This is a genomic window from Roseburia intestinalis L1-82 (genome assembly GCF_900537995.1).
Classification (GTDB): Bacteria; Bacillota; Clostridia; order Lachnospirales; family Lachnospiraceae; genus Roseburia; species Roseburia intestinalis.
Genome location: NZ_LR027880.1, coordinates 4,351,201 through 4,408,871, shown reverse-complemented (window position 1 = coordinate 4,408,871; position 57,671 = coordinate 4,351,201). Strand labels below are relative to the sequence as shown.

The 57,671-nt window shown below is 42.3% G+C and carries 54 protein-coding genes, 1 tRNA gene and 6 pseudogenes (2 of these 61 only partly in view); 54 read left to right on the top strand and 7 right to left on the bottom strand.

What is annotated here, in order from left to right:
• From RIL182_RS20620 to RIL182_RS22230, 11 genes and pseudogenes are all read left to right on the top strand, one after another.
• A protein-coding gene (locus RIL182_RS20620; protein ID WP_006856538.1) for an ATP-binding protein crosses the window boundary here: on the top strand, positions 1-89 show its 3' portion. 1,144 nt of this gene lie to the left of the window's left edge; only the last 89 of its 1,233 coding nucleotides appear in the window; the start codon falls outside the window, past its left edge; the stop codon is at positions 87-89.
• A gap of 177 nt (positions 90-266) precedes the next feature.
• Positions 267-761: pseudogene (locus tag RIL182_RS20615) on the top strand (toprim domain-containing protein); the annotation flags it as partial.
• Between the two features lie 122 nt (positions 762-883).
• Positions 884-1,003, top strand: a pseudogene (locus RIL182_RS20610) (MobA/MobL family protein); the annotation flags it as partial.
• A complete protein-coding gene (locus RIL182_RS21870; protein ID WP_006856540.1) occupies positions 999-1,136 on the top strand; it encodes a DUF6040 family protein in 138 nt (45 codons plus the stop codon). The pseudogene RIL182_RS20610 and the gene RIL182_RS21870, both read left to right, overlap by 5 nt.
• An 88-nt stretch (positions 1,137-1,224) precedes the next feature.
• Positions 1,225-1,818, top strand: a complete 594-nt coding sequence (locus tag RIL182_RS20600; RefSeq protein WP_006856541.1) for a type IV toxin-antitoxin system AbiEi family antitoxin domain-containing protein — start codon at positions 1,225-1,227, stop codon at positions 1,816-1,818.
• Between the two features lie 159 nt (positions 1,819-1,977).
• A complete protein-coding gene (locus tag RIL182_RS20595) occupies positions 1,978-2,640 on the top strand; it encodes a response regulator transcription factor (protein WP_006856543.1) in 663 nt (220 codons plus the stop codon).
• On the top strand, positions 2,630-3,454 hold the full coding sequence (locus RIL182_RS20590) for a sensor histidine kinase (RefSeq protein WP_006856544.1): 825 nt from the start codon (positions 2,630-2,632) through the stop codon (positions 3,452-3,454). The genes RIL182_RS20595 and RIL182_RS20590 overlap by 11 nt, the downstream gene beginning before the upstream one ends.
• 99 nt (positions 3,455-3,553) lie before the next feature.
• Positions 3,554-4,234, top strand: coding sequence for an ABC transporter ATP-binding protein (locus RIL182_RS20585; protein WP_006856545.1), 681 nt, complete (start codon positions 3,554-3,556; stop codon positions 4,232-4,234).
• Positions 4,234-6,222 carry an ABC transporter permease gene (locus RIL182_RS20580; protein WP_006856546.1) on the top strand — a complete coding sequence of 663 codons (1,989 nt, stop codon included), beginning with the start codon at positions 4,234-4,236 and terminating at the stop codon, positions 6,220-6,222. Before RIL182_RS20585 ends, RIL182_RS20580 begins: the two co-directional genes overlap by 1 nt.
• Positions 6,223-6,296: 74 nt before the next feature.
• Positions 6,297-6,416, top strand: a pseudogene (locus tag RIL182_RS22235) (DNA topoisomerase III); the annotation flags it as partial.
• Between the two features lie 268 nt (positions 6,417-6,684).
• Positions 6,685-7,187 (top strand): annotated as a pseudogene (locus RIL182_RS22230) (transposase); the annotation flags it as partial.
• Between the two features lie 226 nt (positions 7,188-7,413).
• Here the strand turns inward: RIL182_RS22230 and RIL182_RS22390 are convergent.
• Positions 7,414-7,662 (bottom strand): annotated as a pseudogene (locus tag RIL182_RS22390) (IS4 family transposase); the annotation flags it as partial.
• A gap of 251 nt (positions 7,663-7,913) precedes the next feature.
• Between RIL182_RS22390 and RIL182_RS20560 the strand changes: the two are divergent.
• Both RIL182_RS20560 and RIL182_RS20555 read left to right on the top strand, forming a co-directional pair.
• Entirely contained in the window at positions 7,914-9,632 is a 1,719-nt protein-coding gene (locus RIL182_RS20560) for a HAMP domain-containing methyl-accepting chemotaxis protein (protein WP_118772622.1), read from the top strand.
• 46 nt (positions 9,633-9,678) lie between these two features.
• Positions 9,679-11,370, top strand: coding sequence for an EAL domain-containing protein (locus RIL182_RS20555; RefSeq protein ID WP_006856552.1), 1,692 nt, complete (start codon positions 9,679-9,681; stop codon positions 11,368-11,370).
• Between the two features lie 51 nt (positions 11,371-11,421).
• On the opposite strand, the gene bilS is transcribed toward RIL182_RS20555, so the two are convergent.
• Positions 11,422-11,934 (bottom strand): flavodoxin family protein BilS, encoded by a 513-nt coding sequence (gene bilS, locus RIL182_RS20550; RefSeq protein ID WP_006856553.1) that lies wholly within the window; start codon positions 11,932-11,934, stop codon positions 11,422-11,424.
• Between the two features lie 297 nt (positions 11,935-12,231).
• Between bilS and RIL182_RS20545 the strand changes: the two genes are divergently transcribed.
• Entirely contained in the window at positions 12,232-13,950 is a 1,719-nt protein-coding gene (locus RIL182_RS20545) for a glycoside hydrolase family 13 protein (protein WP_044998818.1), read from the top strand.
• Positions 13,951-14,059: 109 nt separating this feature from the next.
• Positions 14,060-15,415 carry an MATE family efflux transporter gene (locus tag RIL182_RS20540; RefSeq protein WP_006856555.1) on the top strand — a complete coding sequence of 452 codons (1,356 nt, stop codon included), beginning with the start codon at positions 14,060-14,062 and terminating at the stop codon, positions 15,413-15,415.
• A 54-nt stretch (positions 15,416-15,469) separates the two neighbouring features.
• On the opposite strand, the gene RIL182_RS20535 is transcribed toward RIL182_RS20540, so the two are convergent.
• Positions 15,470-16,360, bottom strand: coding sequence for a LysR family transcriptional regulator (locus RIL182_RS20535; RefSeq protein WP_022111804.1), 891 nt, complete (start codon positions 16,358-16,360; stop codon positions 15,470-15,472).
• A 183-nt stretch (positions 16,361-16,543) separates the two neighbouring features.
• Here RIL182_RS20535 and RIL182_RS20530 point away from each other — a divergent pair, with 183 nt between their 5' ends.
• The 8 genes and pseudogenes from RIL182_RS20530 (at position 16,544) to RIL182_RS20495 (ending at position 24,576) form a co-directional block, all read left to right on the top strand.
• Entirely contained in the window at positions 16,544-17,815 is a 1,272-nt protein-coding gene (locus RIL182_RS20530) for an SLC13 family permease (RefSeq protein ID WP_044998822.1), read from the top strand.
• Between the two features lie 94 nt (positions 17,816-17,909).
• Positions 17,910-18,821 (top strand): L(+)-tartrate dehydratase subunit alpha, encoded by a 912-nt coding sequence (ttdA, locus tag RIL182_RS20525; protein ID WP_006856558.1) that lies wholly within the window; start codon positions 17,910-17,912, stop codon positions 18,819-18,821.
• A 21-nt stretch (positions 18,822-18,842) separates the two neighbouring features.
• Positions 18,843-19,472 (top strand): L(+)-tartrate dehydratase subunit beta, encoded by a 630-nt coding sequence (gene ttdB / locus RIL182_RS20520; RefSeq protein ID WP_015521749.1) that lies wholly within the window; start codon positions 18,843-18,845, stop codon positions 19,470-19,472.
• A 225-nt stretch (positions 19,473-19,697) separates the two neighbouring features.
• Positions 19,698-20,132, top strand: a complete 435-nt coding sequence (locus RIL182_RS20515) for a MarR family winged helix-turn-helix transcriptional regulator (protein ID WP_006856562.1) — start codon at positions 19,698-19,700, stop codon at positions 20,130-20,132.
• A complete protein-coding gene (locus RIL182_RS20510; protein ID WP_006856563.1) occupies positions 20,129-20,809 on the top strand; it encodes a hypothetical protein in 681 nt (226 codons plus the stop codon). Before RIL182_RS20515 ends, RIL182_RS20510 begins: the two co-directional genes overlap by 4 nt.
• A gap of 32 nt (positions 20,810-20,841) precedes the next feature.
• Positions 20,842-21,215: pseudogene (locus tag RIL182_RS22225) on the top strand (hypothetical protein).
• A 44-nt stretch (positions 21,216-21,259) separates the two neighbouring features.
• A complete protein-coding gene (locus tag RIL182_RS20500; protein ID WP_172606731.1) occupies positions 21,260-22,612 on the top strand; it encodes an MATE family efflux transporter in 1,353 nt (450 codons plus the stop codon).
• A gap of 251 nt (positions 22,613-22,863) precedes the next feature.
• Positions 22,864-24,576 carry a hypothetical protein gene (locus tag RIL182_RS20495; protein ID WP_242655517.1) on the top strand — a complete coding sequence of 571 codons (1,713 nt, stop codon included), beginning with the start codon at positions 22,864-22,866 and terminating at the stop codon, positions 24,574-24,576.
• A 98-nt stretch (positions 24,577-24,674) separates the two neighbouring features.
• On the opposite strand, the gene pepT is transcribed toward RIL182_RS20495, so the two are convergent.
• Positions 24,675-25,895 carry a peptidase T gene (gene pepT, locus RIL182_RS20490; protein ID WP_006856568.1) on the bottom strand — a complete coding sequence of 407 codons (1,221 nt, stop codon included), beginning with the start codon at positions 25,893-25,895 and terminating at the stop codon, positions 24,675-24,677.
• Between the two features lie 182 nt (positions 25,896-26,077).
• On the opposite strand from pepT, the gene RIL182_RS20485 reads away from it, so the two are divergent.
• A tRNA-Lys gene (locus RIL182_RS20485) sits at positions 26,078-26,150 on the top strand.
• A 181-nt stretch (positions 26,151-26,331) separates the two neighbouring features.
• Here the strand turns inward: RIL182_RS20485 and trmB are convergent.
• Positions 26,332-26,970: a tRNA (guanosine(46)-N7)-methyltransferase TrmB gene (gene trmB, locus RIL182_RS20480; RefSeq protein WP_006856571.1), complete on the bottom strand. Its 639-nt coding sequence runs from the start codon at positions 26,968-26,970 to the stop codon at positions 26,332-26,334.
• A 249-nt stretch (positions 26,971-27,219) separates the two neighbouring features.
• Here trmB and RIL182_RS20475 point away from each other — a divergent pair, with 249 nt between their 5' ends.
• The 3 genes from RIL182_RS20475 to RIL182_RS20465 all read left to right on the top strand — a co-directional run bounded on the left by RIL182_RS20475 (position 27,220) and on the right by RIL182_RS20465 (position 30,389).
• The gene (locus tag RIL182_RS20475; protein ID WP_006856572.1) at positions 27,220-28,626 is read left to right on the top strand and encodes a D-alanyl-D-alanine carboxypeptidase family protein; all 1,407 of its coding nucleotides are present in this window, start codon (positions 27,220-27,222) and stop codon (positions 28,624-28,626) included.
• A 227-nt stretch (positions 28,627-28,853) separates the two neighbouring features.
• The gene (locus RIL182_RS20470) at positions 28,854-29,513 is read left to right on the top strand and encodes a type IV toxin-antitoxin system AbiEi family antitoxin domain-containing protein (RefSeq protein WP_006856573.1); all 660 of its coding nucleotides are present in this window, start codon (positions 28,854-28,856) and stop codon (positions 29,511-29,513) included.
• Entirely contained in the window at positions 29,514-30,389 is an 876-nt protein-coding gene (locus tag RIL182_RS20465) for a hypothetical protein (protein WP_006856574.1), read from the top strand.
• Positions 30,390-30,413: 24 nt separating this feature from the next.
• Here the strand turns inward: RIL182_RS20465 and mobA are convergent, their stop codons facing one another.
• The gene (mobA, locus tag RIL182_RS20460; protein ID WP_006856575.1) at positions 30,414-31,019 is read right to left on the bottom strand and encodes a molybdenum cofactor guanylyltransferase; all 606 of its coding nucleotides are present in this window, start codon (positions 31,017-31,019) and stop codon (positions 30,414-30,416) included.
• A 106-nt stretch (positions 31,020-31,125) separates the two neighbouring features.
• On the opposite strand from mobA, the gene RIL182_RS20455 reads away from it, so the two are divergent.
• The 7 genes from RIL182_RS20455 to lgt all read left to right on the top strand — a co-directional run bounded on the left by RIL182_RS20455 (position 31,126) and on the right by lgt (position 37,404).
• Positions 31,126-32,634 (top strand): aminotransferase class I/II-fold pyridoxal phosphate-dependent enzyme, encoded by a 1,509-nt coding sequence (locus RIL182_RS20455; RefSeq protein ID WP_006856576.1) that lies wholly within the window; start codon positions 31,126-31,128, stop codon positions 32,632-32,634.
• Between the two features lie 30 nt (positions 32,635-32,664).
• A complete protein-coding gene (locus RIL182_RS20450) occupies positions 32,665-33,252 on the top strand; it encodes a nucleoside/nucleotide kinase family protein (protein ID WP_006856577.1) in 588 nt (195 codons plus the stop codon).
• Between the two features lie 30 nt (positions 33,253-33,282).
• Entirely contained in the window at positions 33,283-33,726 is a 444-nt protein-coding gene (locus RIL182_RS20445; RefSeq protein ID WP_022111868.1) for a YaaR family protein, read from the top strand.
• A 101-nt stretch (positions 33,727-33,827) separates the two neighbouring features.
• Positions 33,828-34,877, top strand: a complete 1,050-nt coding sequence (locus RIL182_RS20440) for a DNA polymerase III subunit (protein ID WP_006856579.1) — start codon at positions 33,828-33,830, stop codon at positions 34,875-34,877.
• A 1-nt stretch (position 34,878) separates the two neighbouring features.
• Entirely contained in the window at positions 34,879-35,790 is a 912-nt protein-coding gene (locus RIL182_RS20435; RefSeq protein WP_006856580.1) for a PSP1 domain-containing protein, read from the top strand.
• A complete protein-coding gene (locus RIL182_RS20430; protein WP_006856581.1) occupies positions 35,780-36,520 on the top strand; it encodes a tRNA1(Val) (adenine(37)-N6)-methyltransferase in 741 nt (246 codons plus the stop codon). The genes RIL182_RS20435 and RIL182_RS20430 overlap by 11 nt, the downstream gene beginning before the upstream one ends.
• A gap of 122 nt (positions 36,521-36,642) precedes the next feature.
• Complete coding sequence (gene lgt, locus RIL182_RS20425; protein WP_006856582.1) at positions 36,643-37,404, top strand: prolipoprotein diacylglyceryl transferase; 762 nt, start codon at positions 36,643-36,645, stop codon at positions 37,402-37,404.
• Here the strand turns inward: lgt and RIL182_RS20420 are convergent.
• Complete coding sequence (locus tag RIL182_RS20420; RefSeq protein WP_006856583.1) at positions 37,359-38,447, bottom strand: helix-turn-helix domain-containing protein; 1,089 nt, start codon at positions 38,445-38,447, stop codon at positions 37,359-37,361. The genes lgt and RIL182_RS20420 overlap by 46 nt on opposite strands.
• Before the next feature lie 232 nt (positions 38,448-38,679).
• On the opposite strand from RIL182_RS20420, the gene RIL182_RS20415 reads away from it, so the two are divergent.
• From RIL182_RS20415 to rsmI, 20 genes are all read left to right on the top strand, one after another.
• Entirely contained in the window at positions 38,680-39,729 is a 1,050-nt protein-coding gene (locus tag RIL182_RS20415) for an iron-hydroxamate ABC transporter substrate-binding protein (RefSeq protein ID WP_134523468.1), read from the top strand.
• Entirely contained in the window at positions 39,710-40,705 is a 996-nt protein-coding gene (locus tag RIL182_RS20410) for a FecCD family ABC transporter permease (RefSeq protein ID WP_006856585.1), read from the top strand. Before RIL182_RS20415 ends, RIL182_RS20410 begins: the two co-directional genes overlap by 20 nt.
• A gap of 5 nt (positions 40,706-40,710) precedes the next feature.
• Positions 40,711-41,712, top strand: coding sequence for a FecCD family ABC transporter permease (locus tag RIL182_RS20405; protein WP_330368926.1), 1,002 nt, complete (start codon positions 40,711-40,713; stop codon positions 41,710-41,712).
• A 7-nt stretch (positions 41,713-41,719) separates the two neighbouring features.
• A complete protein-coding gene (locus RIL182_RS20400) occupies positions 41,720-42,520 on the top strand; it encodes an ABC transporter ATP-binding protein (protein ID WP_006856587.1) in 801 nt (266 codons plus the stop codon).
• Positions 42,521-42,727: 207 nt separating this feature from the next.
• A complete protein-coding gene (locus tag RIL182_RS20395) occupies positions 42,728-43,747 on the top strand; it encodes an Ig-like domain-containing protein (protein ID WP_006856589.1) in 1,020 nt (339 codons plus the stop codon).
• Between the two features lie 291 nt (positions 43,748-44,038).
• Entirely contained in the window at positions 44,039-44,215 is a 177-nt protein-coding gene (locus RIL182_RS21430; RefSeq protein WP_015521769.1) for a hypothetical protein, read from the top strand.
• The gene (locus RIL182_RS20390; protein WP_006856591.1) at positions 44,212-44,727 is read left to right on the top strand and encodes a hypothetical protein; all 516 of its coding nucleotides are present in this window, start codon (positions 44,212-44,214) and stop codon (positions 44,725-44,727) included. Before RIL182_RS21430 ends, RIL182_RS20390 begins: the two co-directional genes overlap by 4 nt.
• Positions 44,721-44,990: a cysteine hydrolase family protein gene (locus RIL182_RS21860; RefSeq protein WP_006856592.1), complete on the top strand. Its 270-nt coding sequence runs from the start codon at positions 44,721-44,723 to the stop codon at positions 44,988-44,990. Before RIL182_RS20390 ends, RIL182_RS21860 begins: the two co-directional genes overlap by 7 nt.
• The gene (locus tag RIL182_RS20385) at positions 44,987-45,664 is read left to right on the top strand and encodes an ABC transporter substrate-binding protein (RefSeq protein WP_006856593.1); all 678 of its coding nucleotides are present in this window, start codon (positions 44,987-44,989) and stop codon (positions 45,662-45,664) included. The genes RIL182_RS21860 and RIL182_RS20385 overlap by 4 nt, the downstream gene beginning before the upstream one ends.
• A gap of 48 nt (positions 45,665-45,712) precedes the next feature.
• Positions 45,713-46,498: a helix-turn-helix transcriptional regulator gene (locus RIL182_RS20380; RefSeq protein WP_006856594.1), complete on the top strand. Its 786-nt coding sequence runs from the start codon at positions 45,713-45,715 to the stop codon at positions 46,496-46,498.
• A gap of 195 nt (positions 46,499-46,693) precedes the next feature.
• Positions 46,694-47,413 carry an urea amidolyase associated protein UAAP1 gene (locus tag RIL182_RS20375; RefSeq protein WP_006856596.1) on the top strand — a complete coding sequence of 240 codons (720 nt, stop codon included), beginning with the start codon at positions 46,694-46,696 and terminating at the stop codon, positions 47,411-47,413.
• A gap of 72 nt (positions 47,414-47,485) precedes the next feature.
• Positions 47,486-48,139 (top strand): urea amidolyase associated protein UAAP2, encoded by a 654-nt coding sequence (locus RIL182_RS20370; protein WP_006856597.1) that lies wholly within the window; start codon positions 47,486-47,488, stop codon positions 48,137-48,139.
• Between the two features lie 30 nt (positions 48,140-48,169).
• Positions 48,170-51,751, top strand: a complete 3,582-nt coding sequence (gene uca / locus RIL182_RS20365; protein ID WP_006856598.1) for an urea carboxylase — start codon at positions 48,170-48,172, stop codon at positions 51,749-51,751.
• 16 nt (positions 51,752-51,767) lie between these two features.
• The gene (locus RIL182_RS20360; RefSeq protein WP_006856599.1) at positions 51,768-53,474 is read left to right on the top strand and encodes an allophanate hydrolase; all 1,707 of its coding nucleotides are present in this window, start codon (positions 51,768-51,770) and stop codon (positions 53,472-53,474) included.
• Positions 53,475-53,536: 62 nt separating this feature from the next.
• A complete protein-coding gene (locus RIL182_RS20355; RefSeq protein WP_006856600.1) occupies positions 53,537-53,899 on the top strand; it encodes a P-II family nitrogen regulator in 363 nt (120 codons plus the stop codon).
• A gap of 15 nt (positions 53,900-53,914) precedes the next feature.
• Positions 53,915-54,256 carry a P-II family nitrogen regulator gene (locus RIL182_RS20350; RefSeq protein WP_006856601.1) on the top strand — a complete coding sequence of 114 codons (342 nt, stop codon included), beginning with the start codon at positions 53,915-53,917 and terminating at the stop codon, positions 54,254-54,256.
• Between the two features lie 30 nt (positions 54,257-54,286).
• Positions 54,287-55,357: an ABC transporter substrate-binding protein gene (locus RIL182_RS20345; RefSeq protein WP_006856602.1), complete on the top strand. Its 1,071-nt coding sequence runs from the start codon at positions 54,287-54,289 to the stop codon at positions 55,355-55,357.
• The gene (locus tag RIL182_RS20340) at positions 55,357-56,139 is read left to right on the top strand and encodes an ABC transporter permease (protein ID WP_006856603.1); all 783 of its coding nucleotides are present in this window, start codon (positions 55,357-55,359) and stop codon (positions 56,137-56,139) included. The genes RIL182_RS20345 and RIL182_RS20340 overlap by 1 nt, the downstream gene beginning before the upstream one ends.
• A gap of 27 nt (positions 56,140-56,166) precedes the next feature.
• Positions 56,167-57,000: an ABC transporter ATP-binding protein gene (locus RIL182_RS20335; protein WP_006856604.1), complete on the top strand. Its 834-nt coding sequence runs from the start codon at positions 56,167-56,169 to the stop codon at positions 56,998-57,000.
• Between the two features lie 90 nt (positions 57,001-57,090).
• Positions 57,091-57,671 carry the 5' portion of a 16S rRNA (cytidine(1402)-2'-O)-methyltransferase gene (rsmI, locus tag RIL182_RS20330; RefSeq protein ID WP_044998828.1) on the top strand. Its footprint extends 265 nt past the window's final position, so the window shows 581 of its 846 coding nt (coding positions 1-581); the start codon lies at positions 57,091-57,093; its stop codon lies beyond the right edge, outside the window.

The window sequence follows — 57,671 nt, the reverse complement described above, 5'->3', positions numbered from 1 at the left end:
AAATGATTATTGCCAGAACCAGACATCCCCAATATAGCTATGAAGGAATCGAAATTCACGATATAGCCGATTGGTTGCTACAAGAATAAGCAGGGCGAAATATCTCCGTCATTCTCTTTTAAAATAATGGAAATATTTTTATTATGACGGAGATTATAGAACAGAAAATTGTATCAGGTTGCAAAAATCCTTCCTGAACTTTTTACATAACAGTCATGCACTACGGTGTGTGGCTGCTTATTTTTTTGCGAAAGGAGCAGATGCAAATGAAATTAGTTTTGGCTGAAAAGCCTTCGGTTGCACAGAGCATTGCCAAGGTGTTAGGTGCTGCCAAGCGTGAGGATGGCTACTTAGAGGGAAACGGATATGTGGTCAGCTGGTGTGTGGGGCATTTGGTGGAGCTGGCACAACCGGAAGCCTATGATGCGAAGTACAGCAAATGGGCTTATGCAGACCTGCCTATTTTCCCGATGGACTGGCAGTATGAGGTTTCTGCCGGTACGAGAAAACAGTTTGGGATTCTGAAAAAGCTCATGGCCAGAGAAGATGTTGCAAGTATTGTGTGTGCAACAGATGCCGGTCGTGAGGGCGAGCTGATCTTTCGATTGGTGTACCACAAAGCCGGGTGCAGAAAGCCGTTTGAGCGGCTTTGGATTTCCTCGATGGAAGATGTAGCAATCAAGGAGAGCTTTGAAAATCTCAGGTCTGGAACTGAATATGATGCTTTGTATGAAGCAGCACTGTGTCGAGAGCGAGCCGACTAGATTGTTGGCATCAATTGCAAGAGATGTCAAAGCACATTCTGATCCAGGTGTAGTCTTTAAATTCTTTTCAGCTTCCCAGCAGTCAATGCGAAGCATATAGCCGGCACTGGTATAAACATCAAAATGCAGATGCACAGCTTGGACGCTCATTTGAATTTTCCTTACCGAAAGAATGGAGCAGACAGGAACAGATTGATTATACAACCGAATATATTCAAAAAACTTTCGTAGATAATGGTAATCTATTTCGGGGATTGGGTAAAGACAGCATTGCCGATCAATCTGCTATTTCTCTTATTATTTGTGCAACTGGTATATGTTGGAATCAGGTGGTATGTAAAAGGATGGCGGGAAGCCAGAGGATATCATTAAAACAAAAATATCGATATTTTATTGGTACTATATGTATTTACTTTCGTGCTAATAAATATTATCATATTAGCATGAAAGGAGAATGTGTATGACTCAGTTTGAACAATTAGATTTATTGCTGAATGAATATGGAGGAATAATTCAGACCTTTCAAGTTATAGATAATGGAATTAGTAAGCCTGTGTTTTATTCTTATGTAAAAGAACGAGGATTGGAACAAGCTGCTCATGGTGTGTATGTATCACCAGATACATGGACAGATGCGATGTATATTTTGCATTTACGTTGTAGTCAGGCTGTGTTTTCTCATGAAACTGCATTGTTTTTCCACGATTTAACAGACAGAGAGCCTTTGAAATATACTATAACTGTAAGAACCGGGTATAATCCGAGCCGTTTGCAGGAAAACGGTTTTCAAGTGTATACAATTAAAAAGGATTTACATGAAACTGGGATTACGACTATGCAGACACCATTTGGGCATTCAGTTCCGGTTTATGATATGGAGCGGACAGTTTGTGATCTGCTTCGCAGCAGGAACAATATAGAAATGCAGGTCTTTCAGGATGCCTTAAAGCAATATGCCAGACGCAAAGATAAAAATTTGAGGACACTTATGAAATATGCATCCATGTTTCATGTTGAAAAGATATTAAGACCATATTTGGAGGTATTACTTTAGATGATAACAACAGCAAGGCAAGTTCTGTTATGGAAAATCTATGGAAAGCATACCAAAAGAATTATTATTACGCTGCTAATATTTCATGGCAGATGGTTATGCAATCTATTCGATTTTTATATGAAATATCTTATAACGATAACGAAAGGACTATAATTCATGAGTAGAATACTTTTGGTGGAAGATGACACAATGATTGCTTCGGGGATTCTGTATGCACTTGAGACAGAAGGTTATGAAACAAATCATGCCACAGGTATAAAAGATGCCGGAAGTTTAATTGAACATTATAATTTTGACCTGGCAATTATAGATATGCAGCTTCCGGATGGAACTGGATTTGATGTAAGTGAGATATTCAAAAATAATGCTACATCTGTGATTTTCCTGACAGTTGTGGATGATGAAAATACAATTGTGAGGGCATTTGATGAAGGAGCACAGGATTATATTGTAAAACCTTTCAGAATTCGAGAACTTTTGGCGAGAGTTCGGCGCATTTTATCTGTCAATATCAAAAATGGAGAGAAGGATAACATAATCTATATGGGGCATGCAGCCATCCATACAGATGAGGCAAAGGTTTATGTGAATGATAAAAACATAGAACTTACAGCTTTGGAATATCGGTTGCTGCTTATTTTTGCGAGTAATAAAGGAATCCTTTTGACAAGGCAGCAGATTCTTGACAAAATATGGGACGCGGACGGCAACTTTGTTGAGGATAATACACTTACCGTTTATGTGAAACGGCTGCGGGAGAAACTTGGAGAGGCAATACACATTGAGACTGTGAGAGGAATGGGATATCGTGTGGATTAAGAAAAAAGAGATAGAACAGTTGTCAGAGTTTGTGAAAGGCTATAGTTCCGGCGAAGAACTGGATATTCGAGTGAATAAGGAAGGCTCTTTTAACATATTAAAAAATGATATTTATGCTCTTGTGAACACGAAAAATGAACAGATAAAGGCAGTTGAGACAGAAAGAGACAGTCTCTCTGACTATATGGCAGATATTTCCCATCAGTTAAAAACACCGATTACTTCCATGATGATTATGGCAGATTTACTGGAGGAGGCAGAGCCGGAAAAACAGACAGAGTTCATTCATAACATACAGGTTTCGCTAAACAAAATGGAGTGGCTTGTAGGGGCACTTCTTAAGATGGCAAAGCTTGATGCCCATGCAATTGATTTTATCAAAAATGACATCCACACGTCAGAACTCTTAGAGGCGGTAAAACCATCGGTGGCAATCCTTTTGGATATCCACAATCTGACCATAGAGCTGAAACAGGATTGCATCATACATTGTGATAAACGCTGGACCACAGAAGCACTCACAAACATTGTCAAAAATGCGATCGAATATTCACCGGATGGAAGTGTGATTGAGATTGACAGCGGAGAAAATTCTATGTATAGTTGGATTTCGGTCAGGGACAGCGGTATGGGAATGGACAAAACAGAGTATGCTGCTCTTTTTAAAAGGTTTGAAAATTCTACCAATGAAAATGGATTTGGAATCGGAATGCCGCTTGCACTCTCTATTCTGAAAGGACAGGGTGGAGATATTGATGTTGATTTTGGTGGCAAGGGAGAGGGAACGATTTTTATTTTAAAATTTTTTAAGTGAATTGTTTCTAAGTGACAAAATTGTCACAATAATAATTTATTTTGTCACGGAACAGTCATTTTGCATTGCTAGGATGGTATTTGAAAAAGGAGAAATGCAATGGCTGTTTTAGAAGTGAAGGAATTAACAAAGAAATATGGTGAAGGCGAATCGGAAGTGATTGCGCTTGATCATGTGTCTTTTTCGGTAGAAAGAGGAGAATTTGTTGCAATCATCGGAGCATCCGGTTCCGGGAAATCGACACTTATGAATATGATTGGCGGAATTGATTATCCAACAAGCGGTTCTATTATCATTGATGGAAATGAGATACAAGCAATGAGTGAGGATGAACTTGCAATTTTCCGAAGAAGAAATCTGGGGATTGTTTATCAGTTTTATAATCTGATACCTACTCTTACTGCGGAGGAAAATATTGCACTGCCATGGAAATTAGATGGAAGAAAAGAGAATAAGGAACGGCTTTCTGAGATTGTGAATATGCTGGGGCTTGAGAAAAGGGCAAAACATCTGCCAGGACAAATGTCAGGAGGTCAGCAGCAAAGAGTATCCATAGGAAGGGCACTTATAAACGAGCCGGCATTTATTCTTGCAGATGAGCCGACGGGAAATCTTGATAGTAAAACAAGCAGAGAGATTCTGGATATTTTGAAGTTCACCAATCAGAAATATAAGCAGACGATTCTTCTTGTCACACATGACGAAATGATAGCGCTGCAGGCGAACCGAATCATCACGATCGGAGATGGAAAAATCATAAAAGACGAGGTGATGAAGTAATGAAAATAACAGCACAACTCGCCTTAAGCCAGATGAAAGTGAATAAAAAAAGAACGATTGCAGGAATTTTTGCAATCGCACTTGCAACATCACTTATTACAACTGTAATGTGCTTTGCGACAAGCGCAAATAAGATGCTTACGGATTTCCTTGGTTCGGATTATGGAGAATATGGAGGAGCATACTCTCTCATGCTTGCAATACCGGCACTGCTTTTAGGTCTTCTTATTGCAGCAATGTCGATTACTGTAATATCCAATATATTTTCTGCTAGTGCCAATAAGCGGATTCAGGAGTTTGGTATTTTAAAATGTGTTGGTGCAACAGGCAGACAGATAAGGGCAAGTGTTATCTATGAGAGTTTATGGCTTAGTCTGACAGCCATCCCGCTTGGACTCATTGCAGGAACTATACTTGGTTATATTAGTGTGAAATTTACAGGACATTTTATTTCCGATATCAATGATGCTGCAAAAAAAATTATTATGAGACCTTTTACCTTTTCCCTGCCCTTTCATATATCTGTGTGGACATATTTGTTTGCAGGTGTATTTTCGTTTTGCATTGTATTATTCTCTGCATACAGACCAGCTAAAAAGGTTGGTAAATTTACTGCTATCCAGTGTGTAAAAGGGATTGGAGCAGGTACAGTTTTGAAAGAGATCCAGGTAAAAGACAGCTTTATCCAAAAAATATTTGGATGTGAGTCTGCAATTGCCTATAAAAATATGAAAAGAAACAAATACGGCTATAAGGCAACGATACGTGCATTGTCACTTGGGATTTTACTTTTTCTGTTAACCGGAGGATTATCCGGTCAGGCAAAGGAATTCCAAGAATGGATGACACCAAAATCAAAAGAAATGATGGTGGATTATTCTTCCAATTACGATATCGAGGTAAATGCGAAAACAGGGAAAGAAGAGAGAAAAATCAGCCGGCCTGTTACATCAGACCAATATAATGAAATCACACAAAAGCTGGAAAAGTACGGGATAGACGTATATGGTGTTGGAGCAGATACTTTTACCTACAATGCGCTATTAGATAAAAATACATTAACAGAGGATATGCTGCAGGTTCCGAAATTTTCTGATGATAATAGGGAAACAAGGACAGAAATCGTGTCCGTTGATGATGAACTCTATAAAAAACTGTGTGACAGGGCAGGCGCAGAATATGGAAGTATCCTTCTGCTGAACACTTACCAATATAATGACAATGGAGAGTATGTGTCGATAAAACCTTTTAAAGATGATGTGACACAGATTTCCCTGATAAACGCAGCCAATGAGAAGAACACACTTAAAATCGGAGGTATTTTAGAACAGTCCGATTTAAAGGAATATGGTTTTTGGGAAATGACACCATATCCGGTCAGAATTGTCGTACCTGATGCGGATGCGAGGAGTTTTGACTGGTTTAGTATGCCATCAGATGAAGATGATTATACAGAATATGCCAGAGGTGTCATGGATGAATATTTTCCGATTGTGGCAGAGGATTCTTATGTAGAGCAGGGATATACCGTGAGAATTGCCCGCACAGATGCTATGATTAAAATGCTCAATATAGCTATAGTTCTTGCTGAAATTGTGATGTATGGCTTTGTTATCCTGCTCATTCTCATGGGATTTACAAGCGTAATCAGTACGCTGACGACAAATATCAGAATCAGAAGCCGTGAGTTTGCTGTGTTAAAGAGTGTTGGAATGACAAATAAATCACTTTGCAGGATGTTATATAGTGAAAGTATTTTTTGCGTTCTAAATGCACTTGTTCCGGGAGTTATACTTGGAATTGCAATTCCATTTTTAATTAATTTATCCATTCGGAAGGCTTTCCCGGTATTGTATCATATTCCGTGGGCGGCATTATTTGGGGGTATATTTGTTTTGATAGGAATTGTGTTTTTTATCACACGAACTGAAATTCACAAGTTAAGAGATAAAAGTATTATTGATGAAATAAGAATGGATATTGTATAAATGTCAATGCTGTTGTGTTCCCTTATCAGAGTTCGTAAATCCATATGGGAAGATATAACATAAGGAGGAACGAAATGTCATATAAATTAGTAATTGCTGAGAAACCCTCGGTGGCGCAGTCCATCGCAAAGGTAATCGGTGCAGATAAGAGAGAGGACGGATACCTGGAGGGCAATGGTTATATTGTCGGCTTTGCGCGGACCGGAGTGGTAACGGAGACAGTGGAGAGGAAAGGAATCGGAACCTCCGCAACCAGGGCAGCGACGATTGAGAAGCTGGTCCGTATGAACGAAATCGAAGGTATGATCACGGAACTGGTCAGAACTTATAAGATCATTGAAGATGCAGAAGTGCTCATGCATCCGGTACTGGAAGAAATCGGAGTATGTCCTTGCTGTGTGTGAAACTTTGTCTGTAAATAGCTAATAACAGCAAGGTCTTCTATGGTAAAATATAAATCATGCCATCCATTATTCCGTACGAGATAATGGAGTAATCAGAAAACTGGCTGCCTACGTCATTCTTGGCATCAACACAGAAGGGAAAAAAGAGGTTCTTTCAATCACTGTCGGTGATAATGAAAGTTCAAAATATTGGCTGTCTGTCCTGAATGAGCTGAAGAAAAGGCTAGACTGGCTCTGGATCGTGTTACTGAAAAATGGACCGCAAAATACCCGAATTCTATGAAACGCTGGTATGATAACTGGGATGCAATAACGCCGATTTTCAAGTTCTCACCGGATGTCAGAAAGGTTATTTACATGATCAATGCAATTGAAAGTCTGAATTCTACCTACCGTAAGCTCAACCGTCAGAGAAGCGTACTTCCAAGTGATACAGCGCTCCTGAAAGCCCTGTATCTGGCAACTTTCGAAGCTACTAAAAAATGGACTATGAGCATTCGGAACTGGGGACAGGTCTACGGCGAACTCAGCATTATGTATGAGGGACGACTCCCAGAATAACAGAATCTATATGCATGATGAGAAGGACGTTTGACGTCTGCTCTTGACATGCCCGAAATCATGGCGTATATATAGCAAGAGCTGGAAACTCCAATTTAGCGCTTCCAGCTCAATCATTATCATAGAAGATTATTATTTACAGACTTTTCTTCATAGTCTCTAAATTTTAGCTATGCACCTTGAAAATTCAATATCTGGCAGTTATTCAGTTGTCAATGTTCAGCCTTTATGCAGCCTGCAGTCGTATTTTCATCATAGTAGGAAGTGCATTCATAAATGCATTCGCCAATTCATTGATTTTTTCGTCTGAAAGTTCAGTGTTATCTGAAAGCATTGTCCGGAACATTTGAAGCAGCATTTGAAAAGCCTGTATCCATGTGATATCAGACATTTTGTCAGAAAAGTATAAAAAGAGCTCCCCAAGTGACCGGTTATCATTGGGTTCCCTTTTCCATAGACAGCTTTCAAGGCTGAGGAAATATGAAACCTTGTGAAAAATCGTTTGATAGATTTAGAAATCTGCTTATCATTTTGAGTCGCTTGTGTTATACTTTTATTCATAGCATGAGCCTCCGGTTTGTAATTGTTTTTTGGCGACTCAATTATACCAAAACCATTGGTTTCATGTTATTTTTATGCCAGTTATTATTGAATTTTCAAGGTGCAAAGGCACATTTTAATGTGCGAAGTTTGAGTCAATAATTTACAAAGGAAGGGAAAACTATCATGGAAAAGATCAAAAAGCGTATAGCTAACTTAAAGGTTGCAGGAAAATTAAAAGTATATCAAATGACAGTGCTTGTTATGACATTATTTTTAGTGTTGGTGGCACTGATCTCGACATTAGTGATCCGTTCAAATATAGAGAAGATCACGGAGGTCTGGTCTCCGTCATTGGAATATCTGCAGGATTTAGAGACAATGACTGCGAAATACAGAATCAAACAGTATCAGCATCTGGTAGAATCAGATGACGCAGTCATGAACTCCTGCGAAGAAGAAATCCAGAAGCTGGAGAGTCAGATCCAGGATACCGGTGCGAATCTGGATGCAATCATGTCTGCAGACAGTGATGCTCAAAAAGGACGGGATGATTATGAAGTAGCAAACGCTGCATGGGAAGAATACAGAGCTGCTTCAGATGAAATCCTGAAGTTGAGCCGTGAGGGTAAACAGCAGGAAGCAGCAAAGCTGATGACCGGAGAGGTGTATGAAGAATATAAAGCTTTTGCTGAAAAATTAACTATATTATGTGACAAGTTCCAGGCAGAATTAGACCGGGCAAAGACCATGGCTAATGTATGCATTGTAATCATATTTATTGTGATCGTGGCAGCGGGTCTTGCGATTGCTGTAGTGACGACACTGATCGGAAGGATCATTACCAATTCCATTACCGAGCCGGTAGAACAGATAGATGCAGCAGTTGCCAGCCTGCGTAAGGGCGAACTGTCTAATGTAGAAATGCTTACCTATGAGTCTGAGGATGAGCTTGGCGATACCATCAGGAATCTGAAAGAAGCCATGGGTATTCTGGCAGATTATGTCAGCGAGATCTCTGTGGAGGTAAAGGCAATAGCGCAGGGTAACCTGACCAGAAATGGTGATGATATTACAGATTTCCTAGGCGATTTCTCGGAATTGAAGACATCACTGCTGTATATTCTGAAACGGTTTAACAGTACCCTGACCGAGATCAGCAATCTGGCAGAACAGGTATCATCGAATTCATCCGAGGTGGAAAAAGCATCAAAATCCCTGGCGGACGGTGCAACAGAGCAGGCAGGAGTCATCGAGGAATTGAATGCCACCATTGATACGGTCGTGGATCTGGCGGCAGATACAGCGAAGGTAACACAGAACGCATCGGCACGTGTAAAAGCCTCTGCAAATAAAGCGAACGAAGAAAAAGAAAAAATGAACGATCTGCTCAAGGAAATGGAGCACATTACAGAAATCTCCAAGGAGATCGGTAATATTATCACAGATATCGAGGATATTGCATCCCAGACCAACCTGTTATCCCTGAATGCTTCCATTGAAGCTGCCAGAGCAGGAGAAGCAGGAAGAGGATTTGCAGTAGTGGCAGATCAGATCGGCAAGCTGGCAGCAGACAGTGCAAAATCTGCTGTAAATACAAGAGATCTGATCGATAAGACCTTAGTGGAAATCGAAAAGGGCAATACGATTACAAGAACAACAGCAGACGCATTCAATCAGATCATTGCAGATATGGAGTCCTTTGCAGAGCTTGCAGAGAACACCATGGAGAAAGCCAACTCCCAGGCAGAGTCCTTGGAGCAGATCGGTCAGGGAATTGAACAGCTGTCCGGCGTAGTACAGGGCAATGCTGCATCCTCCGAAGAGAATACTGCGATCAGTATTAATCTGGCAGAGGGAGCAGCCAAGATGCGTGACCGTGTGAATATCTTTAAGCTATTCTAGAAAATGGCAGGAATAGAGTGAAGTTGTCGGAAGGAAAGTTTTTGTTGTGATTAATGATATATTTAGAGTGTTTGGAGAGCAGACAGCAGAAATCTTATTTGAGATCATTACAGAATGTATGGATGATTACCTGTATATATTTGATCTGCAGAATAATACCTTTGAGATTTCACAGTCAGCTGTGGAACGGTTTAATATGTCGAAAAATGTTCTGACAGATGCTGCAAATGAAGTTATGAAGGTAGTATATGAGGAAGACCGCAGGATGCTTGCAAAGCATCTTGCGGATATATGCGAAGGAAGAGAAAATATACATAATCTTCATTACAGGTGGCTTGATAAAGAAGGTATGCCGGTCTGGATTAACAGCCGTGGTATCGTGATCATTGATCAGCAGGGAAAGGCAGAGTATCTGGTCGGGTGTCTGAATGAGACCGGCAACAGGAGAAGAGCCGATAATGTCACAGGACTGCTTGGCGGACCGGAATTCCTTGCTTACCTGCGTGCACAAAAAGAATCCATTACCAAGGGATTTTTTATGCATGTAGGAATTGATGACTTTGGAGCGATCAATAGCTCCAGGGGAGCTGATTATGGTAATTATATCCTGAAAAGCGTAGCCGGCTGTATGAAGGAATGCCTTTCAGACAAGCAGAGAATTTACCATCTGGTAGCGGATCAGTATGTGATCGTGGATCTGGAAGCTTCCTCCGCAGAAGACGCTGTGGCACTGAAAGAAAAGATTACAGATAAACTTCATAATTTCATAGTAGCCGAAAATTATGAAGCTATATTTTCTATTTCTATTGGTGTTATAGATGCAGCAACATTTTGGGAGGGAACCGAAGAGTGCCGCAAAAAGTTTGAATTTGCCTTGAAACAGGCAAAAAGCATGGGTAAAAATGGATTCTATATTTTTGACCAGGATGACTATGAGGTCTTTTTACGAAAAGGAAGAATCATAGCAACACTTCGTAATGCTATTGTGAACCATTATGATGGCTTTGAAGTATACTACCAGCCGATCGTGGACTGTCAGTCCGAACAGATCATTGGAGCAGAGGCACTGATGCGTTTCTCCATGATAACGGAAGAAGGGCGGGAGTTTGTTTCACCGATGGAGTTTATCCCATTATTGGAAGAGACCGGATTGATCATTCCCGCTGGAAGATATATTTTGAACGAAGCTGCAGCAATGTGCTGTGAAATGCAGAAATATATTCCTGACTTCCGGATGAATGTAAATGTATCCTATGTTCAGATCCTGCAAGGCAATGTGGAGCGGGATATTCTGGATGCAATTCAAAAATATTCATTACAGATGGAATGCTTATGTGTTGAAATGACAGAAAGCGGATTTATGGATATGACACCTTCGTTCTGTAAATTCCGTAAAACTCTGGACAAGAACGGGATTCCCTTTGTGATCGATGATTTTGGAACAGGATATTCGAATCTTCATTGTATCCGTGATATGAGTCCAAGTTACGTGAAAATGGATAGGGATTTTACTGCCAAGGCGATGAACAGTGACAGGGATTATGAATTATATAAAAATATCATCCCCATGGTACATAGTATTGACGTCAGGATATGCGCAGAAGGCATCGAGGAAAAAGAATGGCTTCTGAAAATGAAAGAAATGAAGGTTGATTATCTGCAGGGATATTATTTTGGAAGACCATGTGGAAAGAAACAGTTTCTGCAGCAATATGCCAGTGGCATCAACGTTAAATAAAGAGAGTAAGGCAGACTCAGCTATGTGGGGCTGCCTTATTTTATGGTCTTATCAGAAGGATGGATCCATAACGGCTTCTTTCAGTTTTTCCAGGTCATTGGCATCAGGGTGAGACAATGCACAGTCAAAATTCTGGATCAATACATCAAGATTTGCCGGATGATCAGGAGCTTCCTTCATTTCCAAGTAGCGTTCCCGGACAGACTGCGGCATTCTGCCCTGACACATATACTCTCCGACGATAACATTGCTTGCGTCAATGAACTGCTTAACCTGACTCAGGATTTTCCGAAAATAGATATCACTGCCACCAAAGCCTGCAGTTCCAAACAGAAAAATCTGTTTATTCTTTAACTGCGATAATAGCTGTAATGTCCTGGTATCTGCATTACCCTTGTCTGTCCAAAATCCGATATAGAGCAGTTCGGAAGAAGGGATCACTGTGTCGGACACACCGAAATACTCACATTCATCCTGAGGTAATGCCTCGTGGATTGCATCAGCCAGCACCTTGGTATTACCTGTTAAGCTGCTATAAACGATGGAATATTTTTTATTCTTCATATCATGTTGTCTCCTTTCATAGGATCATGAAATTATCATATCGCATTCTTATTTTAGTTCGGAAAGCATGATTTGTCGAATGAATTTTCCATAAACATTTTACAGAGCGAAATGGATAGTTGCTTTTCCTGCTACTTGTGATAAATTAGAGTAAATAATGGTCAAAAAACCATCGACATCCGACCTTTGGCACGTTAGAATTATTTGAAAAAGTAAGCTAAAATACAGGAAAAAGAACAGGTAGAGGGGAAATAGTATAAAAAATAAGATTTTTCACACGCAAGAATGGAGGTTATTATGGAATATTCAGCAATTTATCATGATATGGACAAAAGATTCTGTTACGCAATTGATAAGGATCTGTTTGTGATACGTGTGCAGGTTAAAAAAGATGATATGAAGGAGATCTTCCTTCACTGTGAAGATAAGTATATACCAATGGAGTGCAAGGATACGCGGAAGACTATTCTGATGAAGAAGATTGCCACTTCACAGTTTCATGATTATTATGAAGCACAGCTTCAGATGCATCTGATATGTCTCAGATATTATTTTGAATTTACGGACACGCAGGGTGAAAAAATATATTATGGCAATTATGAGTTTTCTAAGGAATGCATCACAAACAGGGACAGAATGTTTGATTGTCCGCAGAATCTTCGGGAAGAAGAAATGTTTGAGGTGCCGGACTGGGCAGCAAATAAGGTCGTGTATCAGATTTTTCCGGCCCGTTTTGCAGCATCGCAGCAGGTAGATAAGGAACAATGGTATAAAGCACCAATTTCGTCTATGGATGATCTGCATGGTGATCTCAGAGGAATAATTGAACATCTGGATCACGTTCAGAATCTGGGAATCGATGTTTTGTATATGACACCTGTCTTTAAATCAAATTCAAGTCATAAGTACGATACCATTGATTATTATCAGATCGATCCATCATTTGGAACGACAGAAGATCTCAGGGAACTGGTACAGGAAGCTCATAAGCGCGGAATGAAAATCGTCATGGATGCAGTGTTCAACCATACAGGAAGAGAATTTTTTGCATTTGAAGATATCATGGAAAAGGGAGAAAAATCGAAATATCTGGACTGGTATTATATTGAGAAATTTCCACTTAAAAGTGAAAGAGGAGAGATTCCAAACTATAAATGTTTCGGATACTATGGCGGAATGCCTAAGCTAAATCTGAAAAATCCTGAAGTTGAGAAATTCATTACAGATGTTGCGTGCTATTGGATTAAGGAATGTAATATTGACGGATGGCGAATGGATGTAGGAGACGAGATCAGTCATTATTTCTGGAAGAATTTTAGAAGAGCGGTCAAGGCTGTAAAAAAGGATATGCTGATCATTGGAGAAATCTGGCATTATGCAGGAGATTTTCTTGAGGGAGATGAATGGGATACGGTCATGAACTATCCGTTTTATCTGAATCTGATCGATCTGCTGGCAGATGAAAAGATACAGGTCAGTCAGTTTATACAGAATCTTGGATATTTGAAGGGACGTTTAAATAAAAAATGTTATCCTCTTATGTGGAATCTGATTGACAGCCATGACACAGCAAGATTTTTACATCTGTGTAATGGAAATAAGAAAAAACAGCATCTGGCAGCGGCTTTTCAGCTGTTATTGCCGGGAATGCCAATGATTTATTATGGGGATGAGTTTGCGATGCCGGGAGCAAACGATCCGGATTGCAGGCGCGGTATGTACTGGGATGAAGAATATCAGGACAAAGAGATGTATGAATGGTATAAACAGCTGCTTTGGATCCGAAAAAAACATGCGTGTATTTCAGAAGGCGAACTGATCGGGGCAATTACAAAGGATGAGGAAGAAACAATAGTCCTGATTCGAAAAAATGTCGAAGAGACAATTGCCTTGATTTTTAATTGCAGCAGTAATGCAAAGAACTTTAGCGAGTATGAGGGAAAATATAATTTGCTTAGAGATGAACCGTTTAATGGAAAAGTTGAGGGGCTTGATGCTGCGGTAATCATGCTTTAAGAATATAGAAGAATGACTCCTGTTTGCATATATTATCTGCAGACAGTATAGTCTGTATGGTCAGTCAATTGTTATATATAAATTCTAAGAACTAAGGAAGAACTACTGTATGTTAAATAAAAAAGATTTCTTAAAATATGCATCGACATTAGCATTTCCGATTATGCTCCAAAATCTGATCGGAACATTGGTAAACATTGCAGACACGGTAATGCTTGGATACGTGAGCCAGACTGCCATGTCGGCTTCATCGCTTGCGAACCAGTATACGTTTATTCTTTTCTGCTTATATTATGGAATGGCAACAGGTACTTCGGTTTTATGTGCCCAGTACTGGGGAAAAGGTGATAAAAAGACAGTTGAGAAGATTCTTGGTCTCGCAGAACGTATCTCCCTGATTATTTCTCTTATATTTTTTGTTATCTCTTTTACTATGCCAACGGCAATTATGAAGATTTTTACAAACAGTCCTGACACGATCGCTGCCGGAAGTGAGTATCTGAAGGTGATTTCATTTTCATTTTTATTCATGGGATTCTCACAGATTTTTATGAGCTCTCTCCGAAGCATCGGGAAAATCATGCTGCCGTCGGTTACGTATATTGTTTCGCTTTGTGTCAATGTACTTTGTAATGCATCCTTTATTTTTGGATTGTTTGGTCTTCCAAAGCTCGGTGTTACCGGTGTTGCACTTGGCACTGTGATTGCCAGAATCTCAGAAGTGTTGATTTGTCTGATTTACTCATTACGCAGTTCAGACGTCAGATTCAGAATAAAATATTTCTTTGCAAAATCAGATATTCTGTTTCAGGACTTTATAAAAATTGCCACTCCGGCCGTGATAAATGACGTTGTCTGGAGCTTTGCCAATTCAGCATTTGCAGCAATTCTTGGTCATATTAGTGATGATATGGTTGCAGCAAATGCCGTTGCTGTTATGGTGGTAAATATCGGCGCTATCGCCTGCCGTGGTTTTGCCAACGCTACTACGATCATTGTCAGTCAGGAACTTGGGAAAGACCGCATCGATACAGCAAGAGAGTACGGAAAACGAATGCTTAGAATAACATTTATTGTCAGCCTGATCGGATGTGTCGTTATTCTGGCGATCCGTCCTATGATACTGGATTTCTACCGGGATAAATTAACAGAGACGGCTATTTATTATCTTGGCATTTTTATCATTATGACAACCTGGCGTTTTGTGGGCGAAGGTATTAATACCTGTCTTATATGCGGCTGCTTCAGGGGTGGCGGTGATACCAGATTTGGAATGATCGTAGATACTATATTTATGTGGCTTGTTGCAGTCCCACTTACTTTTCTTGCTGCATATGTTTTTAAACTGCCGCCTGTCTGGGTATACTTTGTCATGACCCTGGACGAGTTCGAAAAAATGCCTGTGGTATTCATTCACTATTTCAGAAATAAATGGCTTACGAACATTACCAGAGATTTTGAGTGATTGCAGTTACCGTAAAGTTTTCTAAACAAGTTGATAAAAAACAAGACTGTCAGATTAAAGTTTCGGTAAATAAGGGGTAACATCATACTCCTGAATGAATTTTACAAATTTAGTTAACTGATCCGGTACAAAAACACCCTTTTTCCAGATGATACCAAATTTACTGGTGATTTCCGGGGATACCGGGATCACAACAAAATCACGGGGATTGGTAGCGAGAGAGGAATACAAAAAAGCACCGCATTTACCACCCCGGACAAAATTAAGGACAGTAACGAGCTGGCTGCAGTACATGTGGACATTTGGTGTGATCCCGGCACTGCGCAGACGGGTGATGACTGTCTGGGTTTGAACAGAGTCCGTATTGAATAAGATAATGGGCTCATCTTTTAACATATCCATTGTAATTTCTTTTTCACCGGCATACCGGTGCGTCTTGGAAACACAGTAGACATATCTGTCTTCCATCATGACATAACTGTTATATTTATCCAGATTATAAAAATCCATATTTGCCATGGCGATATCTAACTGTTCATTGTCGACTAAAGTACGGGCGCGGAGGGAGCCATATTCTAAAAGCTGAATGGGTATATTATACTGTTCCTGAAACTGGTCGGTCACCCGCGGAAAAAATACCGTGCTGATCATAGGAGGAATACCGATCCGCAGCGGGTGCCGCTTTTTTTCAATATTTGAAAAGTCGGTGTACAGTTCCTGCGTCTGTTTTAGAATAAATTCTGCTTTCTGATAAAAAGCCGCACCGTCTTTGGTGAGGGAAATTCTGTTTTTTCCATGGTTAAAAAGTTTCAGATGAAACTCTTTTTCCAGATCCCGGATCGAAGTGGAGATCGTAGGCTGGGAAACATAGAGCGCGTCAGCCGCGCGGGTAATACTATGGTAGCGGCATACCATACAAAAGTATTCTAATTGTGTCAGTGTCATAGAATCCTCCGTCATTGTACAGAAAAATTATACTATAGTTTCAGTATAGGAAAAAACTATGCTGACGTCAAGTATATGAAATGTACATTATACTGAAAATGCGATATGATGTGTTTACAAAAGGAAAACGACAAGGCCATGTCACTTTTTAACACGATAAAAAAGAAAAAAAGGAGGTTTTCTATGAGCCCGACAGTAATTACATTAATATTTCTGGCATTTGCCATTATCATGTTTGTTACAGAGAAGATTCCGCTCGGCCTGACATCCATGATTGTCTGTGTTGGTCTTGTGATTACCGGTGTGTTGAGCGTAAGTGATGCTTTCAATGGATTTATCAACAGTAACGTGATTCTGTTTGTTGCCATGTTCATTGTAGGCGGGGCATTGTTTGAAACCGGTATGGCAAATGAGATTGGAAGTCTGGTAACAAAATTTGCAAAAACGGAACGCAGTCTGATTATCGCAATCATGGTGATTGTGGCAGTTATGAGCGGATTTCTTTCCAACACCGGTACGGCAGCAGTTCTTATTCCGGTTGTAATTGGAATTGCAGCGAAGTCAGGGTATAAGCGGTCAAGACTTTTAATGCCGTTAGTATTTGCAGCAGCAATGGGAGGAAATCTTTCACTGATTGGTGCACCCGGCAATATGATTGCACAATCTGCACTTGAACCGTTGGGATTGAAATTTGGATTTTTCGAGTATGCGATTGTCGGTTTGCCGATTCTGATCGTTGGTATTCTATTTTATGCTACGATCGGATTTAAAATTTTACCGCATCATGACACGACGGATGCAGATGATTCTATTTTTGATGAGTCACAGGATTTTAGCAATGTTCCAAAGTGGAAAAAAGTATTATCGCTGGTGATTCTGATTGCCACCCTGATAGGGATGATTTTTGAAGAACAGATTGGTGTAAAACTTTGTATCACAGGCTGCGTAGGAGCAATTTTATTAATCCTCACCGGTGTCATTTCTGAAAAGAATGCTTTAAAATCCATTGATTTAAAAACTATTTTCCTGTTTGGAGGTACGCTTTCTCTGGCAAAGGCACTCGAGGTTACTGGAGCAGGAGAACTGATTGCAGATAAGGTGGTTGGAGCATTGGGTGAAAATCCTTCTCCGGTACTATTCACTTTTGTGGTGTTTATTCTGTGCTGTATCATGACAAACTTTATGTCAAATACAGCTACTACAGCCCTGATGGCACCGATTTGTATATCCATTGCCCAGGGAATGGGTGCAGACCCAAGAGCAGTCCTGATGGCATGTGTCATAGGAGGTTCCTGTGCCTACGCTACTCCAATCGGAATGCCTGCCAATACGATGGTAGTCGGAGCCGGCAACTATAAATTTATGGATTATGTAAAAGCTGGAATGCCGTTGATCGTCATTGCAACCGTGGTCAGCATGATTATTTTACCAATAGCATTTCCATTTTATCCGTAGGATAAAATTTTTATCACGTAGGATAAAATTTTTATCACGTAGGATAAAATTTCACTTTTAAATTATATTATTAAAAAATCTGGAGGAAAAAAATATGTCAAATGAAGTACAAGTAAAGAAAATGACTGATATTATGGCGCAGTTCGTAGGATTTACAGCAAAGAAGCTGCCGGATGATGTTATCGCAAAACTGCAGGAACTGAGAGACAAAGAGGATTCTCCTATGACGAATGTCATCTACGATACCATGTTCCGCAACCAGGAACTGGCATTGAAATTAAACCGTCCTTCCTGTCAGGATACCGGTGTATTACAGTTCTGGGTAAAATGTGGAACAAAATTCCCACTGATTGATAATCTGGAAGCATTACTGAAGGATGCAGTGATGCAGGCTACAGTTGCAACACCGCTTCGTCACAATTCCGTAGAAACTTTTGATGAGTACAATACAGGTAAAAATGTAGGAAAAGGAACCCCTACTGTATGGTGGGACATTGTTCCAAATTCCGATAAATGTGAAATCTATACTTACATGGCAGGTGGAGGCTGTACGCTTCCTGGCAATGCCACGGTTTTAATGCCGGGCGAAGGCTATGAGGGAGTGACCAAGTTTGTATTAGATCGTATGACAACTTATGGATTGAATGCATGTCCTCCACTTTTGGTTGGTGTCGGCGTTGGTACTTCCGTAGAAACAGCAGCATTAAATTCGAAAAAGGCACTGATGCGTCCGGTAGGTTCTCACAATGACAATGCTAACGCTGCTAAGATGGAGAAATTGTTGGAAGACGGTATTAATGCCATTGGTCTTGGACCGCAGGGTATGGGTGGCAATTATTCTGTCATGGGAGTTAACATTGAGAATACCGCACGCCATCCATCTGCGATTGGTGTGGCAGTAAATGTAGGCTGCTGGAGTCACAGAAGAGGACATATTGTATTTGATAAGGACTTAAACTTTACGGTAGATACCCATACCGGTTTTGAATATAAGGAAGAGAACTAATTCAGAAGGGAGAGAATAATTATGGCAGTAGAAATAAAAGATGGTAAGAAAATTCTGGTAACACCTGTATCGGCAGAGGATTTAAAGGATATTCATATTGGAGATATTGTATACCTGACAGGAGATATTACAACCTGTCGTGATGTGGCACACCGTCGTGTTGTAGAAGAGGGAAGAGAGATTCCTGTGGATGTCAGAGATGCTGCAATCCTGCATGCCGGCCCGATTATCCGCCCCTTGGGAGATGACAAATACGAGATGGTATCCGTAGGCCCTACGACATCTATGAGAATGGAAAAGTTTGAGTATGAATTTGTAGAGACCACAGGCGTCCGTGTCATTGTAGGCAAGGGCGGCATGAAGGAAAATACCGAGAGAGCCTGCAAGGACTTTGGTGCAATCCATTGTGTATTTCCTGCAGGAAATGCAGTCGTGGCAGCAGTAGAAGTGGAAGAAATCGTGGAGGCACAGTGGAAAGATCTGGGAATGCCTGAGACTTTGTGGCATTGCCATGTAAAAGAATTTGGACCACTGATCGTATCCATTGATTCTTATGGAAGAAACTACTTTGAAGAGAAGAAAGTGGAATATAATAAAAAGAAAGATGAGCAGGTCGAAATCATCAGCAAACAGGTCGGGTTCATCAAATAAAATCCGAACATAGTAAATATGTGTAGAAAAATAAAAGACCTTCTGTGGAAAAAGCTGGATTCATCAAAGGATGAAACAGGCTTCTGCAGAAGGTCTTTTTAATACCATAAGCAATGCTGATCATATATCACGGGCTGGACAAATGCGTATTGTGAAGAAAAAATAATTGACATAGCAGAAGTATTACCCTATAATCGTTCTAAAAAGAACAATAAGGAGGCGCAGATGTATTTCTGGGACAAGCATAAGACGATTACAAACTATTATGAATTACTTTCTGGCGAGGTGTGCGATCAATATGAGTTAACACAGATGGAATACGATATAATTATGTTTTTACATAATAATCCACATCATAATACTGCAGCGGAAATAGTAAGGATCAGAAAGTCAACGAAATCACATGTTTCATCTTCACTGAAAAAATTGGAAAACAAAGGTCTTATAAAAAGAAAACAAAGTAAAGATAATAAAAAACATATTGAAATTGTCCTTCTGGATGATGCGGCACTTATCGTGGACGCAGGATTAAACGCACAAAAACAGTTTGCACAGAATGTTTTAAGAGGGCTGACAGAAGAAGAAAAGCATGTGTGTATGAATGTATTTGACAAAATTTGTAACAATGCGGAAGAACTATTAAGAGGAGAGAGCAAATGAAAAAGAGTAATTATAAACCACAGATTCCTGATTTGATGGAAGCAGTCTTTGATGCAGTGTATCTGACTTTTGATCTGGCAGCAGCAGCCTTATTTTTTTTATTCTCAAAAGGAAATATCCTGTATGTACTATATGGAATACTGACATTGACACTTTGTGGAGGGGATGCTTTTCATCTGGTGCCAAGAATTATAAGGGCTGTACGTGGAACCAATGATAAAATAAAGAGACAGCTTGGAATTGGATTGCAGGTATCGTCTATCACAATGACGATGTTTTATATTCTTTTAATGTATATATGGAAATATACATTCCCGGAATTAAAAATACCAGTAGTCATTGAGGTTGTTATATGGATATCAGCGGTTATCAGAATTGTGATCTGTATGTTTCCGCAGAATAACTGGTGTACAGATGAAGGAAATATGAAATTATCTGTCATAAGAAATGCGGTCTTTGCTGTTACCGGTATAGGTGTAATGATCTTATATCTGATTTCCGGAAATACATATGGATATCATATGACGAGGATGGCTGCAGCCATCATTATTTCTTTTGGATGTTATCTTCCGGTAACACTGTTCAGTAAAACAAAACCGCAGGTCGGATTATTAATGATACCAAAGACCTGCGCATATATGTGGATCATTGTAATGGGGCTTCAGCTTATGTTTTAAGAGCAGTAATATCTGCAGAAAGGCAGGAAATTATAGTGAATGTAGAAAGATTTGTAAAACTAATGACAGGACATTTTGATAACAAAGAACAATTTACAGAAATGAAAGAAGCGGGGAAAATATTTCCATATGCACAGCATGTGAATACTGTCTATAACGATAAAATAAAAAATCTGAAAAGTTTACACCAGCTATATATCAGGAAAAGGATGGTGTCTGGGAAGGGGGCAGTGTGAGCCAATTTACCCCGGTTATGGTATTCAGGCTGTGGGAGAAGTTTTCAGACACTTGTCTGGAGGTATCCGAAAGTATGGAAGTCCATGGAAAGAGAACATTTGGATATGATGATGGTGTTTTCACGAGATTACAGGACTTTTTGCTGAAATTTATGGTACAATATCTGTGAAATTTGCCAGAGCAGAGTCTCTGGGAAAAGGGAGAAATATGATAATGTCAAAAGATGAATATTTAATCACAGATGAGCCCCTTAAAGCACTGACAATATTTGCAATGCCGATGATTCTCGGCAGTTTTTTTCAGCAAGTGTATAATATGGCTGATTCCATCATTGTTGGTCAGTTTGTCGGTTCCTCTGCACTTGCAGCTGTCGGTGCCTGTGCTGCACTAACGAATGTATTTATTTGTGTGGCATTAGGTGCCGGTGTCGGTGCCGGTGTGCTCGTAAGCCGCTATTTTGGTGCCGGAGATTATGGTAAAATGAAAACAATTGTGTCAACATCGTTGGTCAGTTTTCTGATTTTAAGCCTGCTTCTGGGTGGCTTTGGTTTTTGTTTTTCACATTCAATGATGAATTTATTACAGACACCAACTGATATACTGGAAGAAGCAGTACAGTATCTCCGCATTTATTTCGCAGGATTTCCATTTCTGTTTATGTATAATATTTTTTCAACGATGTTTAACTCAATTGGAGAATCAAAAATACCATTGGGTCTTTTGATATTTTCTTCTATTTTAAATATTCTTATGGATCTTTGGATGGTGGCAGGACTTGGTCTCGGTGTGTTCGGGGCAGCTCTTGCAACCCTTATTGCACAGGGGATTTCTGCGGTATTTTCATTTCTGATTTTCTTTTGCCGGATGCGTCAATATAAGAGTCAATTTCAGTGGTTTGATGGTCAGGAATTACATTTGATGCTCAAAATTGCTGTACCGTCGATTCTCCAGCAGTCCACAGTGTCAATTGGTATGATGATCGTACAGGCAGTTGTAAATCCATTTGGTACACAGGCACTCGCAGGTTATGCGGCAACAATGAGAGTAGAGAATGTTTTTTCGTTGATATTTGTGTCCATCGGCAATGCGGTTTCACCGTATGTCTCACAGAATCTTGGTGCAAAGAAAATTAACCGCATCAAAAAAGGATATCACGCTGCGCTGGTATTAGACCTGTGTTTCGCAATTCTTGCATTTGTAGTTATTGAAACCATGTACACACAGATTTCTTCATTATTCCTGGGTAAAGATGGAACTGACTTAGCATATCAGGTGTCCGGGGATTATATGAGATGGCTTGGCTGTTTTTTCATCTTCATGGGTATTAAGATGGCAACAGATGGAGTTCTGCGTGGACTTGGGATTATGCGCCCATTTCTCATTGCCAATATAGTTAACCTTGCGATCCGCCTGTCTGTTGCCATGATTTTTGCACCATGTTTTGGCATTGCATTTGTCTGGCTTGCTGTACCTGCCGGCTGGTTTGCAAATTTTCTGATTTCTTATATGGCACTTAGAAAATCATGGCCGGTTTCAACAGTCTGTAACAGTGTTGCGAACGGATAGTTACTGTTCACAGGCAGGCATTTTCTGAACTGAAAATGCCGTATGATACAGTGGTGGCAGCAGATTTTGCCGATTTGGAATGCGAAGCATCGGCAAAATCCGTTACTGGAACGAGGTACGAGTGAACAGTAACAACGGATAAGTGACGGGATGTAAATATTTTATAATGGATGTTTTCAGGCTTGTTTTAATGTGTTAAAATATAGAGTATAAATCCATGCATGATAGTGCAAAAAGCGGGAGGTTCTGTTATGGCAAAAGACAATTCATTAAAGAAACCAAAGAAGATAGATGTCAATCGTATTATGATTTTTATATCATCGATATTGATACCATTTTTGTGGATTGATCTGTATTTAGTTTTGAAAAATGCATCAAAAATGATGGTTGTTGGTATTATTGCAGCGCTTATTTTAGTGTGGACAGGTTTGCTTGTCACATATATCCATAGGATGAAAAATGAGGAAAAAGCCCATTTGGATGAACAGGTAGAAGAACTGCTGCGTACAGGAAAAGCCAATTATCTGATGCAGAAAAAGTTAGCGGAAAAGATAGATAATATCGGAGAAAAAGTTGCAGTTCCAGCGGATGAGATCATTACGGCACAGAAGGCAATTGCAAAGCTGACGCTTGCACGCAATAAAGAAAATACAGATGCTCTTATGCATTCGAATGAGCAGGTAATTGAAAAGACGCTGGAAGTAGAAGAAAAGCTTTCTGAAAACAGTCAGCAGATCATGGACATGCAGAGAAACCTGATGGATGAAAAATTACAGGAATTGACGCAAAGTCAGAAATTAGTTCTTGATAATTTAAATGATGTCAAAGAATCACTGCAGAGTGACATGCAGGATGTTTTGTCAAATATGATTCATGACACATTGGAGAAAGAACTTGCATCTGCCATAGAGCAGATACATACTTATGTGAAAGAGGCGGTAAGTCAGGCTGTTGGTTCAGTAAAGGAGAATCCTGCTGCGGAAGTGCCGGTTATGGCAGCTGTTTCCCCGGCAATGGATGAAGAATTACCGGATCCAGGAATGCCGGCAGAAAGTGAAGAATTACCGGATCATGGAATGCCGACAGAAGATGAAGAGTTGCCGGATCATGGAATGCCGACAGAAAGTGAAGAGTTGCCGGATTCAGGAATGCCGACAGAAGATGAAGAGTTGCCGGATTCAGGAATGCCGACAGAAGATGAAGAGCTGCCGGATCTTGGAGTGCCGACAGAAGATGAAGAGTTGCCGGATCTGGGAATGCCGGCAATGGATGAAGATCTGTCTAATATGGAACTGCCAACATTGGGAGAAGAATTATCAGAAACAGAACTCCCGGATTTAACTGACGGCGGAGATCTGGATGAGGAACCGGTAATCGGCGAAATGCCATTAATGGATGAAGAAGAACCGGAAGCAGCCGATACATCCCTGATAGATGAGGAACCGTCAATCGGCGAGATGCCGTTAATGGAAGAGGAAGAGCCGGAAGCAGCCGATACATCCCTGATAGATGAGGAACCGTCAATCGGCGAGATGCCGTTAATGGAAGAGGAAGAGCCGGAAGCAGCCGATACATCCCTGATAGATGAGGAACCGTCAATCGGCGAGATGCCGGTTTTTGATGATTTGAACGATGCTGCATCAGCCGTGGAGGAGGTGCAGGCAGAACCGGTAGAAGAAGTGGAAGCGGAAGAAGTTCCGATTACGGAGGAAGCAACAGTAGAGCCGGATACGGATGCAGTAACTTTGACAGAAGAAATTCCGGTATCTGCGGATGAGTCAGTGATTGAAGAAGTAAAAATTCCGGAAGAGACAACCGTTACGGAAGAAATCCCGGTATCTGCAGATGAGTCAGTCATCGAAGAAGTACCGGCACAGGAAGCGTCTTCATCCATGGCAGATATGAGCAATCCAAATAAGATCATGACACCGGATGAAATTGCAGCGTTGATCGCAAATTTATAGAAATGCATCATAAGTAAAACGCAATTAAAGATGTATTTGAAAGGGCGTGTGAAAAAATGATTCTTACTTTTTCACACGCCCTTTTTGGCATTTGGTCATCAAAGCTCTGCGGTAATGCGCACGATCTCTTTGATTACAGCTACAGCAGTTTTCATTCCCTCCACACTGATGTGTTCGAATGGACCGTGGAAACCGTAACCGCCTGTGCCAAGATTCGGGCACGGAAGTCCCATAAAGCTTAAACGCGCGCCGTCGGTACCGCCGCGTACCGGACGTGAGATTGGTTCAAGACCAACAGAAGAAATAGCTTTCTTTGCGATATCCACAACATAAGTATTTTTCTCAATGATTTCCAACATATTTGCGTAGGAATCGTGGATAGTCAGTGTAACAGTTCCGACACCGTATTTTTGGTTCATGGAATCTGCGATTTCCTGCATTTTTTTCTGACGTGTTTCAAACATCACTTTATCGTGATCACGAATGATGTAGGAAAGAGTTGCTGCGGCAACGTCGCCGGACATATCGGTCAGATGATAGAAACCTTCTCTTCCCTCGGTGTGGGCAGGCGTTTCCATTGGAGGAAGCTGAGACTGGATCTCACATGCAACGAGAGCGGCATTGACCATGATATCTTTCGCCTCACCAGGGTGGACATTCACGCCTTTGACAGCGAAAACTGCGCTTGCGGCATTAAAGTTTTCATAGGCAACTTCACCCTCGTAATCGCCATCTACCGTGTAAGCAAAATCTGCTTTAAAGTAGTCAAGATCAAACAGATCCGCACCACGTCCGACTTCCTCATCCGGTGTAAACCCGATCCAGATATCGCCGTGTGGAATGTCAGAGGAGATGAGCTGTTCAGCAGCAGTCATGATCTCAGCAACGCCTGCCTTATCGTCTGCACCAAGCAGAGTTGTGCCGTCTGTCGTGATCAGGGTTCTGCCCTTTAAAGTTTTCAATTCCGGAAAATCAGATGTTTTTAAAACGTCACCGGTTCCTTTTAAAATAACATCCTCACCGTTGTAATCCGGAATGATCTGGGGTTTGACATTTTCACCGGAAAAATCAGGTGCCGTATCCATATGGGAAATAAAGCCGACCGCTTTTTTGTCTTCGTATCCAGGGGTAGCCGGGATCAGGCCGTAGATGTAACAGTGGTCTGTCAGTGTTACTTTCTGTAAACCAAGATCAAGTAATTCTTTTTCTAATTCTTTTGCCAGGTTAAATTGTCTGTCCGTAGAAGGAATCGTATCGGAATCTTCACTCGAAGTAGTCCAATAGGAAACATATTTTAATAGTCTTTCATCAACACGCATGATAAATGAGTGACCTCCTTTAAATTTGATAGACTAAAAAAGTGCGTTTTTCAGTCCATGAATAAAATACCACAGAATAGAAAATCCGCCAATGAAAAAAATGAAGATTTTCTAAAAAAACACTTGCAATTTTAAAAAATTTAATATATAATATCATTTGTGTTCACGAGAGATAAACATATGCGCCACTAGCTCAGCTGGCAGAGCACCTGACTCTTAATCAGGGTGTCCAGGGTTCGAACCCCTGGTGGCGCATTACGAAGTACCGATTTTATAGCAGATGGCTATGGGGTTGGTGCTTTTTTTTGTTCAATCTTTACTGTGTGATCTCCAATATAAAATTACCCATAAGAAACAGAGCCGCCATAATTTTGAAAACAAGATCAAAATTACGGCGGCTCTGTTTTTTTGTCAATAAATTGTATACAACATGCAATTAGCGGGAGGCAATGAGTTTACAGATCGGATTTCCTTTTGAGGAGAATTTTTCTTCGTACTCTGTCATAATATTTCCTTCATTTAAAACAGAATCATGATGGAGATCTCGGGTGGAGGCATCTAAATGCCATCCGGCTTCCGGGATTTCTTCTAAGGAAAAGGTAAAGAGATCCTGATTATCGGTCTTAAACTCCAGTCTGCCATCCGGTTTTAAAATGGCATCGTAACGCGCAAAAAACTGACGGGAGGTAAGACGGCGTTTTGCATGACGGTCTTTCGGCCAGGGATCTGAAAAGTTCAGATAAATGCGGGAAACTTCATCTTTGGCAAAAACCTCTGTGACATCAGCGGCGTCCATGCAGATGAATCTTAAGTTTGGCATAGGAGTTTCTTCCATTTTCTGAAGCGCACGTAAAAGTACACTCGAATAGCGTTCGATACCGAGGTAATTGATGTCCGGGTGCGCCGCAGCCATATCCATGATAAAACGGCCTTTTCCCATTCCAATTTCAATATGGAGAGGCTGGGTGGAAGAAAAAACTGACTGCCAGTTCCCTTTTTTTGACTCTGGTTCCTTGATGCAGTATTCACTGTTTAAAATTGCTTCATCAGCACCTGGGATATTTCTTAATCGCATATAAGTTATAATCCTGCCTTTCGTTGTAAAGTGTACAGAAAATCGTTGTCCGAAAAAATTATTTTCATACAGAAAAGTGTGCAAAAAGCACACAGAGGTATTTTACAATAAAACAATGAAAAAAAGTAGCATTATTTTAAGAAAACCTTAAAAGAAAATTTGCGCATAAAGGTTGCATGTATTTTTTTCAAAGTTTATACTGATACTAGCAAAGATGTACTTATAAATCAGGAGATTACTTATTAAAAAATGAGATATAAAATAGATAGAAATCATAAAATAACCAGCTTCTTATGTTTACTGCTTGGAATGATACTGCTGACCGGAAGTATGTGTATCCCGGTCTATGCGGCAGAATACTGGCCGGAAGGTCCTGAGGTCGTATCCCCGAATGTGATCGTGATGGAGGCTTCTACAGGGACAGTCCTTTATGATTGTGATAGTTTAGAGGCGCATTATCCGGCAAGTATCACAAAGATCATGACAACGCTGATCGCACTGGAAAATTCAGACTTGAATGATATTGTGACTTTTTCAGATGCCGCGATCGATAATACGGAAGGATCCGGTATTGCAAGGGACTATGGCGAACAGATGACGATGGAACAGTGTCTCTATGCGGTTATGCTTGCGTCGGCAAATGAGTGTGCATATGCGGTTGCAGAGCATGTAGGGGGCACCATTGAAAATTTTGTTGCGATGATGAATGAAAAAGCCAAAGAACTTGGCTGTCAGAATACACATTTTGCCAATCCACATGGTCTGCATGATGAAAACCATTATACCTGCTGCTATGATATGGCATTGATCGCAAGGGCAGCATATCAGAATGAGACATTTCGGATTATTGTGGGAACCGCACGTTATACGATCCCGCCGACGAACAAACACGCAGAGCAGACAGATCTGCAGAATCATAACGAGATGCTTTATCCATTCCAGACCAACAAGTATGTGTATGATGGCTGTACCGGTGGAAAGACGGGGTATACCAATGCGGCAAACAGTACGCTGGTAACTTATGCAGAACGTGATGGAATGACACTGATCTGCGTAGTCATGAATACGCAGTCACCAAATCAATGGCTTGACAGCAGAAATCTGTTTGATTACTGTTTTGACAATTTCCAGCTTTTTAATATTGCGGAAAACGAGACAAATTATACGTCGGCGGAACAAAAAAACGCAGGTACACTCAATACAAATGAACCGTTTGTGGATATTGACAAAGATGCAGGTATCGTACTTCCAAAGACAGCGGAGTTTTCCGATGCGACGTCAAAAATTGTCTATGACGATGTGACGAATGATACGGTTGGAACAATTGAGTATACTTATGCGGGGCACGAGGTTGGAAAGGCAGATATTGTAAAAACAAACGTGCAGGTACCGGAATATAAATTCAGCAATCAGACAGACGTAAGCGAAGAGGCACAGACGGAAGAAACAGAGCATGTTTCAAAAATACAGATCAGGATGAGTACGATCATAACCGTGGTGGTTGTAGTTCTTGTCTTACTTGTTCTTGGGATTATTATAAAGAAAGTTGCAGATAACTTTTATATCATAAAACATAATTTTGAAGTGCGAAAAGAACATAAAAGATTATTTAAGCGTGAAAAGAAACGCAATAAAAGACGTAGAAGACGCAGATAATAAAAATTTAAAAGAAAATCGTCTGGAACATAAAAGTTGCAGGCGATTTTTTTAATTCCTGACAATAGAATATCCGTGGAGAGTGTGTTCTATTGTACATAGGAAAATTACATATGATTGACAGAGAATATAGTTTTGATTATATTAAATTTAGTACCACAAGTGAAAGTTTTGAGCGGGAAATATAGACACAACACTAGTAACTATTGGGAATTGGGGTTCGCATTATGCGCAGGGAACGCAGAAATGGGGTTATTATGTCAGAATCATATGCAGTCAATGAAAAAAGAGAACTGATCTTGCAGAAAGTCAAGGAGTTTATTGTGGCACACGGTGGGATCGTAAAGAAAAATCAGTTGGAAGAATTGCACATTGATTACCGGAGAATTCTCGATTTTGTGGAAAAAGGGGACCTGATCCGGATCAAAAGTGGATATTATACCATTCGCATCGGGGATTATTCGGAGGATGAACTGATTGTAAAATTATTTCCGGATGCGGTGCTTACGATGGAGTGTGCATTGTATGCGTATGGCTATATCAAAAGAAAACCATACGGATATCAGATCGCAGTGGATAAAAATACGTCGAAATCCAGATTTAAGCTGGAGTTTCCGCAGGTCACACCGTTTTATGCGGAGCCGGAGACGTTACAGTCTGGTGTGGACAGGATCGACTTTGGAAATGCAAAGATGCAGATTTTTGATAAAGACAGGCTGATCTGTGAGTGTCTGAAATATGAAGATAAGATGGAACGGGCAGTTTTTCAGGAAGGTGTTCTTTCGTATATAAAAGATGAAAAAAAGAATATAGCAAATCTGATGAAATACGCCAGAGAACGCCGTGTGGTGAAAAAAGTACAATCGATGATAGGGGTATGGCTTTAAATGGAGGATAAAAAATATAAAATAGCGGATTTACAGGAAAAAAGTGAAGAATGGAAGATACCATTTTCAAATCTGCTTGCCGGATTTGTTTTGGAAGAATTTATGCTCAGATTTTCCGCTTCTGAATTTAAAAATCGGTTTTTATTACGGAATGGAACCGTGTTGGGATTAGAACAGTACCGCAAGAAAAATATACTGAAGCTGGACTTTTTCTGTGAGCCGGATGAGCGTATTCCGGAAAAGCTGTTGCAGCTGTACCTGCAAAAGAAAGAACAAAGTCCCGTAAGATGGAAAGGAACGATATCCTCGCAGCAGGCGGGGACATGTCTGGAACTGCAGGGGCAGTTTGAGGAGATGAAGGTTCCGGTGACTGTCGGTATTCATTTTATGCATCTGGGAAAAATCTGGGGACTGGTCGAAAGACAGATTCCATTTTTGATGGATGAGACAGTGCAGATCGAATGGAAGGAATTTCCGGCGGAACTGGTGCTGGCAAAACAGATTTTTGTGATTCTGCGGGATATGGAACTGATCCCGGATATGGAAATATACAGGGAAGTATTTTTTATATTGCGAAACGAAACCTTAAATGGAAGACATGTATGTGAGCTGCTCGAAGATATGTGCAAAACCGAAGAAATGATCCCTGATATGGAGCGCGCGGAGCAGATTTTTTCCTACCGGGATTATCCTTATATGAAAAAGCGCTGGGAAAAGTTTTGCAGGCACAGTGCAATCGCCGGGACGGAAACTTTAAAATGGGAGGAGGAGATGGAGTGTTTTCATCATTTCCTTGGAGATATGTGGGAGGCTGTCTGCAGGGACGAAGTATTTTTTGGAGACTGGATGCCGGAACTGGCGCGTTTCCTTGGGTAAAGCGGTCGCAGACAGATTTCGGTGTTATAACTGAAGATAAATTTTCAGTGCCTGATAATAATCCTGTCTGGTATCTAAGTTGAAAAACTGTCGGTCTACCGGAATGTCTGTGCAGGCGGCAAGTGCTTTTTCCGTCACGCAGACTGTTTTGCATTTTTCGCGAAGCGCATCAAAGGTAAACTGACGGAGAATGAGGCTTTTCCCGATCGTTGGAATACAGTTTTTTGAATAGGCGGCGGTAGCAGGATCTAAGTAGCCTGCTTTTCCGCGAACCATGCAGATATCTGCATCGCCGATCGCATCTAAAAGTGCAATTCCGGTTTCCGGTTCCATAAAAGGGGTATCCACGGACATAAAGAAAGCGGCATCCTCATTGATCATGGACAGACCGGAAAAAACGCCGGACATCGGTCCGGCATTGCCGTAGATATCCGCAATCTCCGTGACCGGGAGATTCAGATGCGCATAATCTCCAATATATTTTACGGAGAGATATATGGTTGAAAAATATGGTTTAAATTTGTGTACAAGATATTCTAAGAGGCAGCAGTCACCAAAAGGTAAAAGTGCTTTATCCGTTCCCATGCGGACACTGTTTCCACCGCAAAGGATCACAAGTGCGTAATTCATAATAGATCTATTACTCCATTCTTTTCCAAAGATGTTCTTATTTTAAAGTAGTCAGGCTGGTATGTAAAGTGTTAAAATAAATGTGTAAGCAGAAAGGCGGTAGCAGATGAGGTATTTAGATCAGGCATTAGAGACATATGGGAAGAGTGATGTCTATCCGTTTCATATGCCGGGACATAAAAGAAATCCGCTGCCTTTTCCGGAAGTATACGGGATAGATATTACGGAGATCGATGGGTTTGACAACCTGCACCACGCAGAGGGAATTTTAAAAGAGGCACAGCAGCGTGCGGCTGATCTCTACGGTTCTGCACATTGTTATTATCTTGTCAATGGCAGCACCTGCGGGATTCTTGCATCAATCTGTGCAGCAGTGAAAAAACGGGGCAGGATTCTGGTAGCCAGAAATAGCCATAAAGCGGTATATCATGCCCTGTTTTTATCGGAACTGACTGCAGAATATCTTTATCCGGCGGTGACAGAATGTGGGATTCAGGGACAGATCACACCACGGCAGGTGGAGGATGCACTAAAAAAAGATCCGGAGACCTCGGCAGTCGTGATCACATCGCCGACGTATGAGGGGGTTATCTCTGATATTGAAGGAATCGCCAAAGTCGCGCATGTGCACGGGATTCCGCTGATCGTGGATTCAGCACATGGAGCACATCTTGGATTTGGAGGGGAATTTCCGCAAAATGCGGTAAGGCTCGGAGCAGACGCCGTGATCGAGAGCCTGCATAAGACACTTCCATCTTTTACACAGACGGCACTGCTTCATTTAAATTCAGATCTGATTTCAAAATCACGCATAGAAAAATATCTTGGAATTTATGAAACAAGTTCTCCTTCGTATATTCTTATGGCGGGAATGGAAGTATGTATCCGTACCGTAAAGGAACATGGAGCGGAATTATTTGACAATTACAGACACGAATTAAATAAATTTTATAAAAACTGTGAAGATTTGAAAAGACTGCATGTGATGACAGGGAAGGATTTATCCAAAGAAGAGGCATTTGCCTGGGATGATTCTAAAATTGTTATATTTGTCCGTGACAGCAGCAAAAGCGGTGAGTGGCTGTATCAGGAATTACTTTTAAAATATCATCTTCAGCTTGAAATGGCATCCGGAGATTATGCGCTTGCGATGACAAGTATTATGGATCAGGAAGAAGGATATCAGAGATTGTCGGCTGCACTGCATGAGATTGACAGGGAACTGTGTGGCGCAGGTACTGCAAAAAAGCAGCAGGCCATGAATGAAAAAAAGGTAAGATACGGAAATGAGACGGATGGTTCGATGGAAAACATGTATGAACAACAGGTTCACAGAGGTTCTTTCATAAAAGAAGTTTACCGTCCTAATCCACAGCAGATGCAGATCTATGAAGCGGAGGAAAAAGAAACCGCAGAGGTATCTTTTGACGAAGCAGCAGGCAGGGTTTCAGCAGATTTTATCTTTCTGTATCCGCCGGGAATCCCTTTGATCGTTCCAGGGGAGGCCATCACCGCAGAATTTATTGAAAGACTTCGCACCTGTATCAGTTTGAAATTGAATTTACAGGGGAGCACGGATCTTTTTGCGGAGCGGATAAAGATTGTATATTTTTAAAGACTATATTATACTGATAAGGCAGGACAAATGGGAAAAATATATTACATGATGGGAAAAAGCTCATCCGGTAAAGATACTTTGTACGGGATGCTGATGAAAGATGAGAAACTCAGGTTAAAGACTGTGGTTCCGTACACGACAAGACCGATGCGTGCCGGGGAAGAAAACGGTGTATCATATTATTTCTGTGATGAAGATACAGTGGAAAAGCTTGAAGCAGAGGGGAAAATTATCGAATTGCGTGCGTATCATACGATCCACGGCATCTGGAAGTACTTTACGGTGGCAGACCATCAGGTTGATTTAGACCATCAGAGTTATCTTCTGATCGGAACGTTAGAGTCCTATCTTAAGATACGGGAATACTTCGGAACGGAGAACGTTGTTCCGATATATATAGAAGTAGAGGATGGTATGCGCTTACAGCGTGCGCTTGAGAGAGAGCGGAGGCAGGAAAATCCGAAATATGAGGAATTATGCCGGCGGTTTCTTGCGGATGAAAAAGATTTTTCCGAGGAAAAATTAAAAGAAGCAGGAATCACAAAAAGATTTTGCAATGAGTCGTTAGAAGAGACGGAGAATGCGATCGCTGCGTATATCGAAGAGCAGGAATAGTTACTTTTTTACAGGAAGAAGGTGTCAGCCTTGGATATTAACAAATTAAATCATGTAACAGAGGTTACACAGGTACCGGATACCAATCAGAATGTACAGGGAGATGGTTCCTTTAAGTTTACGCTTGCGAGTGCGATCACGGATGCGGATCTGCAGGCAAAAGTGGACATGCTTCTTTCTGACATTACAGCGCAGGGCAACCGTATTGCGCAGCATATGGATATCCGTGATATGAAAAAATACCGCGGTCTGATCCGTGAATTTATGAATGAAGTGGTATTCCGGTCCCACAAGTTTTCCAGGGAGAATTTTCTTGACCGGAGAGGACGCCACAGAGTGTACGGTCTGATCAAGCTGATCGATTCGAATCTGGATGAACTGGCGCAGGAGCTGGTAAAGGATGAGAAAGACCACATCGCGATTTTAAGTAAGATCGGAGAGATAAGGGGATTGATATTAGATATCCTCACCTGATCTTTTTTGGATGTGGATTGGATAAACGGCGCACGCACATGGCGGGAAATCTGGTAGCAGAAAAGAAAACATGAAAAATATGTGCAGAAATGAGGATTTATATGCCAGCATTTAAGGACATCGTTGGACATGAGCAGATCATAGAACATCTGCAGAATGCGATTACCATGGATAAAGTTTCACATGCTTATATATTAAACGGACCGGACAAATCAGGAAAAATGATGATCGCAGAAGCATTTGCACAGACGCTGCAGTGTGAGGCAGTAAATAAAAAGTTAGAGGAACTTGCAGGTGAGACAGAATCTGAAAGAATAGAAAATAAATTTACAGCGGAGCCATGTATGGAGTGTCATTCCTGTAAACAGGCGGCGGGCAAAAACCAGCCGGATATCATCTATGTCAGCCATGAGAAGCCGAATACGATTTCGGTAGACGATATCCGTACACAGTTAAACAATGACATTGTCATTAAGCCATACAGCAGCAAACATAAGATTTATATTGTGGATGAAGCGGAAAAAATGAACCAGCAGGCGCAGAACGCACTGTTAAAGACAATCGAGGAGCCGCCTGCATATGCGGTGATCCTGCTTTTGACCACCAATGCGGAGAGTTTTCTTCCGACGATCTTATCCCGCTGTGTGACGCTGAATTTAAAGGCGGTGCCGGATGAGAAGATCAAAAAATTTCTGATGGCACATTACCAGATTCCGGATTACCAGGCAGATGTCTGCGTGGCATTTGCACAGGGAAATGTCGGAAAAGCGATCCAGCTTGCAGCATCGGATGATTTTAATGAATTAAAGGCATCTGCGCTTCAGCTCATCAAGCGTCTGCACGACATCGACCTCTATGAGATGACAGAGGCGGTAAAGCAGATCAGTGAATATAAGCTTCAGATCAACGATTACTTTGATCTTATGATGATCTGGTATCGTGATGTACTTTATTATAAAGCAACAAAGGATGTAAACGGCCTTATTTTCAAGGATGAGGTCTATGACATAAAAAGACAGGCAGAGCAGAGTTCTTACAATGGAATCGAAGAAATTTTACAGGCACTGTCAAAAGCACAGGTGCGTTTAAACGCAAATGTAAATTTTGATCTGGTGATCGAGCTGCTTCTGCTGACCATAAAGGAGAATTAACATGATAAAAATAGTAGGAGTCCGTTTCCGGAATGCCGGTAAAATTTATTATTTCGGACCGGGAAATCTGGATCTGACTGCAGGAATGCACGTAATTGTGGAAACTGCGCGTGGAGTGGAGCTGGGAACAGTCATGATACCGACAAGGGAAGTGAATGATGACAGCGTGATCCAGCCGTTAAAACCGGTCATCCGTATTGCAACGGAGGCAGATGAAAAGACAGCATTAAAGAACCGTGAAAAAGAAAAAGAGGCATTTAAGATCTGCCTGGAAAAGATAGCAAAACATAAGCTTGATATGAAGCTGGTGGAGGCGGAGTACACGTTTGACAATAATAAGCTGCTCTTTTATTTTACGGCGGACGGACGTATCGATTTCCGCGAGCTGGTAAAAGATCTTGCAGCGGTTTTCCGGACCAGAATCGAGCTGCGCCAGATCGGTGTCCGTGATGAGACAAAGATCATGGGTGGGATTGGAATCTGTGGAAGAGAACTTTGCTGTCATTCCTATCTTTCCGAGTTTGTCCCGGTATCCATCAAGATGGCAAAAGAGCAGAATCTGTCCTTAAATCCGACAAAGATTTCCGGTGTCTGTGGACGCCTGATGTGCTGTCTGAAAAATGAAGAAGAAACTTATGAATATTTAAACAGCCGTCTGCCAAATGTGGGGGATTATGTGACCACGGATGATGGCTTAAAGGGAGAGGTATCTTCCGTCAGTGTACTGCGCCAGATGGTCAAAGTACTCGTGGAAGTGGATGACGAAAAGGAAATCCGTGATTACTCTGTGGATCAGCTGAAATTCAAGTCAAAACGCAGAAGAGATCATGTAAAGCTGACTGCGCAGGAATTAAAGGAACTTTCCGCATTAGAAGATAAGGGAGGAAAATCCAAAATTGACGATGCCAAATAATCTGGTTTATGAACAGGAGAGACTTGATGAACTGCATCGCAACGGCTATTTTATCATTCAGGATCCGAAAAGGTTCTGTTTTGGGATGGATGCCGTTTTGCTTTCCGGGTTTGCAAAGGCAAAAAAAGGGGAGCGCGTGCTCGATCTTGGTACCGGTACGGGAATTATCCCGATCCTGATGGAAGCCAAAACAGAAGCAGAAGATTTTAAGGCGCTTGAGATCCAGGAAGAAAGTGCGGATATGGCACGCCGGAGCGTGTGCTATAACCATCTTGAGGATAAGATCGAGATCGTGACCGGAGATATCAAGGAGGCATCTGCGATATTTGGAGCATCTTCGTTTGATGTGATCACCACAAATCCGCCGTATATGATCGGGACACATGGACAAAATTCGCCGTCTGCGGCAAAGGCGATCGCCAGACATGAAGTGCTATGTACACTGGATGATATTTTGCGGGAAACCGCGAAAATGCTTGTGCCGGGAGGCAGGTTTTATATGGTGCACCGGCCGTTCCGTCTCGCAGAGATCATGAGTAAAATGGTCGAGTACAAGATCGAGCCGAAGCGCATGCAGCTTGTCTATCCGTTCGTGGATAAAGAACCGAATATGGTGCTGATCGAGGGGCTGCGCGGTGGAAAATCAAGACTTGCCGTGGAAAAACCGCTGATCGTTTATAAAGAACAGGGCGTGTATACAGATGAGATTTATGATATTTATGGGTATTAAGTGGATTATTTAAAACCATATTGTGTATAAAGCAGCAGAAAAATTATTTTGTGTGGAAAATGACAGATATGAAACATAATCAGTATGTATTTGAGTGATTCAGAAAGGATAAATTAAAATATATGTTTAATGATATAAAGATAGGACCGGTTACATTTCATATGTATGGTCTTATGATTGCGATCGGTTTTGCAGCGGCACTTATGATGTGTTTAAAGCGTGGAAAAAAACGTGGCTTGAACGAGGATATTATCTATGGAATCTTCTTCTGCGCAATCTTCGGTGGAATGATCGGCTGCAGGCTGCTCTATTATATTGTAGAGATCCCGGAGATTTTAAAAGATCCGTCCATACTCTGGAACTTTAAAAACGGATACGTTGTTTACGGCGGGATCATCGGCGGTGCGCTGGCCAGCCTGATCTACTGTCGTGTCAAAAAAGAACGTTTTCTGCCGTACTTTGATCTTGTGATGCCTGCTGTATCATTTGCACAGGGATTCGGGCGTCTCGGCTGTTTCTTTGCAGGCTGCTGCTACGGCAGGGAGACGGATTCGTGGTTTAGCATCACATTTACCCACTCCGACTTTGCTCCGAACGGTGTAAAACTTCTGCCGACACAGCTGATGTCATCTGCCGGGGATTTCCTGATCTGCGGACTGTTACTGCTCTATGCGGGAAGAAAACCGAAAGAGGGACAGGTCGCAGCAGGATATATGGTGCTTTACGGAATCGGAAGATTTATTATTGAATTTTTCCGGAACGACTACCGCGGAAGCATTGGAGTGCTTTCCACATCACAGATCATTTCGATCGGAGTTGTGGCAGCGGGAGTTGTGTTTTATCTGGTGATGAATTTCCGAAACTGCAAAGGTGTCACCCCATAATATTTTTTAAACATCCGTATAAAATTAGCGGGGTAATGATAACCGCACTGTAATGCAATTTCATCGATGCCAAGGAGTGTTTCACTTAACAGTTTTGCCCCATATTCCATCTTAAGAGAGATAATATAGTCGGAAATGGTCGTGTCGTATTCGTGGAGAAACGCATAATTTAGTTTTTGCATGGATAAAGAAACCTGCTCACTCAGTTCATGGACGGTGGGCGGGTTTTTATATTTTTCAGTCAGAATATCGTGTGCGAGGTGCACAGCAGAAAGGTCAGCGGTTGAGAGCGTAATCGTTCTTGTATCGCTGACTTTTATTGTGTGCATTACTTTGCCATGTGGAATATGTTGTTGACCAGCTTTATTTATTGCGGTCCGCACAGATGTTGCAGGCAAAGTTCCGGCAGGAACAGATTTGGGTGCAATCACATGAGATGAGTTTTCCTCAAATTCTTCTGCAAGCAGTGCGAGACACTGTAAGATCAGTCCTTCTAAATACAGCGGTGTAAGCGCATCCTTTTCATGCAGAAAATGCATCTGGTTCAGCAGATTGATCACTCCGGTGGGGAGCATTTTATAGGTATAATTTGCCTCAAACGCGGACAGACTGACACAGTCAGGAAAAACAGGATGAAGAATATTTTCTATGAAATCAGCCGAAACCGTCAGTTCCAGTCCGTGAAAATGGTCCCCGGCACGCCATGCCTGCTGGCCTTTGATATTTTCCTCCAGCACAATAAAAGAAGAAGGTGTAAAAGAAGCCGCATCCTTTTGATAAAGCTTAAAATGCGTCTTCCCGGAAAGCATTACCCCAAACCGAAGCTGTCTCGCAGGATTCCGAAAAGAAACCGAAAAATCCTCCGGAATCGTATAATCCGCAATCCCAAGCTGATAACACCCCTCGCGGCAATAGATACAGCAATACCCGCTTTCCGGGTGTTCCCTGTCACTATAACATGTATAATTGTCTTTCACATCCGGTAAGAAATGAAGCTGTTCAAACATAAAAGCCTGAAATTCATCTGTACTTGAAACAAGCATCTAAGAAAAACCTCCTTCTTAATTTCTACACCCCATTTTCCCCATTCCCGCAATAAAATAATCATTTGATAAACAAAAATTATCAATATCCATGCAACACTTGCAAACAATCAAATGCATGATAAAATGGACTTACTTTTGTTAGCGCAAACTAACACTTGCAATATATCTTGCAGTTTGCAGACAAAACAATTGCGAAGAATGAAAACAAAACATAAAGGAGAACTTTTACATGAAAAAAAATCATTTATTTTCCATTATCACGGCAGGTATGCTTACCATCACCCTGTTAGCGGGATGTGGGAATACAGGCAGCAACGCAAATGCAGACACAGGAAGTAACACAAATACGGTGCAGGAGAGTACAGAGGATCAGGCATCCGCAGTACCGGAGAGCGAAGCGCAGATAACCGGGGAAGGACAAAATGGTGAGACAATTATTGTGACGGACGTCCGCGGTGAGGTGGAGATTCCGGCAGATCCTCAGAGGATCGTAGATTTAAGCGGCAACAGTGATATCTTATCGATCCTTGGCTATTCCGTTGTGGGAACCGCAAACAGTGATGCTTATGACTATACAAAATTCCCAACCTATCTTGAGGATACATTACAGGGAGCTGAAATTTTAGGTTACAGTATGCAGGATACGATGGATATTGAGGCAGTCATGAATTTAGATCCGGACCTGATTATCATTTCCACGGTTCAGGAAAAAATGTATGACCAGCTTTCTGAGATCGCACCGACAGTCATGATCCAGTTAGAAGCGCTGAACTGGAAAGAAGATATCCGCACGCTTGCACAGGTATTTGGCAGAGAGGATGCGGCAGATCAGTGGATCAGTGCATATGAAGAGAAGGCGAAAGAAGCAGGAGAAGCAGTTCGTGCTGCGTATGGAGAGGATACCAGTTATCTGTCATTTTTAGCGAGCGGTGGACAGTTCTTTGTATTCACAGGTGCCGGATTTGGAAGTGTGCTTTATGAAGATATGGGACTTGCAAAACCGGAAGGTCTGCCGGAGCAGAGTGATATTTCCCTGCCGGTCGTAACATATGAAGGTCTGGCATCGATCGGAGCAGATTATATTTTCCTGATGGCAACGGATGAAGACAAAGCAGAACTTGACCAGAATGCAGTCTGGAATAGTCTGCCGGCAGTACAGAGCGGACAGGTGGTAGAACTTCCGGCATCACCGTATTTTAATCAGGGTTACAGTCCGATCGGACGTGAGCTGCTTTTAGATGAGATTTTGGAGATGTTAGATGGAACGGCAAAGAATTAAGCGGACCTGGGGTGTTGCGATTGCAGGTGTCTGTCTGCTGATACCGGGAATTTTGCTTGCGGTCTGTATGGGCGCCATGGAGATTCTGCTGGTGGATATCTGGAATGGCATTTTTCATAATACAGGATCTCTTACGGATATGATGATCCGCGACGTACGGCTTCCGAGGGTGATCTGTGTACTGGTGACAGGCGGTATCCTTGGAATGACCGGAGCAATGATGCAGGGGGTGACGCGAAATCCGATTGCGGAACCGTCACTGCTCGGAATCAGTCAGGGGGCGACGCTTTTTGTCGCCCTTCTTTACGCATCAGGAATTGGTGCAACTGCAGGAAATACGCTGCTTGCAGCATTGCTTGGAGCGTTTTTTTCCGGTGTGCCTGTACTTATATTTACCATGAAAAATCCGGGAAATTTAAGCATTACAAAATTACTTTTAGCGGGAACGGCAATGAGTACTTTTTTTACGGCACTCACTTCGGTGGCGGGCCTTTTGTCGAATCAGTCACAGATGGTTGGATTCTGGGTATCCGGTGGATTTCGCGGGGCAACGTGGCTGGATGTAAAAATTATTTTAGCGGTAGGGATACCGGGATTTTTAGCAGCAGTGCTCCTTGCACCGAAAATTAATGTGATCAGTCTCGGAGATGATATGGCAACCGGACTTGGTATCCATCCGCAGAGGGTGCGCCTTATCACAATTCTTTTGATGATTCCGTTATGTGCGGCAGCAGTGGTGGTGGGAAAAACAATAGGTTTTGTCGGACTTATGATTCCACAAACGATAAGGTTGTTTGCCGGCACAGATTACAGGCGGGTAATTCCGCTTAGTTTTCTGTGTGGCGCAGTACTTTTAACTTATGCGGATATTGCAGCGCGCATGATTTATCAGCCATATGAAGTACCGATTGGAATTTTTACAGCAATGCTTGGAGTGCCGTTCTTTTTGTATATGGCAGGAAAGGAGCGGGGATGATGCGTATGAAAAAAAGAAAAACAGCAGTTTTTGCGTGCGTGATTGTATTGTTTTTCTGTGCCATCCTTTTAGGACTTTGCTGGGGAAGTTATGAGATATCGGTGCATGAGGTCATTGCGACGCTGCTTGGAAATGGAACCAAAATACAGAATACGGCAATTTTTGGAATCCGTTTACCGCGTATCCTGCTTGGTATTTTTGTGGCGGCAGGGCTTGCGATATCGGGCGGTGTTTTACAGACAATGACAAGGAATGAGCTCGCTGACCCGGGAATCATCGGCATCAATGCGGGTGGTGCAACGGCAGCAGTGCTGTTTATCCAGTTTCAGACGAACGCATATTTCAGTGAACTTGGGACATTTTCTATTTACCTGCTTCCACTGATGGCAATTTCAGGGGCACTTGTGGCAGCATTTTGTATTTATTTTCTTTCCAGCAGGAAAGGATTAAAACCAAAACGTCTGCTTTTGACCGGAATTGGGATCAATGCCGGACTAAATGCGTTTATCACTTTTTTTATGTTCAAGGGAGGTCCTGGGGATTACAACCGGGTAATGATCTGGACGTCCGGCTCACTCTGGGGGGCCGGATGGGCATACGTCAGAGCTTTGGTACCCGTGATTTTACTTGGTGGGGCATATATTTTTTATAAAGGCCGAATGTTGGACGCATTAAGTTTTTCGGATGAAACGGCGATTGGCTGGGGAATTTCCATCGAGCGTGAACGGAAAAAAATGTTGCTCTGTGCAGTTATTCTTGCGGGAGCATCGACTGCATTTGCCGGAAATATCGGCTTTATCGGACTGCTTGCGCCGCATGCAGCAAAAAAAGTTGTTGGAAACGGACACCGGGTATCACTGCTTCTTGCGTCTTTGATCGCTGCAGTCATGCTGATTTTTGCAGATACGGTCGCAAGAAATTTATTTTCACCAATCGAGATTCCGGCGGGAATTGCGGTGTCGCTGGTTGGTGTACCGTATTTTGTATACCTGATGTGGAAGGAGTAGCGAGGATATGGAAACAATAAATGCGATAGAGGTAAAAGGACTCTGGGCGGCATATGAGGATCGCATGATCATAGAGGAGATGAATTTAAAAATACCGAAGGGAAACATCACGATCATTATCGGTGCAAACGGCTGTGGAAAATCCACGCTGTTGAAAGTGATTTCAAGAATTTTGCCTGCAAAGAGGGGTGAAGTCCGGATTGATGGAATGGATATCCGCAAAGAAAAAGCAGAACATATCGCCAAAAAAGTTGCTGTTCTCCCGCAGACTCCGACCTGTCCGGATGCAATTACCGTGCGTGAGCTGGTTTCCTACGGACGTTTTCCTTACCGCAAAGCGATTGGAGGCATGAGCCGCCACGACATAGAGCAGGTGGACTGGGCACTTGAAAAAACAGGTCTGACAGAAATTTCCGGCCGCCCTGTGACAGAATTATCCGGCGGACAGAGACAGCGCGCATGGATCGCCATGACACTTGCGCAGGAGACGGAAATGATCTTGCTTGATGAGCCGACGACATATCTGGATATGGCATATCAGCTGGACGTGCTGCAGCTTTTAGAGCGCATGAATCGGGAAAAACAGCTTACGATCGTGATGGTGCTGCATGACTTAAACGAAGCCTGCCGCTTTGCAGATCACATTATTGGACTGAAAAATGGTAAGGTTGTCTGTGAGGGAAGACCGGCAGATGTGATCACGAGGGAAAATATCCGGGAAATTTATGGGATTGATGCAAAACTGGTGATGAGTGATGGAGGATACCCGATCTGTATGGAATTTGACAGAGTTATAAAAACTTTATGATTTGTTCGATTTACAACCGTAATTGACTATGATAATTTAATATTAAGGCTCTTTGGTGGGGAAAATGCGCCGGAGAGTCTTTTCTTTTGTACGATTCCCGCCATCCGAAAAAATAGATGGTTTTGATGACAGATATCTGTCCGCAAAAACAGGTTTATCTGTGAAATATATCATCTATTAATCAGAGAAGGATTGGGGGAAATATCTATGAAATCAGGAAAAAAAGTCATCCGGGTGGCATTAGCCATCCTCTGCATGGTTTCCATGCTTTTTATTTCAGAGTATCAGAAAGTAGAAGTATATGCAGCCTCAGGATATGGGTTCATTTTCTTAAGTGCATATGAAAAAACATTAAAAACAGGGGACACTTATTGTCTGTCTGTGGTTTCATCCGGCAGTAAAAAACCGACATTTACATCCAGTGATTCAAAGGTCGCATCGGTTAATACCTACGGAAAAATCACCGCAAAAAAGGCGGGAAGTGCGACGATTACGGCAAAAACAAAAAATGCGGAGGCAAGCTGTAAGGTTACTGTCACAAAGACAAAAGTTACCTTAAATAAGACCAGCCTGATATTGGAAAATGGGGAAAGTGCAGTGCTTACGGCAGCCTCATCCACCGGGCATAAGGTAACGTGGAAGTCGGCAAAGACAAGCATTGCATCGGTAAGTGAAAATGGAAAAGTAACAGCAAAGAAGCCGGGAACAACTACGGTTACTGCAAAGGTTGACGGTACATCTGTGAATTGTAAAGTGACAGTAAAAAGTCCGACAGTCCGCCTGATGCCGTCTAAAATTTCGTTATACAGACGGGAAAAGTATAAACTTAAGGTATCTTCCACGTCAAAAACAACACCAGTGTGGAAAACCAACAAAAAAAGTGTGGCGACTGTGGATGAAACAGGAAAAGTAACCGCGGTCAAACATGGAACGGCAGTCATTACTGTAACCGTAGATGGAGTCAGCAAAAATTGTGAAGTGACGGTCAGATCTCCAAAGATTACATTTGAGCAGACGACGATTACACTTCATCCGGGGGAACGTGCAAGAGTAAATGCGACGGTATCTTCCGGCAATCAGCCGGCGTATTCCTGCTCTAACTCCAATGTGGTGTCGGTAGATGCAAACGGGGTTATCACTGCGAAAGCAGCTGGCAGGTCTTATGTCTACGCCAGTGAGGATGGAACAAAGGAACGCATGACGGTGTATGTGAAAGAGAAGGAATAAAAGGTGCAGGGATTGTTGTATAGACAAAAACTGGAATAGGAACAAAAGCACAAAGTCAGGCATGGCATCAGATTGTGAAAGAAAATTGCTGCTGTTCACACAATAGGTGTGAACAACAGCAGGAAACAGATGGCGGGAAGTACAAAAGATAAATGGAAGTTGCATGTTTACACCAAAAATAAAATCCGCTAAAATATAGAAAATTACAGAATGCAGATACAATTCACAACAATAGAATGTTCGCAAAGCGCAGGCTATTATTTTTTATATCGGAGAAAGGCGGTAGTGAGGATGGAGGATATGACAGAAAAAGAACTGATCACGGTTTTAATTGATAAATATACAGATTTACAGCGCATCAAACGTGCAAACAATGGGGTGGAAAATCAGGAGCTGGAGTATCAGATCAAAGTGACGATTGCAAAGCTGGCATCTCTTGGAGTGTCCGTGGAGGATATTACGTTATGACAGAAAAAGAATGGCGCATGTTCAATGACATTCTTCTGGAAATCTATTATGCCGGAAGCCTGGAGACGTTTGGAGAAAGATGTTTAAAACTGATCCGTATATTGATTCCATATACGCAGGGTTATTTTTTAGTGATAGATGAAGACGGCAGGTTAGACGTGGCGCATTCGGTATTTGAAAATGTGGATCCTGTCATGAAACGGAAATACTTAGATACTTATTTTGCAAAAGACTATCTGATGCAGATGTGCAATTTTACAAAATCAATGGCATACCGCGATACCGATCTTTTAACGGATGAGAAACGAAGAGCATCGGTGATTTACCGTGAGTATTTTAAACCCCAGAAATTAGATATGGGATGCGGGCTTATCATTATGAGATGGAAATTTTGCAGACATTTCTGCCTCATTTTGAAAAAAATGTTTTTGCCTATGCAAACCATTATGTTTCGGGTGCGGCTGATTATTTTGATGGCATCGAGCCGCTGCCGGAAGAATATCAGATGGTAAAAAGACGGTACAGCGGTTTCTTTGGGACGGATCTGGAGATTTTGTTAAAAGGACTTGGAATTGAGCATATCTATGGGGTTGGTTTGCTGACGGATGTCTGTGTACATTATACCTGTGCGGATGCACATCAGCATGATTATCATATTCATGTGGTACGTGAAGCAGTGGGAGGATCGTCTCTTGTGGCGCATGAGGCAGCCCTCGCAGCAATCGAATATTTACAGCATGGAGCAGTGATCAGTGAGAAAGAGGTGTGTGAATGATGAAGAAAAAAATAATTTCGATGGTACTTGTTTTGACGATGGCGTCAAATCCGTTTGTGGGATTGGCGCCATTTTATGTTGCGATGGATAAAGGATTTTTCAAGGACTGTGGACTTGATTTTTCCATGGTGGATTTTGATGATTCGAGTGCATCCTGCTCAGCATTGTTAGCTGGAAAAGTTGATCTTGCGTATACAACTTTGGATGCAGCGATCATTGCGGAGAGCCAGTATGATGAAGATATGCTGGATGTAACGGCAATCGTGGACGAGTCTGCCGGAGCTGACGGAATCCTTGTCAAAAATGATATTAACAGTATTGCAGATCTGAAGGGAAAGAAAGTCGGCGTGTCTATCAACCAGACGTCACATTATCTGCTGATGCAGGCACTTGAGACAGCAGGACTTACGGATGCGGATGTAGATCTTGTCAATATGACTTCCTCTGATGCCGGAGTATCCTTTATCAGCGGTGATCTGGATGCGGCAGTTACATGGGAGCCATATCTTAGCAATGCGGTAGAGCAGGGAGTTGGAAAACTCATTTTTTCCAGTAAAGATGCCCCGGTTTCTATTTTGATAAAGGAATTATTGAGAAGCCAGTGGAACCGTCACAATTACTGGCAGAAGAATAATAGCAGGATCCGGCTGCTTTTAACGGATATTGTCGTATGATTTTTCCTGTGATAGAATTGGGGAAAATACGAGTTGGAATGAGCAGATATGGAAAACACATTAAAAGAAACAGAATGGCTGACCATCAATAAAGTGTTGCTGGAAATGTATGATATTACCAATATTGATCAATTTACGGAACGGGTGTTAAAAACTTACCGTATGTTGATCCCATATACGAAAGGATATTTCATTGTTTTTAATGAAGCAGGCGGCATTGAAAGCGAAAAATCGTCCTTTATTGAGATGGAGCCGGGAGTCTATGAAGAATATCTGGATTCTTATTATGAAAAAGACTACATGAAATATACATTTGAATTGTCTGAGCATACGATCACTTACCGTGATACCGATATTATGGAGGAGTCACTGCGGCAGAAAACAGAGTTTTATCAGGGATTTTTAAAACCGAATCATATCCCGTTTGGCGCGGGGATACTGCTTCGCAGATATGGAAAACCGATTGGTATTGTTAATTTTTTCCGAAGTGAACTTCTTGGGGATTTTTCGGACAAAGATATGTTTATCTTAGAAGTGCTAAAGGGGCACCTTTCCCATAAATTGGCAGGACTACTCAATGGAACAAAGCAGGCGGCAGGCAACAGGAATAAGATGCTTGCACATCTTGCGGCAGAATTTGAACTGTCAGAGCGGGAAAAAGAAGCACTGACCTGTATGGACGGGGGAATGACAAATGCCCAGATCGCAGAGAATATGGGAATCAGTCTTTCTACGGTAAAAAAACATGTTTACCATATTTTTGAAAAAGTAGGGGTAGACACCAGAGCGCAGCTTCGTAATGTTTTAGAGACATATAACTCTACAAAGTTCTAAAAAAGTTCTAATTATACAGAAAAAAATGCATACAAAGTTCAATTGTCACATTATTTTTCCGATGCTACAATCAGTGCATAAGAAAACAGAAAGAGGAAATGCAAAGGTGCATAAAAAGCAGCCTTTGCGTTTCTTCTTTTTTTGTACCCAAAATAAGCGTTTGATCAGCAGATTCAAAGAAAGGTGGAAATTATTATGAAGAAAATCTGGAGCAAGACATTAAGACCGGGAGAAAAATGGTCAGGAAATATTGGACGTGGAAAATATATTCATTTCAAGGCGCTCGGCGATGACGCAAATGTTTCCATGTTGATGTACAACATGTTAGATACTTCGGAGCGCTATAACATGCCGGATACGTTAAAAGCACAGTTTATTTCCTCCCTGACAAAAGGAAATGTGCTGATGAGCGATAACGGACGTGTGTTGGCCAGTATCGTGGAGGACAGCCTTGGATGGCATGATACGATCTCAGGATATACGACAAGGCTTCTTACCGATGAAAAATACGGAAAGACAACTTACCAGGAGATGAGAAATGACTGGTACCGCTGCGGTGAGGAGAACTTCAAAATGGAGCTGGTGCGCAACAATATGAGCGCGAGAGATTTGGTCCCGTGCGTGAACCTTTTCTCAAAAGTTTACATTGAGGAAGATGGCAGCATGCATTTTGAGGAAGGCCACTGTAAAGAGGGAGCAACCGTAACACTCCGCACGGAAATGGATATGATCTTTATCGTATCAAATACACCAAACCCGTTAGATCCGGCAAAAGAATTTCCTTCGGTTCCGGTTTCCATCGAAGTATATGATGCACCGGAAGTTGATCTGACCGATGAATGTGTCAACTATCGCCCGGAGAACTACAGAGCATTTGAAAATACATGGGAATATTACAACCTGCTGGGACGTTAAAAGGCAGAACGGAGCCAAATCAGTAAACAATCAGGCAGAGAAAATTGTTGTAGAAAACGGAGGTTAAGAGATATGTACGGATTTATAGAGAAAACAAGTGATTTAAAAGAAGAAAATGCAATTTATAACGAAGTCGTGGAAGCCGGGAAAGGCTGGATGCATGAACTGCTTCCGGGACAGTCCTTAAGAATTGTAGACATGGAAGGAAATCAGGCAGTCGATACCACATTTTATGATATGACCAACCCGGAGGATCATTATGGCGCAATTCCAACGATCGTAATGCAGAAGAATATTTATCTGACAACAGGTACGATCCTAAGAACTGAGTCAGGAAAGCCGTTGTTAGAGATCACGGCAGATCTAACCGGACGTCATGACACGATCGGCGGTGCATGTTCCGCACAGAGCAATACCGTAAGATATGCAAGAGAAAAAATTTACATGCACAATTGCAGAGACAGCTTCATGTTACAGCTTGCAGATGATACGCATGGTTTCATGAAACGTGACCTTGCCCCAAACATTAACTTTTTCATGAATGTTCCGGTGTCAAAGGATGGCGGTTCAAAATTCGATGATGGTGTTTCTGCACCGGGCAAATATGTGGAGATGAAGGCGTTAGAACATACGATGGTGTTAGTCAGCAACTGTCCGCAGCTCAACAATCCATGTAATGCATACAACCCGACCTCGATCAGGATGCTGATCTGGGACGCAGAGTAAAAAGTGTGAAAAAAGTTTGGAGGATTCCCTATGTTTGATAAAGTACTGATAGCAAATCGTGGAGCAATCGCAGTTCGAATTGAACGTACCTTAAAGAAAATGGGAATCGGCAGTGTTGCTGTATATTCGAAGGCGGATCAGGATAGTTTACATGTGGAACGTGCAGACGAGGCAGTATACATTGGCGATGGTACGGCAAAAGAGACATACCTTGATACAAAAAAGATCATAAAGGCTGCACTGGATACTGGTGCAAAAGCCATCCATCCGGGATACGGATTTTTGAGTGAGAATACAGATTTTGCAAAAGAATGTGAGGAAAACGGCATTAAGTTTATAGGTCCGGATTCTGAACAGATCAAATTGTTTGGATTAAAACATTCCGCAAGAGCACTTGCTGCTAAAGCAGACGTTCCATTACTTCCTGGAACCGGACTTTTATCCGGTGTTGAGGAAGCAGTTACAGAGGCTGAAAAAATCGGATATCCGGTTATTTTAAAGAGTACAGCAGGCGGCGGTGGAATCGGAATGAGGATCTGTAACTCCACCGAAGAATTAAGGCAGGCATATGATGCAGTTTGTCATCTCGCAGCAGCAAACTTTAATGATGCAGGCGTATTTCTTGAAAAATATGTAACGCGTTCCCGCCATGTGGAAGTGCAGATTTTCGGCAACGAATACGGTGAGACAACAGCACTGGCAGAGAGAGACTGTTCGGTACAGAGAAGGAACCAGAAAGTAGTTGAGGAAAGCCCGGCACCAAACCTTTCGGATGAAGTCAGGGAAAAAATGTATGCGGCAGCAGAACGGCTTGCAAAGGAAGCTTCCTACAGAAGTGCCGGAACGGTTGAATTTTTATATGATGATCAGACGGAAGGATTTTATTTCCTTGAGGTAAATACAAGACTTCAGGTAGAACATGGTATCACAGAGGAGGTACTTGGGATCGACCTTGTGGAGTGGATGGTCAAAGAGGCTGCCGGTGAGTTAAAAAATATAAAATCACTGGTACATAAGCCGCAGGGACATGCGATCGAGGTTCGTGTCTATGCTGAGGACTGCATTAACGGATTCCGCCCTGGCACAGGAAAGATCGATGCGGTTACATTTTCACCGGAAGCGCGTGTGGAGACCTGGATCCAGAAAGGTGTGGAGGTAACATCCCTTTATGATCCGATGCTTGCAAAACTGATCGTACATGGAAGTGACCGTGCCGATGCGATCGCAAAGATGGAACGTGTACTTAGGGATTCAAGAGTGTATGGAATTACCTCAAATATGCAGTATTTAGCAGCACTGTTAAAAACAGAAACCTATCAGACCGGTGCATTATTTACCGGAATGTTAAAAGATTTTATGCCACAGGAGCATGCAATCGAAGTACTTGACGGCGGAGTACAGACAACGGTTCAGGATTATCCGGGCATGATCGGTTACTGGTTTGTCGGAGTTCCACCTTGTGGCCCAATGGATGCTTATAACTTCCGAATTGGAAACAGCATTCTTGGCAATGATGAGAGTGCACCGGGATTAGAGCTGACATTAAGAGGCGGCAGTTACCGTTTCCGTACAACCGTAAGTTTCTGTATCACAGGTGCAGATATGAAGGCAACCTTAGATGGAGTGGAGATCCCGATGTATCAGGTGGTACATGCATCCGCCATGCAGGTGTTGAAATTTACAGACTGTAAAGTCGGAATGAGAACCTATCTCTTAGTGGCAGGCGGATTTGATATGCCAAAGATCATGGGCAGCAGTTCTACCTTTATTGATGGAAAATTCGGCGGACACAACGGACGTACCTTACGCACCGGAGATGTGCTTCGTTTACAGGAAAAATGTGTGATCGATTCGATCGATTCCATGCCGGAAAAATATCGTCCAAAACTGACGAATGAGTGGACGATCGGTGTGATCCCGGGACCACAGCCGACACCGGAATATTTGAAACCGGAATACTTAAAGACCTTAACAGAATCTGAGTATGAGGTAAACTTTAACAGCGCGAGAACCGGTATCCGTTTAAATGGTCCGATCCCGCAGTGGGTACGGGAGGATGGCGGCGAGGCAGGACTTCATCCGTCAAACATTCACGACAATGCCTATGCGGTAGGTACCCTGGATCTGACCGGTGACCAGTCCATTTTACTTGGACCGGATGGTCCGAGCCTTGGCGGATTCGTATGTTCCGTGACAACGGCAAAAGGCGAGATGTGGAAATTAGGACAGCTTCATCCGGGCGATAAAGTTCACTTCAGGCTTCTTGATTTAGATCAGGCAAAGGAAATCCGGGAAGCGGAGGAAGCAAATCTTCGTCATGAATATAAAGAAGTTGTACTGCCGGAGCAAAAAGATCTTGATTATCATTACGCGATCCTCGCAGAGGAAACGGCAGCGGGAACAAAGATCGTTGCAAGACTTGATGGTGAAGATAATATTCTGGTGGAATACGGAGAGATGGAACTCGATATTGCGATCCGTTTCCGGGTTCACGTTCTCATGCAGGAGTTAAAGAAAAAAGATCTGCCGGTCATTGACCTGACACCGGGCATCCGTTCCTTACAGATACATTTTGATATCGAAAAGATTTCCCTTAAGGAAATGCTTGCAGCGGTACTTGAAACCAACCGCACATTACCGGAACTTTCCGATGTAACGGTTCCGTCAAGAATCATCTGGCTTCCGTTATCCTGGGATGATCCGCAGACACAGCTTGCAGCGAAGCGTTATCAGCAGACGGTAAGACCAAACGCACCATGGTGTCCGAGCAACCCGGAATTTATCCGCAGGATCAACGGCTTAGACAGCATAGAGGATGTAAAGAAGATTGTATTTGATGCGGATTATCTGGTACTTGGACTTGGCGATGTTTATCTTGGAGCTCCGGTTGCAACACCCGTTGATCCGAGACACCGTATGGTAACGACCAAATACAACCCGGCAAGACCATGGACACCGGAAAATGCAGTTGGAATCGGCGGCGCATACCTGTGTGTATATGGTATGGAGGGTCCTGGCGGTTATCAGTTTGTCGGACGTACCATTCAGATGTGGAATCCGTTAAAAGAGACAGAATATTTCAAACATGGAAAACCATGGCTGTTGGATTTCTTTGATCAGATCCGTTTCTATCCGGTCAGCGCAGAGGAAATCTTAAAAGACAGAGAAGATTTTCTTCGTGGCAGGTTCAAGATTAAGATAGAAGAGACAAGCTTCAACCTTGGAAAATATGAGCAGTTCTTAAAGGAACATGAAGATACGATCCGGGCATTTAAAGATCATCAGGAAGCATCTTTTGAGGCAGAGCGGAAGATGTGGAAAGAAAAAGGACTCGATGAGTTTGATTCCGAGACGCAGGATGCACCTGCAATCGTGGAAGAAACCGTACCGGACGGCTGTGAGGCAGCAAGAACCAATATTCCGGGAAGTGTATGGAAGGTATTAGTCGAGGACGGACAGAAGGTCAGAGAGGGGGACACTCTTGTGATCTTAGAGAGCATGAAAATGGAATTCCCGGTTACGGCAGAGTACAGCGGAACCATTGAAAAAGTATATTTAAAACCGGGCGAACAGGTAAATTCCGGACAGCTTGCGGCAAGTATCCGCGTGTAAAAGGAGAGTGATAAATATGAAATATTTCCCCAAAAAACTGACAATGACATGGATCAGAAACAGTTATAAAGAAGGATCACTTACTCCGGAGGAGCTTGCCGGAGAGATCGTGCGCCGGGCAGAAAAGTACAGGGATTATAACATCTGGATTGTCGCGCCGGATCTGAAACGGATGATGGGTTACATTGAAAAACTTCCAAAAGATATGGAATCACTTCCATTATGGGGTATTCCGTTTGCAGTCAAGGACAACATTGATGTGGCGGGATCTCCTACGACAGCAGCGTGTCCGGATTATGCATATGATCCAAAAGAAGATGCAGCGGTTGTAAAAAAACTGATCGAGGCAGGTGCATTTCCGGTCGGGAAAACCAACTTAGACCAGTTTGCAACAGGTCTTGTCGGAACAAGAAGCCCTTATGGAGAAGTAAAAAACGCACTTGATCCAGAGCTGATCAGCGGTGGATCAAGTTCCGGTTCCGCAGTCTCTGTGGCACTTGGAATGGCAGCGTTCTCACTGGGAACAGATACCGCAGGTTCCGGCCGTGTACCGGCAGCATTAAACTGTCTGGTCGGCTACAAGCCGTCTCTCGGTGCCTGGTCGACCAAAGGAGTGGTTCCAGCATGCGCAAGCCTTGACTGCGTTACCGTGTTTGCAAACAGCCTGGAAGATGCAGAGAAAGTCAACCTTGCGGCACGCGGCGTGGATGAAGAGTGCTGCTGGTCAAGGGAGTACAAAGAGCCACTGCCAAAACTTCCGAAAAAAATCTGTCTGGCAAAAGACGGTGTGACATTTTATGGACCATATGCAGATATTTACAAAGCAAAATGGGAACAGGCGAAAAAGCGGATCGAGGATATGGGGATTACCGTGGAATATATCGATTACACGATGTTTTCAAAGGCAGCATCCATTCTTTATGACGGACCCTGGGTGGCAGAGCGCTGGAAAGATCTCGGTGATTTCGTGGAGAGCCACCCGGGAAAAGTATTTCCGGTAACAGAAACAATTTTAAGGTCAGGCGATAAACCGGAGCACACGGCAAGAAAAGTATTCGAGGCGATGCACCAATTACAGGAATACCGGATGCGGGCAAGACACATTTTAAAAGACGCCGTTCTCATCATGCCGACGGCGGGCGGTACATTTAAAAGAGATGATGTCAGAAAAGATCCGATTTCCACAAACAGTCAGATGGGACTTTATACAAATCACTGTAACCTGCTTGATATGTGCGCCATAGCAGTGCCGGAAAATACGGCAGATACAAGCATTCCGTTTGGAATCACTATTTTCTCATTATCCGATCAGGAGGGCGAGATCCTTGGTACAGCGGAACAGTTTTTACAGACACAGAGCATTCCGTTTGCGGTATGCGGACTGCATAAAAAAGGATTTCCATTGGAAAGCCAGCTGACAGAGCTTGGGGCTTCCTATCGGGAAAGTGTAAACACCGCACCACATTACAGGCTGTACCGTCTGGATACGGTACCGGAAAAACCGGGGATGGTGTATGACGATAAAAAAGGCGCTGCGATCGCAGTTGATATCTATGAACTGCCGGTTGTGAGTGTCGGAGCATTTTTAGGTGAGATCAGGAAACCACTCTGTATCGGGAATGTGGAATTATCCGATGGCAGGATCGTTAAAGGTTTTCTTTGTGAGGAATACGGGCTGGCAAACGCAAAGGAGATCACTGATATCGGGAAGTACGAAGTGTAACAATAAAGACGTAATAACAAACATGTAATGATAAAAGGCATAAATAAGGAATGAAGTAGTTAATGAACAATAAGCAGGAAGAAATGGAGGAAACAAACATGAAGATGATAAAAGCGATTGTCAGACCGGAAAAATCAGAGGATGTGCTCGATGCACTGCTTGCAGGCGGTTTTGCAGCAGCAACCAAAATGAGCGTGCTTGGACGTGGAAAACAGAAAGGTTTAAAAGTAGGTGACACCTATTATGATGAAATCCCCAAAGAACTGATCATGCTTGTTGTGGAAGATGGGGACGTGGATAAGGTGCTGAAAGTAATTGTTGAGAACGCGAGAGTGGATAAAAACGGAACCTACGGAGATGGAAAAATTTTTGTCAGCGATGTGGAGCGTGCAATCACGATCAGCAGTGGAAAAGACGAGTTATAGGACGGAGGTGCCGCGATGAAAGAGGTAATGATTATATTAAGACCGAAAATGTATTTTCCGACAAAAGATGCCTTAGACCAGGCGGGATTTCATTCTATGACGATCCGTGAGATCATCGGGCGGGGAAAATGTCCGGTACATTACGATTATGATGAGGGCGCACCGGTAAAACACAGACTGGTCGCAAAAAGAATGATCGATATGTTTGTCAGGGATGAAGATTTACAGAAACTGATCGACACGGTTGTGGAGGTTAATAAGACGAATCATGCCGGAGACGGAAAAATTTTTGTACTTCCGGTTAATGATGCGATCCGCGTAAGAACCGGAGAAAAAGGAATCGAAGCGATCATGTAAGCGCAGTAAGAGGAAGAGGAGGACAACCATATGAAAAAAATTAAGAGAAGTATCAGTATTCTGCTCATTGCAATGATGGCACTTGCCATGTTAGGAGGATGTGGAAATAACAGCACATCAGGAAACAGTACAGCAAATGGTGATAGTGCAAAAGCGACGGAAAAGACCGCAGATGCAGGAGAGGCAAAAGGAACAGAGAGCAATCCGTTCATCCTTGGTGTTAGTCCGATGTCCGGCTGGTATGCATGGTATGGCGTGAAGGACACCGGTATTTTTGAACAGAATGGTGTCTATGTTGACCTCCAGTTTTTCCCGGTATACAGTGATTCGCTGACCGCATTTTATTCCGGACAGGTGGATGGTATCTGTATCGCAGCTTCCGATGCGGTAGCGCCGGTCAATGAGGGTGTGGATTTTAAAGTTGTTTTAGTCAATGATAACTCCTACGGTGCAGATGGTATCGTGGTACAGGATGGAATTAACAGTATTGAAGATTTAAAGGGTAAGACAGTTGCAACTGAGGTTGGTACCTTAGAGCATATGTTTTTGCTGAAAATATTAGAAGAAAACAATATGACGGTCGATGATGTCAACTTTGTCAATATGACGATCAACGATGCAGGCCCGGCATTCATTGCGGGAAGTATCGATGCAGCAGTGCTCTGGGAGCCGACACTTTCCACAGCGATAGGTGCAGGTGGAAAACTTTTGTACAGCACAAAGGAAGAGCCTGGTTTGATCCCGGATACACTTGCGGTCAGACAGGAAGTGTTGGATTCAAGTTCCGATGCGGTACAGAAAATCGTCGATTCCTGGTTTGATGGTGTTGAAAAATTAAATGCAAGAGATGATGATTTCATTCAGGCAATCTGCGACGGTGCAGAACTTACCAGAGATGATTATATGACCATGTTAGACGGTGTTACTATTTTTGATAAGGCAAAGAATGAAGAAACTTTTAAAGACGGAGAGGATTATACCTATCTTTCTTATACGTTACAGAAATCGGCAGAGTTCCTGTTATCAACCAAGATGATCAATGAGATCCCGGATGATTTAAGCTCTATTTTGGATGATACCTACATTAAGGGGGCAGAATAATGATTCGAATTAAGATAAGAAAGGAAATCGACAGAAAAAAATATCTATTGTTTGCAATACTTTCATTTGTCATTGTACTTGCTGCGTGGCTGATTGCAAGTGAGAGTGGTGCGATCAAGGAAATTTTTCTTCCGAAACCACAAAATGTGGTGAACTACTATATAGAGTCCATCAAGGATGGAAGCCTGCTTCAGAACACAGGCATCAGTATTTACCGTATCACTCTTGGTTTTGTATATGCGGTTCTTTTAGGTGTTCCGATCGGTATTTTAGTTGGAACATTCAAAAAGGCAGAAGCATTTATCCGCCCACTGTGTGAGTTTGTCCGTTATATGCCGGTTCCGGCATTTGTACCTCTTATCATGGTATGGGTGGGAATCGAAGAAAGTGCGAAGATCACGGTCATTTTTATCGGTACATTTTTCCAGCTTGTATTAATGGTTGCGGATGATGCGCTTGCGGTACCGGATGATCTGATCAATGCCGGTTATACATTAGGTTCGAACACACCGAAAACGATCTTTAAGATCTTAATTCCGGCAATGATGCCAAGACTGATGGAAACACTGCGTATGATGATCGGCTGGGCGTGGACCTATTTGGTCAGCGCCGAACTGGTAGCTGCAAATACAGGACTTGGATACACAATCTTAAAATCGCAGCGTTTCTTAAAGACGGACGCTATTTTTGCCAACATTATTTTGATCGGTCTGCTAGGACTGATTACGGACCGTATTTTTGCATTTTTAAATAAAAAACTGTTTCCGTGGGCGGCTGCGTAAACCGTTAGAAAGGTAAGGTTTTAGCATATGGGATTTTTTAAGAAAAAAAAGAATATACTTCCGCCTGCGGAAGATCATATAGAGGCAAATCTTGCAAACAGTACCGTTTATGTCAGAGATCTGCAGAAAATATATCCATCTGCCAAGGGCGATGTCCAGGCGATGAAAGATGTGAATATCAATGTCATGGAAAATGAATTTGTTTCGATCGTAGGACCGTCCGGCTGTGGTAAATCCACTCTTTTGCGTATGATCGGCGGTCTTGACACTGCGACATCGGGAAAGATCGTCATTCAGGATCGTGACATTATAGGCCCTGGAGCGGATCGTGGCATGGTATTCCAGTCCTATACACTTTTTCCGTGGATGACAGTCGGAGATAACATTAAGTTCGGATTAAAACTGCGGAAAATGCCGGCGGACCAGCAGGAAGAGATTCTGAATAAATATTTAAAGATCATCAAACTGGAAAAATTCCGTGACAGTTATCCAAGGGAGCTTTCCGGTGGTATGAAACAGAGGGTTGCGATCGCGAGAGCACTGGCAAACAGCCCGGAGGTATTACTCATGGATGAACCGTTCTCTGCCTTAGACCCGCAGACCAAAGCGGACATGCAGCTTTTAATGCGCCAGATCTGGCAGGAGGAAAAGCCGACTGTTATTTTTGTCACACACGATATAGAGGAGGCAGTCTTTTTATCCAGTAAAATTTATGTGCTGACACAGAGACCGGGAACCGTAAAGGCAGAGGTTCCGGTATTGCTGCCATATGATCGTGATCTGTCACTCAAAGATACGGATGAGTTCATTGAACTCCGCAGGAAGGTGAATCAATTAATTGAACATGAAAGCTTATCTTAGTATAACGCAGGATTTTCTTGTCAATTTTACGGAGTGGTTTTATAATGTGCTAATAAGAATCAGCATAATATTCCGAAAATGGAGAGAACGATGGCAGGAAAATTATATTTATGTGCAACACCGATCGGCAATCTTGAGGATATCACCTGCCGGGTGCTTCGCACATTAAAGGAAGTGGATCTGATCGCAGCGGAAGATACCAGAAATTCGATCAAACTGTTGAATCATTTTGAGATCAAAACGCCGATGACAAGTTATCATGAATACAATAAAATAGAAAAAGCCTATCAGCTTGTAGATAAGCTGCGGGAAGGAAAAAATATTGCACTGATCACGGATGCGGGTACGCCGGGAATTTCGGATCCGGGCGAAGATTTAGTGCGCATCTGTTATGAGGAAGGGATCGAAGTGACTTCCCTGCCGGGAGCGGCGGCATGTATTACAGCGCTTACCATGTCAGGTCTTCCGACAAGACGTTTCGCATTTGAGGCGTTTTTACCGCGGGATAAAAAAGAGCGTGCCGCTATTTTGCTGGAATTAAAGGACGAAACGCGCACGATCATCATTTATGAGGCGCCGCATCATCTGGTCAAAACATTAGAAGAACTGTATGATACGCTCGGAGACCGGCAGATCTCTATCTGCCGGGAACTCACAAAACGCTATGAGGA

What these genes read in the sequence shown, in the direction of transcription:
- mobA (WP_006856575.1), bottom strand. Translation starts at nt 31,019, where the DNA reads ATGAATTACGCACTTGTGATCCTTTGCGGTGGAAACAGTGTCCGCATG.
- RIL182_RS20535 (WP_022111804.1), bottom strand. Translation starts at nt 16,360, where the DNA reads ATGACACTGACACAATTAGAATACTTTTGTATGGTATGCCGCTACCAT.
- RIL182_RS20510 (WP_006856563.1), top strand. Translation starts at nt 20,129, where the DNA reads ATGAAAAAGAGTAATTATAAACCACAGATTCCTGATTTGATGGAAGCA.
- RIL182_RS20415 (WP_134523468.1), top strand. Translation starts at nt 38,680, where the DNA reads ATGAAAAAAAATCATTTATTTTCCATTATCACGGCAGGTATGCTTACC.
- ttdA (WP_006856558.1), top strand. Translation starts at nt 17,910, where the DNA reads ATGTCAAATGAAGTACAAGTAAAGAAAATGACTGATATTATGGCGCAG.
- RIL182_RS20355 (WP_006856600.1), top strand. Translation starts at nt 53,537, where the DNA reads ATGAACAATAAGCAGGAAGAAATGGAGGAAACAAACATGAAGATGATA.
- RIL182_RS20560 (WP_118772622.1), top strand. Translation starts at nt 7,914, where the DNA reads ATGGAAAAGATCAAAAAGCGTATAGCTAACTTAAAGGTTGCAGGAAAA.
- RIL182_RS20390 (WP_006856591.1), top strand. Translation starts at nt 44,212, where the DNA reads ATGACAGAAAAAGAATGGCGCATGTTCAATGACATTCTTCTGGAAATC.
- RIL182_RS20350 (WP_006856601.1), top strand. Translation starts at nt 53,915, where the DNA reads ATGAAAGAGGTAATGATTATATTAAGACCGAAAATGTATTTTCCGACA.
- RIL182_RS20580 (WP_006856546.1), top strand. Translation starts at nt 4,234, where the DNA reads ATGAAAATAACAGCACAACTCGCCTTAAGCCAGATGAAAGTGAATAAA.
- RIL182_RS20440 (WP_006856579.1), top strand. Translation starts at nt 33,828, where the DNA reads ATGCCAGCATTTAAGGACATCGTTGGACATGAGCAGATCATAGAACAT.
- RIL182_RS20500 (WP_172606731.1), top strand. Translation starts at nt 21,260, where the DNA reads ATGTCAAAAGATGAATATTTAATCACAGATGAGCCCCTTAAAGCACTG.
- RIL182_RS21870 (WP_006856540.1), top strand. Translation starts at nt 999, where the DNA reads ATGGTAATCTATTTCGGGGATTGGGTAAAGACAGCATTGCCGATCAAT.
- RIL182_RS20335 (WP_006856604.1), top strand. Translation starts at nt 56,167, where the DNA reads ATGGGATTTTTTAAGAAAAAAAAGAATATACTTCCGCCTGCGGAAGAT.
- RIL182_RS20470 (WP_006856573.1), top strand. Translation starts at nt 28,854, where the DNA reads ATGCGCAGGGAACGCAGAAATGGGGTTATTATGTCAGAATCATATGCA.
- RIL182_RS20430 (WP_006856581.1), top strand. Translation starts at nt 35,780, where the DNA reads ATGCCAAATAATCTGGTTTATGAACAGGAGAGACTTGATGAACTGCAT.
- RIL182_RS20410 (WP_006856585.1), top strand. Translation starts at nt 39,710, where the DNA reads ATGGAACGGCAAAGAATTAAGCGGACCTGGGGTGTTGCGATTGCAGGT.
- RIL182_RS20405 (WP_330368926.1), top strand. Translation starts at nt 40,711, where the DNA reads ATGAAAAAAAGAAAAACAGCAGTTTTTGCGTGCGTGATTGTATTGTTT.
- RIL182_RS20400 (WP_006856587.1), top strand. Translation starts at nt 41,720, where the DNA reads ATGGAAACAATAAATGCGATAGAGGTAAAAGGACTCTGGGCGGCATAT.
- RIL182_RS21430 (WP_015521769.1), top strand. Translation starts at nt 44,039, where the DNA reads ATGGAGGATATGACAGAAAAAGAACTGATCACGGTTTTAATTGATAAA.
- RIL182_RS20340 (WP_006856603.1), top strand. Translation starts at nt 55,357, where the DNA reads ATGATTCGAATTAAGATAAGAAAGGAAATCGACAGAAAAAAATATCTA.
- RIL182_RS20475 (WP_006856572.1), top strand. Translation starts at nt 27,220, where the DNA reads ATGAGATATAAAATAGATAGAAATCATAAAATAACCAGCTTCTTATGT.
- RIL182_RS20540 (WP_006856555.1), top strand. Translation starts at nt 14,060, where the DNA reads ATGTTAAATAAAAAAGATTTCTTAAAATATGCATCGACATTAGCATTT.
- RIL182_RS20370 (WP_006856597.1), top strand. Translation starts at nt 47,486, where the DNA reads ATGTACGGATTTATAGAGAAAACAAGTGATTTAAAAGAAGAAAATGCA.
- RIL182_RS20585 (WP_006856545.1), top strand. Translation starts at nt 3,554, where the DNA reads ATGGCTGTTTTAGAAGTGAAGGAATTAACAAAGAAATATGGTGAAGGC.
- uca (WP_006856598.1), top strand. Translation starts at nt 48,170, where the DNA reads ATGTTTGATAAAGTACTGATAGCAAATCGTGGAGCAATCGCAGTTCGA.
- RIL182_RS20375 (WP_006856596.1), top strand. Translation starts at nt 46,694, where the DNA reads ATGAAGAAAATCTGGAGCAAGACATTAAGACCGGGAGAAAAATGGTCA.
- RIL182_RS20450 (WP_006856577.1), top strand. Translation starts at nt 32,665, where the DNA reads ATGGGAAAAATATATTACATGATGGGAAAAAGCTCATCCGGTAAAGAT.
- RIL182_RS20360 (WP_006856599.1), top strand. Translation starts at nt 51,768, where the DNA reads ATGAAATATTTCCCCAAAAAACTGACAATGACATGGATCAGAAACAGT.
- RIL182_RS20345 (WP_006856602.1), top strand. Translation starts at nt 54,287, where the DNA reads ATGAAAAAAATTAAGAGAAGTATCAGTATTCTGCTCATTGCAATGATG.
- bilS (WP_006856553.1), bottom strand. Translation starts at nt 11,934, where the DNA reads ATGAAGAATAAAAAATATTCCATCGTTTATAGCAGCTTAACAGGTAAT.
- RIL182_RS20455 (WP_006856576.1), top strand. Translation starts at nt 31,126, where the DNA reads ATGAGGTATTTAGATCAGGCATTAGAGACATATGGGAAGAGTGATGTC.
- RIL182_RS20515 (WP_006856562.1), top strand. Translation starts at nt 19,698, where the DNA reads ATGTATTTCTGGGACAAGCATAAGACGATTACAAACTATTATGAATTA.
- RIL182_RS20420 (WP_006856583.1), bottom strand. Translation starts at nt 38,447, where the DNA reads ATGCTTGTTTCAAGTACAGATGAATTTCAGGCTTTTATGTTTGAACAG.
- ttdB (WP_015521749.1), top strand. Translation starts at nt 18,843, where the DNA reads ATGGCAGTAGAAATAAAAGATGGTAAGAAAATTCTGGTAACACCTGTA.
- RIL182_RS20545 (WP_044998818.1), top strand. Translation starts at nt 12,232, where the DNA reads ATGGAATATTCAGCAATTTATCATGATATGGACAAAAGATTCTGTTAC.
- pepT (WP_006856568.1), bottom strand. Translation starts at nt 25,895, where the DNA reads ATGCGTGTTGATGAAAGACTATTAAAATATGTTTCCTATTGGACTACT.
- RIL182_RS20595 (WP_006856543.1), top strand. Translation starts at nt 1,978, where the DNA reads ATGAGTAGAATACTTTTGGTGGAAGATGACACAATGATTGCTTCGGGG.
- RIL182_RS20495 (WP_242655517.1), top strand. Translation starts at nt 22,864, where the DNA reads ATGGCAAAAGACAATTCATTAAAGAAACCAAAGAAGATAGATGTCAAT.
- trmB (WP_006856571.1), bottom strand. Translation starts at nt 26,970, where the DNA reads ATGCGATTAAGAAATATCCCAGGTGCTGATGAAGCAATTTTAAACAGT.
- RIL182_RS20530 (WP_044998822.1), top strand. Translation starts at nt 16,544, where the DNA reads ATGAGCCCGACAGTAATTACATTAATATTTCTGGCATTTGCCATTATC.
- RIL182_RS20600 (WP_006856541.1), top strand. Translation starts at nt 1,225, where the DNA reads ATGACTCAGTTTGAACAATTAGATTTATTGCTGAATGAATATGGAGGA.
- RIL182_RS20395 (WP_006856589.1), top strand. Translation starts at nt 42,728, where the DNA reads ATGAAATCAGGAAAAAAAGTCATCCGGGTGGCATTAGCCATCCTCTGC.
- lgt (WP_006856582.1), top strand. Translation starts at nt 36,643, where the DNA reads ATGTTTAATGATATAAAGATAGGACCGGTTACATTTCATATGTATGGT.
- RIL182_RS21860 (WP_006856592.1), top strand. Translation starts at nt 44,721, where the DNA reads ATGGTAAAAAGACGGTACAGCGGTTTCTTTGGGACGGATCTGGAGATT.
- RIL182_RS20380 (WP_006856594.1), top strand. Translation starts at nt 45,713, where the DNA reads ATGGAAAACACATTAAAAGAAACAGAATGGCTGACCATCAATAAAGTG.
- RIL182_RS20435 (WP_006856580.1), top strand. Translation starts at nt 34,879, where the DNA reads ATGATAAAAATAGTAGGAGTCCGTTTCCGGAATGCCGGTAAAATTTAT.
- RIL182_RS20465 (WP_006856574.1), top strand. Translation starts at nt 29,514, where the DNA reads ATGGAGGATAAAAAATATAAAATAGCGGATTTACAGGAAAAAAGTGAA.
- RIL182_RS20385 (WP_006856593.1), top strand. Translation starts at nt 44,987, where the DNA reads ATGATGAAGAAAAAAATAATTTCGATGGTACTTGTTTTGACGATGGCG.